Genomic DNA, 56,665 nt, shown 5'->3' on the forward strand with positions numbered 1-56,665 from the left:
AGTTTTTGTTGACCACTACAGATCGTTGATTTCAAAAGGCCCAGGGGGAGTATAGGTCTGATAAATAACATAACCATTTTGTTTAATCGTTACCTGAGCATTACTTTTAGCAATGCCGCGCACAGTAGGGGCAAAGCCACTTTGGCTATCCGGCAGCATGTTTTCGTCGGACTCAAGTTTAGCACCGCGAATACTCACGCTGTCGAAAACATCTGATGAAGACCAGGTATCACCCAGTGTTAATTCACTTTTGAACGGAATAATTACCCGTTGTAACGTACTACTCACATGTGCAATTTTACCCGGAGAATTACCTGAACGACTCCATGTAGAATAATCACGAAAACGCCACGCACCTAAATTTAAACCTGAACGAAGATTTAAATAATAACTATCAGACGCATAGTCTCCACGATCGCTGTTACCAGAAAAGTCATAATTAATAAGAACAGCCGGGATACCATTATCCCATTCCTCAGGTGGGATATAACCACGTGCTTCATGCTTTAATATTGCCTGCGGGAAGGTCAGTTTGAGTCGTTGCGCATCCAGTTCAGGAGTATATTGAACTTCAGCAAACCATATACGTAAATCGAGACAATGATTTCCCTCTGCTTGCGCCTGCTCCGGCAATGCACTTTTGTTAATTCCTAAAGTAACTAACTCATCGAGCGAAAAACAGGGAATCAACTGATTCTGCTCATCAGCTTTGAAAGTAACCTTACGTGATGTCAAAGGCGAATCATTGACCCATATTTCAACCTCATAGCTACCTGGCAGATACGTCATCCCTTTCTCAAAACGAGATAAATCAGCAACAGCTTCTGTATCACCCGACAAAAAGGCAGGATTAAAGCGCATACCCGCCACTGAACACGTAGGCAAAAGTGTCAGGAGAAGCGGTATACACAGCCTCATCTGCTTTTTCCTTGCCATCCAGTGTTCGAGTTTTCTGAGCTTTAGGTTCATATCCCTGACCTGAGTTGCTTTAACGTTTTAATCTTCCAGGTTTATTGCATCGTTCCCTTTTGCCTGGCCGTTGTGGCACCGTAATCATTGATAGTTTGATAAGTAATTTCGCCCGCTAACGTCACCGGAGAAGAAACTGTGATGTCACTTTTCGGGGGAACAAACGCATTGGGTAATTTTGCCCCTTGCATCCTGATTCCTGTCACCGTCAGGTAATAGGGAGAAGGATTAATGATTCTCAGCTGTTTACCTTCGTATTTAAATCGCAGCATATCCCGTGCTTTACCAGCCTGAATGGGTAAATTAGTCGGACGGTAAAATAATTTAATTCTGTTTTGTAACGCCAGTTGCAACGTGTTTTTCTGAGTATTCTTCTCATCCGTCGGCGGAATCGCTTTCACATTCATCCAGAATAATGTTTCACGATCAGTCGGTAACTGTGTTTTACCAATAAACATTATCCTCAATGATGCCTCTTTTCGCGTTGGCAACATAAATAAAGGAGGCGTAACCACAAAATCCTGACTTTTTTTACTGCTTTGATTGTCATCAATCCATGACTGGATTAAATAGCTGGTGTTAGCCCCACCATTCTGTACACTTAACGTAATCTGCTGACTGTCAGATGGATAAACCAGACGCGTAGAACCAAGACCGAAACCACCCGCAGCCATAGCGTTGACAGATATGGCGGACAGCAAAAATAGAGCCGCTGCCCTTATGGCATATTGAGTCTTCAGCAAAGAATTTATATTTCTATTGGCTAAACATTTATTTTTTGAAATCCATCTCATACTGCATCCTTGTAGATGAAATTAATTGTAATTACTGATACGTGTCTATTTATTATAAATAAACACGTAATATTAATTTCAGGCTACAATTAACTGTAACCTGAAATTATCTTGCTGTAATTATTCGTACAGCACAACGAAACTTGCCGTAGCTTTCACCAGACCTGGTGCAACGGTACTACCGTTCTGCGCATAGCCCGCAGTAAACGCCGCAGTATAATCATGTTTGGCTGCATCGCCAGGAATCACGTAAGCTGCCGAAGAACTACTCCCCTGAGGAGTTTGTGTATTCAGTTTAATCAGACCATCAGCTGTCGTGTTTTTAGAATAAATACGAATCCCTACACCTGTTGCACCTGCTTCGCCAGTACTATCAGCATCAGCGGCCCCTTCAACTTCATTGGCAAGCGTCTGGTTGGCACCGTCTGCGATGCCAGTAAAACGAAACTCAATGTTTTGGCTGTCTGTATTGCTACAGTCGGTCAGTTTAATGTTGAAGTCAGTCTGGTTACTGGCGCCCGTCGCTTCGGTATCAATGCCCGTGAAAGCGTTAGAAGGTACGACCGGCAGTACCACTTCTATCTGTTTCGATTCTGTAGCAACCTTACACGTCGCTTTAACCACACGACCAGTAAAGCGGATGTTTCCGCCCATTGCATCGGTGTTGCTATCCATATCGGTGAGTTTTGGATAATCAACGGTACCCCAGTCTTTATCCGCACCACCAAATTGTGATGCATCGCCTGGCTCAGCGATTACCGCAGTTGACATCAGCATACCTGATGCGAGTAAAACTACGGATAAATTAGATAGATTGAATTTCATTTATACCTTTCCTTTTGTTAAAAAATCCAAGCAATATTGGCGATTATTTTTACATTCAGCTTTAACAAATCACATTATTTAAATGAATAAAGCTGGTGTGGTTAATCCCAGAAAAATTAAGAGATAGAATGGCTGGAAAATATTATATGAGCTGCTTGGTAATGTAACTAAAAGAATCAATGCTCGCAATAATTGACTTTATATAAAAATACAGTCATTTGAAAACAAAGGAGTTTATTTTAGAAAGAAGAACTGAGGAGTGAGTAAATATATAAACACGACAAATGATTTATTATTTATTTATAATGTTCGTTATATGGAACATTCCCTGATGAGGAACCTTATTAATAAATAACAAATATTAATTATATATTGATAGCATATGTAAATTTTCATGATATTTTGTTTATCTGATATAAAAATGCCGTGTGCCCATTAACGGTAGCTTTAAGGGAACACACGGCAGTTATCACTTTACGAACTTACAATCTCACTGGATCAATATGCCAGATATGATCGGCGTACTCTTTTATCGTACGGTCTGAAGAGAAGTAGCCCATATTGGCGATGTTCAGCATCGCTTTTGCAGTCCACTCTTCCTGACGCTCGTAGAGTTCGTCGACTTTATCCTGACAATCGACATAGCTGCGATAATCCGCCAGCACCTGATAGTGGTCGCCAAAGTTGATCAGCGAATCAACCAGATCGCGGTAACGGCCTGGGTCTTCAGGGCTGAACACGCCGCTGCCGATTTGCGTCAGCACCTGATGCAGCTCTTCATCTTTCTCGTAGTATTCACGCGGTTTGTAACCCTGACGACGCAGTTCTTCCACTTCTTCCGCAGTGTTACCAAAAATAAAGATATTGTCATCACCGACATGATCCAGCATCTCGACGTTCGCGCCGTCCAGCGTACCGATAGTCAGCGCGCCGTTAAGAGCAAACTTCATGTTACTGGTGCCGGAGGCTTCCGTCCCCGCCAGTGAAATCTGTTCAGACAGATCGGCCGCCGGAATGATCAACTGCGCCAGACTAACGCTGTAGTTCGGAATAAACACCACTTTCAGCTTGTCGCCAATCTGCGGATCGTTGTTGATCACTTTAGCAACATCGTTGATCAAATGGATAATGTGCTTCGCCATGTAATAAGCCGAAGCGGCCTTGCCGCCAAAAATATTCACGCGCGGCACCCAATTAGCATCCGGATCGGCCTTGATACGGTTATAACGAGTGATAACGTGCAACACATTCATCAATTGACGTTTGTATTCGTGAATACGTTTGATCTGCACATCAAACAGCGCCTTCGGATTCACCACCACATTCAACTGCTGGGCGATGTACTCGGCCAGACGTTTTTTGTTATCCAGCTTCGCCTGATGCACCGCATGGTTGACCATCGGGAAATCACAGTGCTGTTGCAGCTCGCTCAGCTGGCTAAGGTCGGTGCGCCAGTTACGGCCCAGGTGTTCGTCCAGCACGGCTGAAAGCGATGGGTTTGCTACCGCCAGCCAGCGACGCGGCGTCACACCGTTGGTAACGTTGGTGAAACGACCCGGGAAGATTTTCGCAAAATCAGCAAACAGTGACTGCACCATCAGGTTAGAGTGCAACTCCGAAACACCGTTGACTTTATGACTCACGACAACCGCCAGCCAGGCCATCCGCACACGACGCCCGTTGGATTCATCAATGATTGACGCCCGTCCCAGCAGGTCAGTGTCGTTCGGATACTGCTCTTGCAAGGTTTTCAGGAAATAGTCATTAATTTCAAAGATTATCTGCAAGTGACGCGGCAGAATTTTACCCAGCATATCTACCGGCCAGGTTTCCAGCGCCTCGCTCATCAGCGTGTGGTTGGTGTAAGAGAAGACCTCGCAACACACTTCAAAAGCGTCATCCCAGCTGAATTTATGCTCGTCAATCAGCAGACGCATCAATTCAGGAATCGACAGCACCGGATGGGTGTCATTGAGATGAATCGCGATTTTATCTGCCAGATTATCGTAGGTTTTATGCAGCTGATAATGGCGGCTTAAAATGTCCTGAATGGTCGAGGAAACCAGGAAGTATTCCTGACGCAGACGCAGTTCACGCCCGGAATAAGTGGAGTCGTCCGGGTACAGTACGCGAGATACGTTCTCGGAGTGGTTTTTGTCTTCCACCGCCGCGAAGTAGTCACCCTGATTGAATTTACCCAGGTTAATTTCGCTACTGGCTTGTGCGCTCCATAAACGCAGGGTATTAGTTGCGTCAGTGTCATAGCCGGGGATTATCTGGTCATAAGCAACGGCCAGAATTTCTTCAGTTTCAATCCAGCGAGTTTTCTTGCCTTCTTGCTGAATACGTCCGCCAAAACGCACTTTGTAGCGCGTGTTGTGTCGTTTAAATTCCCACGGGTTGCCGTACTCCAGCCAGTAGTCCGGTGACTCTTTCTGGCTGCCGTTAACGATGTTCTGCTTGAACATGCCGTAGTCGTAACGAATACCGTAGCCGCGACCTGGTAACCCTAAAGTCGCCAGTGAATCCAGGAAGCAGGCTGCCAGACGCCCCAGACCGCCGTTCCCGAGGCCAGGGTCATTTTCCTCATCAATCAACTCTTCGAGATTCAATCCCATCGACTCCAGCGCCCCCTGGACATCGTCATAAATACCTAACGACAGCATGGCGTTGGAGAGAGTACGACCGATCAAAAACTCCATCGACAGATAGTAAACCTGACGAGTTTCTTGCGACAGCTGGGCACGATTCGAGCGTAACCAGCGCTCCACGAGACGATCGCGCACAGCAAATAACGTTGCGTTCAGCCATTCATGTTTATTGGCAACAACAGGATCCTTGCCAATCGTAAACATCAGCTTATAAGCGATAGAGTGCTTAAGAGCTTCTACGCTAAGCGTGGGCGATGAATATGTAAACGGAGCATTCATATAGGCGTTTCCTGAAAACTATTTCAAGCGATAGTAAAGCTCACGGTACGACTTCGCCGCGACCTGCCAGCTAAAATCCATTGCCATAGCCTGACGTTGCACAAACCGCCACAATGAAGGGCGGGACCACAGAACAAAAGCGCGTCGAATAGCCCGTAACAACGACCAGGCATTACTATCTTCAAAGACAAACCCACTGGCGACGCCATCTGCAAGGTTCTCAAGAGAACAGTCAGAAACCGTATCAGCAAGCCCACCGGTACGCCGCACTAACGGCAGCGTGCCGTACTTCAATCCATAAAGTTGCGTTAAGCCGCACGGTTCAAAACGACTGGGCACCAGAATGACGTCCGCGCCGCCCATAATGCGATGCGAAAATGCTTCGTGATAACCAATCTGTACACCAACCTGACCGGGGTGTTCCGCTGCTGCAGCAAGGAAACCTTCCTGCAATACCGGATCGCCCGCGCCGAGCAGCGCCAGTTGTCCGCCCTGTTCCAGAAGGCCCGGTAAGGCCTCTAACACCAGATCCAGGCCTTTCTGGCTGGTCAGACGGCTCACCACTGCAAAAAGCGGCACTTTATCGTCAACCTTAAGCCCCATTGCGATTTGCAACTGGCGCTTATTCTCCGCTTTATCCTCCAATGAATCGCGGGTGTAACGCGAGGCTAAAAGTAAGTCCGTCTCTGGACTCCAGATTTTCTCGTCCACGCCGTTCAGTACGCCGGAAAGTCGCCCTTCACGATGACGCTGCTGAAGTAAACCTTCCATACCGTAGGCAAACTGTGGTTCAGTAATCTCGCGAGCGTAGGTCGGACTAACCGCTGTAATATGGTCAGCGTAATACAGTCCGGCTTTCAGGAAAGAGAGTTGCCCGTTGAACTCCAGCCCGTGAACATTAAAGAATGACCATGGCAATTGGATGTCATTCATGTGATGTGCATAAAACATGCCTTGATAGGCCAGATTGTGCACAGTAAACACCGACTTCGCCGGACGCCCGCGTGCCGCCAGATACGCAGGCGCAAGGCCGGCATGCCAGTCGTGCGCGTGCACCACATCAGGGCGCCAGAATGGGTCCAGCCCACTGGCCATTTCTGCCCCGACCCACCCCAACAGCGCAAAACGCAACACGTTGTCAGTGTAGGCAAATAAGTTGGTATCGTGATACGGGCTTCCGGGACGATTGTAGAGATGCGGCGCGTCAATCAGGTAAATACCAACCCCGTTATAATGTCCGAACAGCAGCGTGATATGCCCGGCAAAGGTATCACGACGAGATACCACCTGCGCATCGGTCACGCCACGGCGAATATCGGGAAATGCAGGCAACAGTACGCGAGCGTCAACGCCGTCTGCGATTTGTGCTGCGGGTAATGCCCCAATAACATCAGCCAGACCGCCGGTTTTAAGCAGCGGGAACATCTCTGAACATACATGTAAAACCTGCATTATCGCTCCTGTTTATACCCTAACTTCCGTAGCATTTCGCGCGTAACCAGCACGATGCCTTCTTCTGAACGATAGAAACGACGTGCATCTTCCTCTGCATCCTCACCAATCACCATGCCTTCCGGAATGACACACGCGCGGTCAATGACACAGCGGCGCAGACGGCACGAGCGACCTACCCATACTTCCGGTAACAATACGGCGGAATCAATGTTGCAGAATGAATTAACACGAACGCGCGAGAACAGAACGGACTGCACCACCACTGAACCAGAGATTACACAACCGCCGGAAACCAGTGAGTTAAGGGTCATCCCATGGCTACCAGAGCGATCCTGAACGAATTTCGCTGGTGGCAATGATTCATTGTAGGTGCGAATTGGCCAGTTGCGATCGTACATATCCAGTTCCGGCACCACAGAGGCCAGATCAAGGTTCGCTTTCCAGTAAGCTTCCAGCGTTCCCACATCGCGCCAGTACGGCTCGGCGTCTGGGTCAGACTGTACGCAAGAGAGAGGGAATGGATGCGCATAAGCCAGGCCTTCTTCGGTGATTTTTGGAATCAAATCTTTACCAAAGTCGTGGCTGGAATTTTCATCACGATCGTCTTCTTCCAGCAATTCATATAGATAGTCGGCGTCAAAGACGTAGATACCCATACTCGCCAGAGATTTGCTCGGATCGTTTGGCATTGATGGCGGGTTAGCAGGTTTTTCAACAAATTCGATAATTTTATCGTTTTCATCGACTGCCATAACGCCAAATGCAGAGGCTTCTTCAATCGGTACTGGCATACAAGCAACAGTACAACGCGCACCTTTTTCGACGTGGTCGATAAGCATTCGCGAGTAGTCTTGCTTGTAGATGTGGTCACCAGCCAGGATCACCACATACTCCGCTTTATAGCGGCGGATAATATCGAGGTTTTGAGTGACCGCGTCTGCGGTACCGCGATACCAGTTTTCCCCTTTCATTCTCTGCTGCGCGGGCAGCAGGTCGACAAACTCGTTCATTTCTTCATTGAAGAACGACCAGCCACGCTGAATATGCTGCACCAGGGTGTGAGACTGGTACTGGGTGATCACGCCCATACGACGGATCCCAGAGTTGATGCAGTTGGACAGCGCAAAGTCGATAATGCGGAACTTACCGCCGAAGTGTACGGCAGGCTTTGCTCTCTTATTGGTTAAATCCTTCAGGCGGGTACCACGTCCTCCCGCCAGTATCAGGGCAACAGATTTCAATGGCAGCTGGCGCGCCAACATTAAGTGATCGTTCTTCTCTAAACTAACCATGACTAACTCCTTTTTTATCATCTCTGGAACACACACAATCCGTGTGCAGGTCCCGGCCAGACAGCCGTAATCACTGGGTTATCCTCTCCAGCGAATGGGGGAATGGCGTGCCACTCCCCAGCAGGTAAAACAATCTCTGTTACCTCAAGCGTGGCGTTTATTGCGATCAAAAAACGATCCGAAAGCAAAATTTGCAGCTGCTTTGGCCCGTTTTGCCACTCATCCGAGCTTAAAGGTTGAGCATATCGATTCAGCCAACGGACATTGCCATCGCCTTCTTCCCACCAGCGATCCTCTACCAAAGCAGGAATGCGCTTGCGCAAATGGATTAACGCGGCGGTAAACCCCGTTAACCCACTGTTTGCCTGCGACCAGTCCAACCACGTTAGTTGGTTATCCTGACAGTAGGCATTGTTATTGCCATGCTGGCTGTGACCATGTTCATCACCTGCCAGTAACATCGGCGTACCCTGGGAGAGCAACAACGTCGTTAACAGGGCGTGAATGCTGTCGCGCCGCCGTTCAATCAAATCAAGAGTACCGCCTAACCCTTCTTTACCATGATTGTTACTGTAATTGTTGTTGGTCCCGTCGCGATTTTCCTCTCCATTTGCTTCATTGTGTTTATGGTTGAAACAAACGCAGTCGCGAAGCGTAAAACCGTCATGCGCAGTGACGAGATTAATCGCAGCGCTCGGCAGACGGCCATTACGTTTAAAAACATCGCTGGAGGCGGCAAAACGCCCGGCAAACTCACCCAGCGACAAGTTATAGTGCAGCCAGAAACGGCGTGCGGCGTCGCGGAAATGATCATTCCACTCGGCAAACAGCGGTGGGAAATTGCCCACCTGATAACCACCTGGCGCGATATCCCACGGTTCGGCAATCAACTTCACTTGCGAAAGCACTGGGCAATTCTGGATAGCCGTAAACAGCGGCGCATCCTGACGAAACTCCGGTGTTCGCCCCATGACTGCTGCGAGATCGAAGCGGAAACCATCAACGTGGCAGGTTTCCACCCAGTAGCGTAGACAGGCGCTGGCGTACTCCACTACCGCCGGATGGCTCAGATTGAGCGTATTACCACAGCCGGTCCAGTTGTGATAATCGCCGTCTTCTCTTATCCAATAATAGCTACGGTTGTCGATCCCGCGCAGTGAGAATACCGGGCCGTCCAGGTCCAGTTCCGCACTGTGGTTAAGTACGATGTCGAGAATAACTTCAATACCCGCCTTGTGCAGGGCTTTCACTGCGTCGCGGAATTCGTCCAACGCCGTTTCGGGCGAGCTGGCATATGCCGGATGCAACGCAAACAGCGCCACCGGATTGTAGCCCCAGTAGTTACTTAGCCCCATGCGTTGCAGGCGCGGTTCACTGGCAAACTGCGCCACTGGCAACAGTTCCAGTGCGGTAATACCCAACCGTTTTAAATAGTTGATCATCACCGGATGGCCGAGCGCTTTATAGGTGCCGCGGATCTCAACCGGGATCTCCGGATGCAGATAGGTTAATCCTTTGACATGGGCTTCATAAATGATGGTGCTGCCCCACGGCGTGCGCGGCGGGGCATCATCCTCCCAGTCATAGTGATCGACCACCACCACGCATTTCGGCGCAATGGCGGCGTTGTCACGATAATCAGGTTCATTATGGCCTGCATGCAGCAGCGGGTTATCTTTAAACTCACCCTCAATTTGCCGCGCGCAAGGATCAATCAACAACTTCGCCGGGTTAAAGCGATGCCCCACGGCAGGTTGCCAGGGGCCATGTACGCGATACCCATAGTGCAAACCCGGGCGAGCATCCGGCAAGTAACCGTGCCAGACATCGCCGCTGCGTCCTGGCAAGTCATACCGGTGTTCTATGCCCTGAGCGTCAAACACACACAGCTCTACCCGCTCGGCATGAGCGGAAAAGAGCGTGAAGTTGACGCCCTGGCCATCATAGTGCGCGCCAAGGGGAGCAGGTTTGCCAATGGCGAGTTGTGTCATTCTCCCTCCCGCACCAGCCAGATAGTGGCCAGCGGTGGTAGAGTAAGGCTCAATGAATGCTGACGACCGTGGCTGGCGATCTCATCGCTATGTACCGCGCCGCCATTGCCAGCATTGCTGCCGTGGTAGTGCATGGAATCGGTGTTGAGAATCTCACGCCACTTACCTGGCTGATTAATGCCAAAGCGATAATCATGGCGCGGCACCGGCGTAAAGTTGCTGGCAACGATAATTTCGTTACCCTCTTTATCGCGACGCACAAAGATCAGCACCGAGCGCTCATGGTCATCCACCACCAGCCATTCAAAGCCGTAGGCGTCGAAATCCAGCTCGTGCAGAGCTTTGTGGTGACGATAAGTATGGTTCAGATCGCGTACCAGTCGCTGGACACCGTGATGCCAGTTGTCGCCACCTTCCAGCAGATGCCAGTCGAGGCTGGCATCGTGGTTCCACTCACGCCCTTGGGCAAATTCGTTACCCATGAACAACAGTTTCTTGCCCGGGAACGCCCACATCCAGGCATAGTAGGCTCGCAGATTGGCAAACTTCTGCCATGCATCGCCAGGCATCCTGTCGAGAATCGATTTTTTGCCGTGCACCACTTCGTCGTGCGACAGCGGCAGGACGAAGTTTTCAGTGTAGTTGTAGAGCATCCCGAAGGTGAGTTTATTGTGGTGGTATTGACGATAAACCGGGTCGAGCTTCATGTAATCCAGAGTGTCGTGCATCCAGCCGAGGTTCCACTTGTACCAGAAGCCCAGACCACCAATATCCTGCGGGCGGGAAACGTTCGGGAAGTCGGTAGACTCCTCCGCCATCGTTACTGCACCAGGAACTTGTTCACCGATAATACGGTTGGTATTGCGAAGGAATTCAATCGCTTCCAGATTCTCGCGTCCACCATACTCGTTCGGGATCCACTCGCCTTCTTTACGGCTGTAATCACGATAAATCATCGAAGCAACCGCATCGACGCGCAGCGCATCGATACCAAAACGCTCGATCCAGTACAGCGCATTACCAACAAGGAAATTGCTGACCTCACGGCGGCCATAGTTGTAAATCAGGGTGTTCCAGTCCTGATGGTAGCCTTCACGCGGATCGCTGTGTTCATACAGATTTGTGCCGTCAAATTCGGCAAGTGCAAAGTCATCTGTCGGGAAGTGACCCGGCACCCAGTCGAGAATCACGTTCAAACCTGCTGCGTGGGCGGCATCAATGAAATAGCGGAAATCATCGCGAGTGCCAAAACGGCGAGTTGGCGCATACAAACCTGTCGGCTGATAGCCCCAACTGCCATCGAATGGATGCTCGTTAATTGGCAGCAGTTCGAGGTGGGTAAAGCCCATCCATTTAGCGTAAGGCACCAACTGATCGGCTAGTTCGCGATAGCTTAACCAGAAGTTGTTGTCGGCGTGACGACGCCATGACCCCAGGTGAACTTCATAGATAGAAATTGGCGCATCAAACTGATTCGCTTTTTTGCGCTCTTCGGTCTGCACGACCTTTTCAGGCAGTCCGCAAATAAGGGAAGCGGTTTCCGGGCGCATCTGCGCTTCGAAGGCATAAGGATCAGACTTCAAACGCAGATTGCCATTGGCATCAATCATTTCGTATTTATAGAGCTGACCGTTATGCGCGCCAGGGATAAACAGTTCCCAAATGCCGCTCTCTTTACGCAGGCGCATCGGGTGACGACGACCATCCCAGTAGTTGAATTGCCCAACAACCGAGACACGGCGGGCATTTGGCGCCCAGACAGAAAAACGCGTGCCGGTAACGCCATCCATAGTATCTGCGTGCGCACCTAAGGTTTCATATGGGCGCAGGTGGGTACCTTCAGATAACAGCCAGGCGTCCATTTCCTGGATTAAAGGGCCAAAACGGTAAGGATCATCAATCAGATTCTGCTGGCCATGCCAGACAACCGCCAACTGATAGCGGAAAAAATTTTTACGCCGAGGAACGACGCCGCTGAAGAATCCACGAGAGTCGAGACACTCCAGTTTAGCGACTTTGCGTCCAGTTTTTGGTTCAATTACCCACACATCGGTGGCGTCAGGTAAAAGGGCACGGACTTCCAGTCCCGCTGTGGTTTTATGCATTCCAAGTACGGAAAAAGGATCCGCAAAATGACCTGCAATTAGCGCGTTAATCACGTCTCTATCGATACGATCGGACATGCTTGTCTTCCTGTTTTATTGTGTCACCCCATCCAACTAATTTTTGACATCTGGTTGTGACATTTTTTTGACCTGAACGGCGCAGCACTCTGTGCATCCTCTCTACGCCGTCCTCACTTCAGGTAAGGCATTGAATACGTATGTATCCCGCCACCCTTAAAGAATAGCCAATGCTCTACTTAACTCCCGGTAAATCATGAAACATCTGCGCTTACTCCTGTACTACGCACTAAAAGGGGCAGCATTACGCCCCAAATTTAATGAATAAACATTACGCCAGTTGACGAAGCATCCGGCGTAGCGGCTCCGCGGCCCCCCACAGCAGCTGGTCGCCCACGGTAAAGGCTGACAGGAACTCAGGTCCCATATTCAGCTTACGCAAACGGCCTACCGGCGTGGTCAGCGTACCGGTGACGGCAGCTGGGGTTAGCTCACGCATAGTGATTTCGCGATCGTTTGGAACCACTTTTGCCCACGGGTTATGGGCCGCCAACAGTTCTTCCACGGTCGGAATAGACACATCTTTTTTCAATTTGATGGTGAATGCCTGGCTGTGGCAGCGCAACGCCCCGACACGCACACACAAACCATCTACCGGAATAACGGAAGATGTGTTGAGAATCTTGTTGGTTTCTGCCTGCCCTTTCCATTCTTCGCGGCTCTGACCGTTATCAAGCTGTTTGTCGATCCACGGAATCAGGCTACCCGCCAGCGGCACGCCAAAGTTATCCACTGACAACTCGCCGCTGCGGGTTAAAGTCGTGACTTTGCGTTCAATATCGAGAATAGCAGAGGACGGTGTCGCGAGTTCATCCGCTACATGGCCATACAGTTGGCCCATCTGGGTTAACAACTCACGCATATGTCGCGCACCACCGCCGGAAGCCGCCTGGTAGGTTGCAACGGAAACCCAATCTACAAGATCATTGGCGAATAAACCGCCCAACGACATCAACATCAGGCTTACGGTACAGTTACCGCCAACAAAAGTCCTGATGCCTTTATTTAATCCATCAGTAATGACGTCCTGATTGACTGGGTCAAGAATGATGATGGCGTCATCTTTCATGCGCAGAGACGATGCTGCGTCAATCCAGTAACCTTGCCATCCGCTCTCACGGAGCTTTGGATAGATTTCGTTGGTATAATCGCCGCCCTGACAGGTTACGATGATATCGAGAGCCTTCAGCGCCTCCAGATCAAAGGCATCCTGAAGTGTGCCAGAAGCACCGCCAAAGGAAGGCGCAGCCTGACCAGACTGTGAAGTCGAAAAGAAGACAGGGCGAATGGCGTCGAAGTCGCGCTCTTCAACCATGCGTTGCATGAGAACGGAGCCGACCATACCGCGCCAGCCGATAAAACCAACATTTTTCATAAGCGTTTTTTCCTGCAAAGATGTGTGCTGTATATATGTGCCGGTGTCCTCATGGCACATCTTTCACCATACAAAAAGCAGCCAAAGTCGCAAGTGAAATTAATCAATGATAGCGAAGCCATCAGTAATGCGACTTATCCTGCTTTCGTAGCACGCAGAAAGTCCACGGCAATTATCAGGGAACTTGAGTTATGAATGAAATCATTTCTGCAGCAGTTTTATTGATCTTGATTATGGATCCGCTCGGAAACCTACCTATTTTTATGTCCGTACTGAAACATACAGAACCGAAAAGACGTCGGGCAATCATGGTGCGAGAGTTGCTTATTGCTCTCATGGTGATGCTGGTGTTCCTGTTTGCGGGTGAGAAAATTCTGGCATTTCTTAGCCTGCGGGCGGAAACCGTCTCCATTTCTGGCGGCATCATTCTATTTCTGATCGCCATTAAGATGATTTTCCCCAGTGCTTCAGGCAATAGCAGTGGGCTTCCGGCAGGTGAAGAGCCGTTTATTGTGCCGCTGGCAATCCCATTAGTAGCAGGGCCGACTATTCTCGCCACATTAATGTTGCTGTCTCACCAGTACCCGAATCAGATGGGGCATCTGGTAATTGCGCTGCTGCTGGCCTGGGGCGGCACCTTTGTTATCCTGCTACAGTCATCGCTATTTTTACGTCTGCTGGGCGAGAAAGGAGTGAATGCGCTGGAACGCCTGATGGGATTGATTCTGGTGATGATGGCAACCCAGATGTTCCTCGACGGCATTCGGATGTGGATGAAGGGGTGACGAGAGGCATTACCAGGAAGGGGCCCGGTAGTGTAAGACCTACCGGGCAAACAGACTTAACTCAACAACTGGAACGCAATCATCCCGACGATGGCACCAACAGTGCCGAGGATGGTTTCCATCATGGTCCAGGTTTTCAGCGTTTCGGCTTCGGTCGCACCGGTAAATTTACCGAACAACCAGAAACCAGCGTCGTTAACGTGGCTGACGACAATCGAACCACCAGCGATACAAATCGACAGTGCCGCCATTTGCGCACCGGAGTAGTTCAGTTGTTCAATAACCGGCATCACCAGCCCCACCGCCGTTAAACAGGCAACGGTGGCAGACCCCTGAATGATGCGCACTGCAGCTGCCAGCACGAAGCAGGTGATGGCAATCGGCAGGCCCATGCCGGTTAACGCTTCGCCCAGCGCCGGACCTACGCCAGAGTCAACCAGCACCTGTTTGAACACGCCGCCCGCACCAATCACCAGCAGAATGATCCCCGCCGGTTGCAGCGCGTGACCGCAAATCTCCATCACTTTATCTTTTGGCATGCCCTGACGCATTGCCAGGCCATAAATTGCTACCAGACAAGCAACCAGAATCGCAGTAAACGGATGACCGATAAACTCAAACCATTCGTAAGCAGTGGATCCTTCTGGTACAAAACGCGCAGCAATGGTTTTAAGACCTACCAGCACCAGCGGCAGCAGGATCAGCGACAGGCTAAATCCAAAAGACGGCATTTTGCCTTCGCCGAGATGCGGTTCGCTAATGTCGTCAGGAATATGCAGCTCAACGTAACGGCTGATGAAATTGCCCCACAGCGGCCCGGCAATAATCATTCCCGGAATTGCCGCACACAGGCCAATCAGGATCATCCAGCCAAAATCGGCATTCATCTGCGATGCCAGCAGCATTGGCGCTGGTCCAGGCACCAGAAATGCCGCCGCTGCCGCCACGCCTGCGAATAATGGGATTACCAGTTTCACCAGATTCGTACCGGTGTGGCGCGCCATCGAGAAGGCAACGCTAATCAGCAGAACAATCGCCACTTCAAAGAACAGCGGTAGCGCGCAGACCAGCCCCGCAAGGCCGATGGCATAATGCGCGCGGCTGTGACCGAAGGATTTGAGCATTTTGACGGCAATCTGATCGACTGCGCCGGTTTCATGTAAGATCTTGCCAAACATGGCTCCCAGGGCGACAACCACCGCCAGGAAGCCGAGGGTACCTCCCATCCCTTTTTCCATCGTCGCTGCGATTTTATCGAGCGGCATACCGGAAAAAAGGCCAGCCCCCATAGACACCACCATCAAAGCCAGGAAAGCGTGCATACGCGCCTTCATGACTAAAAACAGCAGCAGTAAAACAGACCCTACTGCTGTTAAAACAAGCGTTAATGTAGTCACTACTTATTTGCCTTTTTTAATAACCTCAATGGTGCTTGCCACAACACCTTCCAGCGGTTGATCGATATCCACCACCAGTACATCGGTTTCGTCCGCACCCGGCTCCTGCAGCGTTTCAAACTGCGTCACCAGCATTTGGGTTTTAAAGAAATGGCCTTTGCGCGCTTTCAGGCGGCTTTCAATCACATCAAAATCGCCTTTCAGGTAGATGAAAGAGAGATTCGGATTACCTTCACGCAGCAAGTCGCGATAGTGTTTTTTCAGTGCAGAGCAGACGATCAGCGACACTTTATTGGTACGCTGCATGGCAAACGCGGCGTCGTTCAGCGCCTGCAACCACGGTTTGCGATCGTCGTCGTTCAGCGGTTCACCAGACGCCATTTTTTCGATATTGCAGCGCGGATGGAGGAAATCGCCATCAAGAAACGCGGCATGAAGTTGATGCGCCACTTCACTGGCGACCGCAGATTTGCCGCTGCCTGAGACGCCCATCAGAACGTAAATGTGGTGATCATGGTTAGTCGTGCTCAAAGTGGTGCCCCCACAGTACAAGAATTAAAAATGTTACGGGTAACTGTTATCGGTAACATTGTCCAGCCGGACAAAATCAGAAGCAATATCCATCCGTGCCTTAAGTGTATAAGTGTGAGCTACTTCAAATTTGTAGGCTTAAATAGATCCACCTGGTGACAAGGTGAAACCTAAATCTAACATTTTCGGCGTCACCGCTTCGCCACGAATACGCGCCAGCAGGCGTTCAGCGCCAATGCTGCCCATCCGCTCACGCGGCGTCAGCACACTTGCCAGCCGTGGCTCCATCACCTGGCCAATGTCATGACCGTGGAAACCGGCAATCGCCATATCGTCAGGAACTTTCAACCCCAGACGCTGACATTCAAACGCCGCGCCGACCGCCAGGTCATCGTTGGTACAGAACACGCCATCCAACTGCGGATATTCCCGCCGCGCCTGACGAATCAGTTCAATACCGGAAGAGTAAGAAGAAGATTGTTCAACCATCACGCTATATGGCACCAGGCCTGCATCCAGCATCGCCTGCTCATATCCCTTCTGTTTGATGATAGTACGTTCGTCGAGACGTGCGCCGAGATAAGCAATGTGTCGATGCCCGCGAGCAATAATAGCGGCAGTCATCTGGCGTGCCGCTTCAAAGTTATTAAAACCGACAGCGATATCGAGGCACGGCGACTGGCTGTCCATCAGCTCCACCACCGGAATACCCGCCACTTCAATCATCTTTAAGGTGCGTGGCGTGTGGGTGCGTTCAGTAAGGATCAGGCCATCGATATTCCAGGAGAGCATCGATTCAAGGCGTTCTTGCTCCATTTCCGGCTTATAACCGTAGTGCGCCAGCATCGTCTGATAACCGTGCGCGTCGGTGACGCTTTCGATTCCGCGTAATACTTCCGCAAAAACCTGGTTGGTGAGAGAAGGTAACAGGACGCCAATCGCCCGGCTGGTGGCGTTAGAGAGGATATCGGGCGCGCGATTGGGAATATAACCCAGTTCATCAAGAGCGGCGGCAATCTTGCCACGTAGAGCGACGGAAACCTGCTCAGGGTTACGCAAAAAACGGCTGACCGTCATTTTGGTCACGCCTACACGGTCAGCCACATCCTGAAGTACGGGTCTTTTCTTTTTCATCGTCCTGAAAGGTACAAAAGGGATAGATTCCTTTAGTTTACCACGGACGCATCACAACCTTCCTGATTCCTCAGGAAGGTTGTGAGATAAATTTAGACTGGCGGTAAATCGAACAGCAGGATTTCACTGTCGCTATCAGCGTGGACGGAAATCGCCTGCTCATCCCAAATCGCCAGACCATCGCTGGTCGAGGCTTTTACGCCGTTAATAGTGACATTACCTTTCACCACCTGGATCCAGACGCGGCGTTCAGCGGCAATCTGATGTATCGACTGCTCATCTTTTACCAGCGCCCAGCGGTACAGTTCCATATCCTGATACACTTTCAGCGAACCGTCACGCGCATCCGGCGAGAGCACCAGCTGTTTGCCCTGCACGGCATCGAAGCGACGCTGTTCATAACGCGGCGTAATACCGTTTTCTTCTGGCATGATCCAGATCTGATACAGGTGCAGACGCTCGGTGCTGCTTGGGTTGTACTCTGAGTGACGAATACCCGTACCCGCACTCATAATCTGGAACTCGCCCGCCGGAACCTGTTCTTTATTGCCCATGCTGTCCTGATGCTCAACAGTACCTTCCAGCACGTAGGTCAAAATTTCCATATCTTTATGCGGGTGAGTGCCGAAGCCCTGCCCTGCTTCAATCACGTCGTCGTTAATCACGCGCAGCGCGGAGAAGCCCATAAAGTTCGGATCGTAATAATTGGCAAAAGAGAAAGTATGCCAGGAGTCCAGCCAGCCATGATTAGCATGACCGCGTTCATTTGCTTTGCGTAAGTAGATCATTTGTATTCGCCCCCTGAATGATTTCGATGGGCTTAGTGTGGACCCGATCTGCCTGGGATGATAGAGGGTGAAAATTGACCCCTCTGTTCAAAAAAATTGAACTATTCGAGGGGCCATCAAACTTACTTCACGAGAGTCACTGTGGAGGGAGAGGCTTGTTCAAAACCGCGTTCAAGGATTTCCAGATTGGTAAGAACTTCAGATTCCTTGACGTAATTTGGCGCACCGTTGGTGATGGTTTGGTACAACGCATCATACACACGTCCATAGTCGCCCATCTCTGGCTTCATCTCTTCTCTGACCGTCACGCCCTCGTCATTGACATACTCCAGCACACCGACCGAATCATCCGCCGCAAATCCAGGTTCGCCCGGCATAATATTAGCCTTCAGGCTGGTTTCCTGCTGGTCGATGCCGTATTTAATAAATGTACCTTTCTTACCGTGAACGATAAATTTCGGATAATCGATTTTCACCAGATGACTGGTTTTAACGATCGCTTTCAGGTCGCCATAAAACAGCTGCGCTTCAAATGTGTCGTCAGGATTGGCTTTATTACGCAGGCTGCGGATGTCATAAGCGACGTGATCCGGGCGACCAAACAGCGAGATAACCTGGTCCAGGGTATGCACACCAAGCCCATAGAATGCGCCATCCTGCGGCAGTCCAGGTTTGGTTTCTGCCACCGGGCGGTAATAGTCAAAATGGCTTTCCACTTCGACAATCTCTCCCAGCTTGCCGCTTTCAATCGCTTTTTTCGCCGTCAGGAAGCAGGAATCAAAACGACGATTCTGATACGGCGTGACGGTCAGCCCTTTACTTTTCGCCAGCGCAAACAGCTCTTTCGCCTGCGCAAGCGTCGGGGTGAACGGTTTTTCGACCAGTACATTTTTCCCGGCTTCCAGCGCGCGCTCCGCGTACTCGAAGTGGCTGTCCGCGTGGGTGCAGACGACAACCAGCTTAACATCGGGATCGTTTAACACTTCGTCGAGATCGCTGGTGAAATGAATATGGGAATAAATGGGAGCCTGTTCTTCCGGCTTCGCATGGCGGCGAAAAATATGCGCGACATGCCAGCTATCCTTGCGGTTAAGTACATACGGAAGATGGTAACGGGTGGTGCTTTTGCCGAAGCCAATAAAGGCACAGTTGATGACCATGATTTCGTCCTTTTTAAGGTGGTTATTTACACCTTAGCGCAAAGCGGACGCGGTTCCTATGCCTGGGCTTCAGTACGTCAGATTGTTGGCAAAGTGCACTTTGATCATGCCGGATGCGGCGTGAACGCCTTACCTGCCTACACAAAATGGCATCGGTTTGTAGGTCTGATAAGCGTAGCGCATCAGGCAATTTTGCATTTGTCTCAACACGAGGAACACTTCACGTGGACAAAATGGCAATCAAACCAGTACGAAAGCAAAAAAAAAGCCAGCACCCGGCTGGCTAAGTAATACTGGAAGCAATGTGAGCAATGTCGTGCTTTCAGGTTCTCCGCGAGGGTCTTCCTGATTGCGAGACAATAATAATCATTCTCATTCGCACTTGTCCAACACTTTTTGCAAAAAAATGCATTTGACTCGTATTTGAAAGTCAATGATGTTGAAAGGGACATTTACCCTAAAGAGGACAGAGGAATGAGTGAGATAGTAATACGCCACGCAGAAACGCGCGATTATGAGGCCATTCGACATATCCACGCCCAGCCGGAGGTGTATTACAACACACTACAGGTGCCTCATCCTTCAGAACATATGTGGCTGGAACGACTCGCCGATCGCCCCAGCATCAAGCAACTCGTCGCCTGTATTGATGGAACTGTAGTAGGTCATCTCACCATTGATGTACAGCAACGCCCGCGCCGCAGTCATGTTGCCGATTTTGGTATCTGTGTCGACGCCCGCTGGAAGAATCGCGGCGTCGCCAGCGCCCTGATGCGAGAGATGATTGAAATGTGCGACAACTGGTTGCGGGTAGATCGTATTGAACTAACGGTGTTCGTCGACAACGCGCCAGCAATTAAGGTCTATAAAAAATTCGGCTTTGAGATTGAAGGGACTGGCAAGAAGTACGCATTGCGTAATGGTGAATATATCGATGCGTATTATATGGCGCGGGTGAAATAGAGAATTTGTAATCTAAGTTTGTCATTTAAGCCCTCACCTACCAGGAGAGGGCTTAAGATATTAGTACCCTGCCGTTAAATCATCCACCGAGCGCGGGTCGGATGCGCCGTACAACTCACCGTCAGGCCCAACCATAATGCTTTGTGTACTGCCCATCGCCTCTTTCAGCGCCACTTTCTGACCTTTTGCTTCCAGCAGCTTGATCGTATCCGGGCTAAACCCCTTCTCGACACGCAGCTCGTCCGGCAGCCACTGATGGTGGAAACGCGGCGCATTGGTCGCTTCGGCAACATTCATCCCATAATCGATGCTGTTCACCACCATTTGCAGCACAGTGGTGATAATCCGGCTACCGCCAGGGCTTCCGGTGACCAGCCAGGTTTTACCGTCTTTCACCACAATAGTCGGCGACATCGACGACAGCGGGCGTTTGTTCGGCCCTACGGCGTTGGCATCACCGCCCACCAGCCCGTAAACGTTCGGCACGCCCGGTTTGGCGGAGAAATCATCCATCTGGTTATTGAGCAAAATACCGCTCTCACCCGCGACAATGCCCGTACCGAAGGTGGTGTTCAGCGTATAGGTCACCGCCACCGCGTTACCGTCTTTATCCACTACAGAGTAATGGGTAGTTTGATTACTCTCATAAGGCGCAAGCTTGCCAGGGCGAATCTCGCTGGACGGCTTCGCTTTATTGATATCGATTTGCTCGGCAATAGATTTGGCATAGGCTTTATTGGTCAGCGCCTGCCACGGTACTTTGACAAAATTCGGGTCGCCAAGATATTCCGAGCGGTCGGCGTAGGCGTATTTCTCGGCCTCTGCCATGATTTGCATCGCATCGGCGCTGCCAAAGCCGTATTTCTTCATATCGAAGTTCTCCAGAATATTGAGGATCTGCACGATATGAATCCCGCCGGAAGATGGCGGTGGCATGGAGTAAACCTGATACCCGCGATAATCGCCGCTAATCGGTGTGCGTTCTACTGCTTTATACGCGGCTAAATCTTCTTTCGTAATCAAGCCACCGTTTTTCTGCATCTCCTGAGCGATCTGCTCCGCTATCGTGCCTTTATAGAATTCATCCGGGCCGTTTTCGGCAATCATCTCCAGGCTCTTTGCCAGGTTCGCCTGCACCAGCTTGTCGCCCTTTTTCAGCGGTTCGCCCTCTTTCCAGAAGATAGCTTTGCTGTTTTCGTGATTCGGCAGCACTTCGCTACCGTAGGTTTTGAGATCGTCTGCCAAAGCGTCGTTAATGATAAAACCATCCCGTGCCAGTTTAAACGCCGGTTGCACCACTTTGTTCAACGGCATGGTGCCGTATTTATCCAACGCCAACGAGAAACCTGCTACCGTACCGGGCGTGCCGGAAGCCAGATGCGAAGTGAGTGATTTTTTGCTGTCCGGGTTGCCCTGATCATCAAGGAACATATCGCGGGTCGCTTTGGCGGGCGCCATTTCGCGGAAATCGATAGCCGTGGTATTGCCATTTTTCGAGCGGATTAACATAAAACCACCGCCGCCCAGATTCCCTGCCTGCGGATGCGTTACCGCCAGCGCGTAGCCCACCGCCACGGCGGCATCAACGGCATTCCCGCCCTCCTTGAGGATATCCACCCCCACCTGAGTGGCAGTAGCATCTACAGACGCCACCATCCCCTGCTTTGCGCGTACCGGATGGAAGACATCTTCCTCCACACCATAAGAAACAGGTGGCGCGGCTGCCGCACTAAAACAACATCCTGAAAGCAAAGCTGCAATCGCCGCCCGGCGTAAAAACGTCGGTTTTATCATCGTTATTCTCCAGTTATGTGTGGGGCAACCCCAGCTAAGCCTGGTATATAACTCTGAATTAATCATCGTTTTGCCGGGAAGCGAGTAAACTTAAAGGATATCTTCAGAGGAGGATACGCGATGAAACGACTTCTGCTTTTGACGGCACTCCTGCCGTTTGTCGGCTTTGCACAGCCCATTAATACTCTGAATAATCCTAACCAGCCGGGGTATCAGATCCCCAGCCAGCAGCGGATGCAAACTCAAATGCAGACTCAGCAAATCCAGCAAAAAGGGATGCTGAATCAGCAACTGAAAACTCAGACGCAATTGCAACAGCAGCATTTAGAAAATCAGATTAATAGCAACTCTCAGCGGGTATTGCAGTCGCAGCCAGGGGAGCTAAATCCTGCCCGGCAGCAAATGCTGCCCAACACCAACGGCGGGATGTTAAACAGTAACCATAATCCGGATAGTTCGCTAAATCAGCAGCATATGCTGCAAGAGAGGAAAAACGGCGACATGCTGAATCCGCCCAGCACGTCGCAGCCTGACATTCCGTTGAAAACTATTGGGCCGTAAAGTTCGGACCAATCACATCAATCGCATCGGTACAGATGCAATCCACGCCCCAGCGCAGCAACTCTGCCGCGCGCTGGGGTTTGTTGACGGTATACACCAGAATCCGCAGTCCGGCGTCTTTCAACTGCATCACTCGCGCTTTATCGAGCAACTTATGATTGAGATGAATAGAGACGCAGCCCAGCCGCGCGGTCAGTTCGCGCCAGTCGTCGCGCCACTCATCAAGCAATAAACCACGCGGCAGTTCCGGTGCCGCCAATTGTGCGGCTTCTAAAGCATCAATCTCAAACGATGACAGCAGCGGCGGCGTCATACCGGCCCACAGTTCACGTGCCACCAGCGCCACCATTTTGCCCGTTAATGGCCCGGTGCCAGTGGTGGGCTTGATTTCGATATTCGCCATCATCCCATGTTCGCGACAGCGTTCCGCCACCTGCGAAAGCAACGGTAGCGGCTCACCTTTAAACATTTTGCTGTACCAACTGCCCGCATCCACGCGCAGTAAATCCTGCCAGTTCAGTTCACCCGCGACGCCCCAGCCGTTGCTGGTACGTTCGAGATTGTCGTCATGGAGCAGGAAGATCTCGCCATCTTTCGATAACTTCGCGTCAAATTCGATCATCTTATGACCGTATTTTGCCCCGACGTCGATTGCCGCCAGGGTGTTTTCGGGGGCCAGCTTACCGCCGCCACGATGAGCGACGATGCGGGGATAAGGCCAGTTACTCATACTCGTTGTCCTGTTTCACCATCAAAAAGATGTAGCTGATTTTCCGGCAGATGCAGCCACAGCGTGCTGCCTGCCGTCGGGCGCTCCTGATGCGCCAGTCGCACCACCAGCTTCTGTTCGCCCCAGCGTCCGTGCGCCAGGTTATCTGCGCCGAGGATCTCCAGCGTGTCCATCACCAGCGGCACGCCACCTTCTGCCTGCGAGCTTAACGCTATATGTTCCGGGCGGATACCGAGGGTCATTTTACGCCCGGCATACTGGCGATAGTAACCGTTTAGCGGCAGCGCAATACCGCCATCCAGTTCGAAATGCGTGCCTTCTTTATTCACGCGGCCAGCCAGTAGGTTCATCGCCGGGCTGCCGATAAAACTCGCCACAAACAGGCTGGCGGGCTTTTCGTAGACTTCCACCGGTGTGCCAATCTGTTCGGCAACACCGCCGTTCATTACCATCACTCGCTGGGCGAGGGTCATCGCTTCAACCTGATCGTGGGTAACGTAGAGTGAAGTTGTTTTCAGGCGACGGTGCAGTTGTTGTAGTTCAAGCCGCATCTGCACGCGCAGCTTGGCATCGAGGTTAGAGAGCGGCTCATCAAACAAGAACACCGCCGGCTCACGCACAATCGCGCGCCCCATCGCCACACGCTGGCGCTGACCGCCGGAAAGCTCGCGCGGGCGGCGCTTGAGCAGGCCGTCCAGCTCCAGAATACGCGCCGCTTCTTTAACGCGCTCGGCTATTTGCTGCTTGCCCATGCCGCGGATTTTCAGCCCCCACGCCATGTTCTCCTCAACGCTCATATGCGGATAGAGCGCGTAGTTCTGGAATACCATTGCAATTCCGCGATCTTTCGGCTCCATTTCAGTGACACGCTTGCGGTCGATCCAGATATCGCCCGTCGTTACCCGCTCCAGTCCGGCCACCATTCGCAATAACGTCGATTTCCCGCAGCCAGACGGCCCGACCATCACGATAAATTCGCCATCCGCCACATCAAGGGTCAGCGGTTTAATGACCTGGGTTTTGCCATCCCAGCTTTTGGTTACTGCCTGTAATTTCAGTCCTGCCATCTTATTTCTCACTATCGACCAGGCCGCGCACAAAGGCACGCTGCATCACTAAAACAATCACTACTGGTGGGATCAGGGTTAACAACATCGCCGCCATCACCGAGTTCCATTCCGTTGTACCTTCGCCAGTGGCGATCATCCCTTTAATCCCTGCCACGGTGGTGCCGAGATCAACGTCGGTAATAATCAACAACGGCCACAAATACTGGTTCCAGCCGTAAATAAAGGTGATCACAAACAGCGCCGCCAGATTGGTTTTTGACAGCGGAAAAACGATGTCGCAAAAGAAACGCATTGGCGACGCGCCGTCGATCCGCGCCGCTTCCACCAGTTCATCCGGCAGCGTCATAAAGAACTGGCGGAACAGGAAGGTAGCGGTCGCCGAGGCCATCAGCGGCAGCGTTAAACCAGCGTAGCTGTCGAGCATCTTCAGGTTGGCGATGACTTCCACCGTCGGGAAGATACGCACTTCAACCGGCAACATCAGGGTGATAAAAATCATCCAGAAGAAGAGGTTACGTAGCGGAAAACGAAACCAGACAATGGCAAATGCCGAGAGCATCGAGACGGTAATTTTGCCGAGCGTAATGCTGAACGCCATCACAAAGCTGTTAAGCAACATCCGCCAGAACGGCGCGCTATTCGTACCAACCCCGTTTACCCAGATATTGTGGATGTTTTCCAGCAGATGCGTGCCGGGAATAAGCGTCATCGGCGCGGCGTAGACTTCTTGTTTATCCAGCGTCGCCGCGACAAACGCCACGTACAGTGGGAAGAGGATCACCGCGATCCCGAGGATCAGCATGGTATGGCTGAATATCGTCAGCCACGGACGGTTCTCAATCATTGGTAACGCACCTTGCTTTCAACATAGCGGAACTGCACCACCGTCAGCACGATGACGAGGAACATCAACACCACCGACTGCGCGGCAGACGAAGCCAGATCCAGTCCGGTAAAGCCTTCGCGGTAGATCTTATAAATCAGCGTCGTGGTGGCCTGAACCGGCCCGCCGGACGTGGCGGCGTCGATCACCGGGAAGGTGTCGAAGAAGGCGTACACCAGGTTCACCACCAACAGGAAGAAACTCACCGGGGCGATAAGCGGCAGCGCAATCTTAAAGAAGCGGCGAATCGGCCCTGCGCCGTCAATAGCTGCGGCTTCAATCAACGAACGGGGAATGGATTGCAGCGCGGCATAGAAGAACAGGAAGTTGTAGCTAATTTGCTTCCACACCGAGGCAAACACCACCAGAAACATCGCCTGACCGCTGTTTTGCGCATGGTTCCAGTCGTAGCCGAACTCTGCGAGAAAATGAGTGATCAGCCCGCGACCGGGGTTAAACAGGAAGATCCACAATACGGCGGCAACGGCGGGAGCCACGGCATACGGCAGCAGCATTAAGGTTTGATAGAAACGGCTGCCGCGCACGATGTACTCCACCAGCGCCGCGAAGAACAACGACACCAGCAAACCGCTGACGGTGACAAAGGTGCTGAATTTTATCGTCGTCCAGAAGGAGTCGAGATAGTAGCTGTCATGGAACAGCGTGACAAAGTTATCCAGGCCGACAAACTGGCTGGAGAAACCAAACGGATCGACGCTTTGTAGCGAGTACCACAACGCTTCGCCCGCAGGCCAGATAAAAAAGATAACGGTGATGATGAGCTGCGGCGCGACCAGCAAATAAGGCAGCCAGCGCGAGCGAAACACCGGACGGGATGATGGCATTACGGTTAATTCCTGAACTGTGCCGGATACGCTTCGCTTATTCTGCCTACACTCGATGGCAGGTCGGATAAGCGAAGCGCACCCGACATTTCACTGGTTAAGACTTCGTCGATTTCTCAAAGCGGCGCAGCAACTGATTCCCACGCTCAACGGCGGTATCCAGCGCCTGCTGTGGCGTCTTCTTACCGGTCCACACGCTTTCCAGTTCTTCATCCACAATCACGCGGATCTGCGGCATGTTGCCCAGACGCAGCCCTTTGGTGAACGGCAACGGCGGCTTGTTCAGCATCTGACGCGTCGCGATATCCGCCCCGGGGTTTTTCTCGTAAAAGCCCTGCTCACGGGTCAGGTCATACGCCGCTTTGGTGATTGGCAGATAACCGGTTTTCTGATGCCACTCGGCAGCGTTTTCTGGCTTCGCGAGGAAGTCGAGGAACTTCGCCACACCGGTATACGTTTCTTTATCTTTGCCCTGCATCACCCACAGGCTGGCCCCGCCGATAATGGCGTTTTGTGGCGCACCTTTCGCATCGGCGTCGTAAGGCATCATGCCTACGCCGTAGTTGAATTTGGCGTACTCGCGAATGTTGGCAAGAGAACCAGAAGAGGCTGTCGTCATTGCGCAATCACCGTTATAGAACTTCTCGGTGGATTCATCCTTACGCCCGACGTAGCTGAAGTCGCCCTTCTTGTTCATCTCTTCAAGCATGGTGATGTGTTTCACCTGCTCCGGCTTGTTGAATTCAAGCACCGCGTCTGTGCCGTCAAAGCCGTTGTTTTTGCTGGCAAACGGCAGACCGTTCCAGGCGCTAAAGTTTTCCAGTTGGATCCAGCCCTGCCAACCGCTGGCGTAGCCGCAATTCATGCCGGAGGCTTTCAGTTTCGCGGCATAGTCAGCCAGATCCTGCCAGGTTTTCGGCGGCTGTTCCGGGTCTAACCCTGCTTTCTTGAAGGCGTCTTTGTTGTAATAGAGAACGGGAGTCGAGCTGTTGAACGGCTGGGAGAGTAAGTGGCCCGTTTTGCTGTCGGAGTAGTAACCTGAAACTGTCGGCACAAACTGCGACTCATCGAATTGAATCCCCGCCTCTTTAAACACGTCATACACCGGTTTAATGGCTTTCGACGCCATCATGGTGGCAGTACCAACTTCATAAACCTGCAAAATAGCCGGCGCGTTACCGGTACGGAATGCGGCAATCCCCGCGCTTAAATTCTGTTCGTAGTTGCCTTTATAGGTCGGTACAATTTTGTAATCCGGGTTTTCGGCGTTAAAACGTTGGGCCAGAGAGTCCACCTCTTTCCCCAGTTCCCCTTCCATTGAATGCCAGAACGGAATGGTCGTCACTGCCTGCGCATTGCCCATTAACGCCAGTCCGAGCGCCAGTGCTGAAGCTGTATAATGTAACGGTTTCATTGATTATCTCTCTTGTTGTACCGAATGCGCGAATTCACGCGTTTTATGCTCGCGGGGTAACATGACATGCTCGAATTACAGAAAAATAACTCTTTTGTTACATTTTTAAGATAGTAAGGTGTCAGAAAGATGACAAGGCGGTGACGGCGCGGGTGAGGGAAAATGGGAGATGGGGCACGGATATCCCAAGAATGCACTGAAAAGAGGCGATTAACGACCTTCTAATCGCCAGAACGCCTTACCATGAAGAGCAAAAATGGCAGCAAATTCTGCGTCCAGTTTTGCTGCCCGATGAGAAGTACATTTTTCAATTTTAACAATAGATTGCCGCTACACTGGTCTAACGGCAAAGAAGATTTTCATCGCACCACACTCTGCTTCAGCCGTTCATTGGCGGTCTTAATCCATTCCCGGTGGTGTTTTCTATAATGAGGTCTTGAGCGTTTAGCCGTATCAACCACAGCAACATACTGCTCGTTGGCTTCACGTAGTCGACTCATTTTCGCCAGCATTTCCGCATAGTAAATACGCGCCTGCGGGCCGGGGTAATAAGAAACAAGCACCTCAAACTCGCTTTCCGCATCAGCGTATTTTTCCTGGGCGGCTAAGGTTCTGGCGAACAATAAATGCCCGTCTGCCGACTGAAAATCGGGGTTATAACGCATCACATCTTCCAGCGTCTGCTGACAGGCGGCGAACTCCTGGATGGCAAATTGTGCCTGTGCCAGGCTTAACATCATTGCCGCTTCATGGACGAATATCCCGCTTAACGCCTGCTGATAATGGGGAACGGCTTCGTGATAACGCCCAAGGCGCACCAGTTCATTAGCCAACGCATAATGGTTTTGATTCGTCTCGGCAATCGCCAGCTCTTCGGTTAATTTGCGCAGGTGCCGTTCCGGGCTGATTGTGTCCTGCAGACGCATCAGCAAAGTACGCCCGTGACGGTCAGCGCCCGTTTCAGGCAGCATCACCATGACAAAATACGCCACGCAACCAATCACCGGAAAACAGAAGATGATAAAAATCCAGTACCGCTCTTGTCCGGTACGGTAAGCGTGAATACAGCAAAGCAGTTCAAGCATGACAACAACGGCATAATGCATGGGAGCAAACCTTTCCGTGGCAAATAAGTGGTCTGGTTTTAATCCTCCCGGTCTGTTGAAACAAGTCTGTATACGGACGAAGAGCCCGGCAGAACGTGGCTGCCGGGTATTCGATAATTTACCCGCCTAAATATGCACTTCTCACTGCTTCATTCGCCAGCAGCGCGTCGCCAGTATCGGAGAGCACCACATGGCCGTTTTCCAGCACGTAGCCCCGATCCGCCAGTTTTAGCGCCTGGTTGGCGTTCTGCTCGACGAGGAAGATAGTCATCCCCTGCTCGCGCAGCTGCTCGATGGTGTCGAAGATTTGCTGGATGATAATCGGCGCAAGACCGAGCGAGGGCTCATCAAGCAACAACAAACGCGGGTTGCTCATCAGCGCGCGACCAATCGCCAGCATCTGCTGTTCACCGCCGGACATCGTTCCCGCCCGCTGAATACGGCGCTCATGCAGACGTGGAAACAGTTCATACACCCACTTTATGCGCTCCTGAAACTGGTCGCGTTCAGCAAAGAAGCCGCCCATCGCCAGGTTCTCTTCCACCGTCATCCGCGAGAAGACGCGACGCCCTTCTGGGACAATCGCTACTGCTTCGCGCATGATTTTCGCCGTCTGCCAGTCGGTAATGTCTTTATCATCAAACACAATTCGCCCGCTGGTGGCGCGCGGGTCGCCGCATAACGTGCCGAGTAAGGTGGTTTTCCCCGCCCCGTTCGCGCCAATGAGGGTGACAATCTCGCCCTGATTGATATGCAGGCTCACCTCATGTAGCGCCTGGATTTTGCCGTAGTGGGCGCTGACTTTGTCAAAGGACAACATGACTTTTTCCATCTTATGCCTCACCTAAATAGGCACGGATCACGTCCGGGTTATTACGGATTTGCTCCGGCGTACCGTTTGCCAGCGGCGTACCCTGATTGACCACGTAGATTCTGTCTGAAATCCCCATCACCAGCTTCATATCGTGTTCAATCAACAAGATAGTGGTGTTGTGATGGTTACGCAGTTCGGCAATCAGCTCATCCAGCTCTTTCGTCTCTTTCGGGTTAAGACCTGCTGCCGGTTCGTCGAGCATTAAAATCTCCGGCTGCGTCACCATACAGCGGGCGATCTCCAGACGGCGCTGGTCACCGTAGGCCAGGTTACTCGCCTGACGGTTAGCGTGTTCCAGCAAACCAATGCGCTCAAGCCAGGTGGCGGCGCGATCGAGCGCTTCACTCTGGGCGCGACGGAAAGAAGGCGTTTTCAATAGGCCAGAGAACAGCCCGGTTTTCAGTTGCTGATGCTGCGCCACCAGCAGGTTTTCAATTACCGTCATTTCACGGAACAGACGCACATGCTGGAAGGTACGCACCACGCCCATGCGGGCTATTTGCTGGCCGGGCAAACCTTCCAGGTGCTGATCGCGCAGTAAAATGGTGCCGCCAGTGGGTTTGTAGAATCCGGTCAGGCAGTTGAAGACCGTGGTTTTTCCGGCACCGTTAGGGCCGATTAACGAGACGATCTCCTGCGGGTACAGTTCAAGATTGACGTTGTTCACCGCCAGCAGGCCGCCGAAGCGCATCATCAGGCCGTTAACAGATAATAATGGCTGACTCATGCCTGCTCTCCTTTCGCTGCGCCGTTTTTCAGCTTCAGTTGCGGGCGCGTCATGGGCAGCAAGCCCTGCGGGCGCCAGATCATCATCAGCACCATCAAACCACCGAGCATTAACATGCTGTATTCGTTGAAATCACGCATCAACTCGCGCGATACCACCAGCAGAACTGCCGCCAGAATCACCGCGAATTGCGATCCCATACCGCCGAGCACCACTATCGCCAGCACAAACGCCGATTCGGCAAAGGTGAAGGATTCCGGGCTGACAAAGCCCTGACGCGCCGCGAACAGCGTTCCGGCAAAACCGGCAAACGCGGCACTGATGGTAAAGGCAGTCAGCTTGATACGACGCGGACTTAAGCCCAGTGAACGACAGGCTATCTCGTCTTCACGCAACGCTTCCCACGCACGGCCCAGCGGCATCCGCAGTAAGCGGTTAATGACAAACAGGCTTAATACCACCAGCAGCAACGCCACCAGGTAGAGGAAGATAACGCGATCGGAGGGATCGTATTTCAGGCCAAAGAAATTACTGAAGGTGTCCCAGCCGCCTTCACGGGCGGTACGGCTGAACTCGAGTCCGAAGAGCGTCGGTTTCGGGATCTGACTGATACCGTTTGGGCCGCCAGTAATTTCGGTGTTATTGAGCAGCAATATGCGCACAATTTCGCCGAAACCGAGGGTAACGATCGCCAGATAGTCACCGCGCAGACGCAGCACCGGGAAGCCAAGCAGAAAGCCCGCCGCCGCTGCCATTAACCCGGCAATAGGCAGACAGGTCCAGAAGCCAAGACCGTAATAGTGATTGAGCAGCGCAAAGGTGTAAGCGCCGATGGCGTAAAAGCCACCGTAGCCCAGCACCAGCAAGCCGGAAAGCCCCACCACTACGTTCAGCCCGAGGCCGAGGATAATGTAGATCATGGTCAGGGTGGCAATATCCACCGTCCCGCGCGACACCATAAACGGCCACGCCACCGCAAGCACCAGCAGCGCCACGAGGAACAGCTTTTGCTTCACCGTGGAGCCATCAATCGCGGGCAGAATAAACTTCGGCCCGGAAACGCTTTTTAGCCCTTTCTGGAAAGCAGGTCGCACAAGCTGGAAGAAAAAGACCACCGCCGTGCCGATAAACACCCACTCCCAACGGACATCCGAAGCCGTGTCGACCACCAGTTTGGTGCCGTCCAGCTCCAGCTGCACGCCCATAAAGACGCCAGCGAGGATAAAGAACATCGCGGCAGAGAGCAGCGCCATTGCAATATGCATCGGTTTCATACTTTCTCTACCTCCGGACGGCCCAAAATACCGGTCGGCATCACCAGCAGCACCAGAATCAGCAGGGCGAATGAGACCACATCTTTATATTCCGTACTCAGATAGGCAGAAGAGAGCGCCTCCGCAATCCCCAGAATCAGGCCGCCAATCATCGCCCCCGGAATGCTACCAATCCCGCCGAGCACCGCAGCGGTAAAGGCTTTCATCCCGGCCATAAAGCCGATGTAGGGGTTAATCACGCCGTAGAACTGGCCGAGCAGCACGCCCGCCACCGCTGCCATCGCCGCGCCAATCACAAAGGTCAGCGCAATCACCCGGTCGGTGTTGATGCCAAGCAGGCTCGCCATTTTCAGGTCTTCGGCGCAGGCACGACAGGCGCGCCCCATGCGGGAATAGCGAATGAAAATCGTCAGCGCCAGCATGGCGAGGAAGGTGACAATCCAGATCACCGCCTGCATGGTAGTAATAGAGACAGAGAAGTTTTCGCTATGACCCACCACCCACTGACCGTTAAACAGGCTGGGCAGCGCCACGTCGCGCGAACCTTCGGTCAGGCTGACGTAGTTTTGCAGGAAGATGGACATACCGATTGCCGAGATGAGTGCAATCAGGCGCTTAGAGTTGCGCACCGGGCGATAGGCCACCCGTTCGATACTCCAGCCGTAGGCGCTGGCAATGACTATCGCGCCGACGAATCCCGCCGCCACCAGCAGCCAGCCGGTATCAATGCCCATCATCATCAGTGCGGCGATGATCATAAATGAGACATAGCTGCCAATCATATAAACCTCGCCGTGGGCGAAGTTGATCATGCCGATAATGCCGTAAACCATGGTGTAGCCGATGGCTATCAACGCGTAGGTACTGCCCAGCGTGACGCCGTTAAACATCTGCTGCAAGAAATACAAAAACTGCTCAGACATAAGGTAACCTTTCTAAACCCGCCCGCATTTCACGGGCGGTGGGATGATCACTTGGCTGCCGTGGATGAACCGTCGGCGTGCCACTGGAAGACACCAAAATCAAATCCCTTAAGATCGCCTTTTTCATCCCAGTTCAGCGGCCCAATCACGGTATTTGCACCGTTAGCTTTTAAATCTTTCACCAGCGCCAGCGGTTCATCGCTGCCGGTACGCTCAAGGGCAGTCGCCAGAGATTGCACCGCCGCGTAGGTGATCCAGACATAGGGGCCGGTTGGATCTTTTTTGTCGCCTTTCAGGGCATCAACGATGCCCTGGTTTGCCGGATCCTGGTCATAGCGCTTTGGCATGGTGACCAACATACCTTCGGCGGCATCACCGGCAATGTTCGACAGCGACGCATTACCCACACCTTCCGGCCCCATAAACTGGGTTTTCAGCCCGACGGAACGGGCCTGGCGCAGCATCTGCCCCATTTCCGGGTAGTAACCACCGTAGTAAACAAAGTCGATATTTTCTTTTTTCAGGCGGGCAATCAGCGCGGAGAAATCTTTCTCGCCAGCGGTAATGCCGTCGAAGAAAACGATGTTGGCATTAGCCGCTTTCAGACTATCCTGCACCGAACGCGCCAGCCCTTCGCCATACTGTTGTTTGTCGTGAATGATGGCGATGCGCTGGGGCTTCACCGTCTCAAGAATGTATTTCGCCGCCGTTGGCCCCTGGGAGGAATCCAGTCCGGCAGTACGCATAATGTGTTGATAACCGCGTTGGGTCAGTTCCGGGTTGGTCGCTCCCGGTGAGATCATCAAAATACCTTCGTCTTCGTAGATATCTGATGCAGGTTGGGTAGAAGAAGAACACAGATGACCAATAACGTATTTAATGCCGTCATTAACGATTTTGTTGGCGACCGCAACGGCTTGTTTCGGGTCACAGGCATCGTCATATTCCACGCCAACCAGCTTATCGCCCTTAATTCCCCCTTTGGCATTGATGTCTTTGATTGCCTGACGCGCGCCGTTAAATTCCATATCGCCCCACTGGGCAACCGGGCCGGACATCGCGCCGACAACGGCAACTTTAATATCGTCGGCCAACGCGGTGTGTGATATTGCCAGTGCAATCATCCCTGCGATGATAGTTTTCGCATTCCGTTTCATTATTCAAAATCCCCACTCGTAATGTTGTGCTGCTTTGTTTTTATGTATTCAGAAATCAGACTGTTCTTTTTTTATACTGCACTGTTTTTACCTGTCTGATTAAGGGTTTAGCGCAGTATATTGTGATAATAGCGATTAAAATCCCTATTTTTCAGTCGATTAAGAACAGATAATATTCTGAATATGTTGATAGATAAACAGAAAAAAGCGTCGTTGTCAGCATAAAATAACGGCATAAAGGGCGGAACAATTCACTACCCATCAGGGGATTATGCTGGACAATTTTCATTCTCTAATGTTTTTAATTTGTAATTATTGCTGAAAAAAAATTAATCACCTGCCAAAAGAAATAAAAAAGAGAAAGCCTCCGATTAAATTATTTCGCTACACTGGTTCCACTTTTGTGATTTACACGGGTTACCCATGAAGCTGACCATCATTCGATTAGAAAACTTTAGCGACCAGGACCGGATTGACCTGCAAAAGATCTGGCCGGAGTATTCCCCTTCCTCTTTACAGATTGACGATAACCACCGTATCTACGCCGCGCGTTTTAACGAGCGTCTGCTCGCGGCCGTGCGGGTAACCTTAAGCGGCACCGAGGGAGCACTGGATTCCCTGCGCGTGCGGGGAGTCACCCGCCGTCGCGGTGTGGGGCAATATCTGCTGGAAGAGGTTTTGCGTTACAATCCTGGCGTTTCATGCTGGTGGATGGCGGATGCAGGCGTGGAAGACCGCAGCGTGATGACAGCGTTTATGCAGGCATTGGGGTTTACGGCACAACAGGACGGCTGGGAGAAGCGTTAATCGCTCTGTGTAAAAAGCAGTTCAATGGATTTGGTTGGGAAAAATAACGCATTTTCGTTTTCTCCGACCAACGGGATAAAGCCCAGCGACTGATAAAACGTATGGGCTTTTTCATTCAGCGCCTCGACAAAAAGACCGTGAATACCTACCGCTAAAGAGGCTGACCAGACGACTTTCATGGCATGAGCAACCAATGTTGCTCCCCATCCCTGCCCCTGTAATGAACGATCAATTGCCAGACGCCCAAGAGTGACGCTGGGAATATTTTTGTAGGGAATTTTTTTCTGTTTCGATTTCGAGGGCAATGCGGCTCGTTCAAAACAACTGCCGGATAATGTGTAATATCCCAGCACCTGACGTTCTGGAGTGTTGCGACAAAGGATATACGCTCGCAGAATTTTATTGCGATGTTGACGAACCAGATGTGTCGTCAGAAAGAGATTTAACGCTTCCTCGCCGCAGTCGAATCGCTGTAGATCATAATCTGCATCATCGGTCAGAATCTCTATCGTCAGATCATCCATAAATTATTACATTCCCTGAAGACGTTTTGCCGCGCGTTTTAGCTTTTCACCTGGCGACGGGGGATTACTCAGCGCATCCATCACCCGCGTCCAGGATTCCTCATTGAGGATCATCCGCCGATGCTGTTCAATCACTTCCGCAGCCCGCTGTGAAGCGCTGTTCAACATAAATTGGCTGACGGACTGATTAGATATCGCTGCCGCTTCCTCAATCATACTTTTATCATCGTCAGTTAAACGCAGATCGATACGCTGCTTTTTAACAGCAGACATGTGAACTCTCCTGCTCCGTATAATATGTACGGCACATCACCGTACAATAAGCATATCCTGGATTGTTTAATCTTTCTACAACCATTTCGACAAACACAAAAAAACCCGATAGCCGTTAAGCGCATCGGGCATTTTCATTTATCTATCTGTTACTTCGCATCGGTCGCCGTGCCGTTGGCGTGCCAGTCAAATACGCCGAACTCAAAGCCTTTCAGATCGCCTTTCTCATCCCAGGTCAGCGGTCCCATCACGGTATCAACCGAGTTCGCTTTCAGGTATTTAGCGATCTCAGCCGGATCATCTGACTGATTCAGGCCCGCCTGCAAAGATTGCAGCGCGGCGTAGGTGGTCCAGACGAACGCTCCGCTTGGATCCTGTTTTTTCGCTTTGATCGCGTCAACAATCGGTTTGTTCGCCGGAACCTGATCGTAGTTCTTCGGCTTGGTCACCAGCAGCCCTTCCGCTGACTCGCCCGCAATGTTAGACAGCGAAACGTTAGCCACACCTTCCGGCCCCATAAACTGAGTTTTCAGCCCTGCCGCGCGTGCCTGACGCAGGATTTGCCCCATTTCCGGGTGGTAACCGCCGTAATAAACGAAGTCGATATTCTCTTTCTTCAGACGCGCCACCAGCGTTGAGAAATCTTTTTCCCCGGCGGTGATACCATCAAAGAACACCACGTTAGCATTGCCTTTCTTCAGGCCGTCCTGCACCGCACGCGCCAGACCTTCGCCGTACTGTTGTTTGTCGTGGACGATAGCAATACGCTGCGGTTTCACTTTCTCAAGAATATATTTCGCCGCCGTCGGTCCCTGGTCGGAGTCCAGGCCGGTGGTGCGCATAATCAACTTATAGCCGCGCGCGGTCAGCTCTGGCGCGGTTGCCGCTGGGGTGATCATTAAAATGCCTTCGTCTTCGTAGATGTCAGACGCTGGCTGCGTTGATGAAGAACAGAGGTGACCAATCACGTATTTAATGCCGTCGTTAACGACTTTGTTCGCCACCGCGACCGCCTGTTTCGGGTCACAGGCATCGTCATATTTCACGATTTGCAGTTTGTTGCCTTTGATACCGCCTTTAGCGTTGATATCTGCAACCGCCTGCTCTGCGCCAGTAAACTCCTGGTCACCGTACTGGGCCACCGGACCAGACATCGCGCCCACGACCGCAACTTTAATATCTTCCGCCAGAGCCATATTGCTGAATGCCAGCGCGATACATCCTGCCAGTAACGCTTTACCCTTTATATTCATCCTGAGAATCCCCATTCTTCTGGTTATTACGTGTGTTGTGATGTTGTTATTCAGCACTTTATTTCGTTTTATGCATGGCTACCCGTGCTTTAGCAGCATACTCTGCTAAAACATACCCGATTTTTATGATATTGGAATAGCTATTTTGACAGTTTATTAACAATCTGCGTGGGGATTGGCGTTTTGCCGGAGGGGGAAATTGATTATTGCAGAGGCCCAAAAAACAAAAACCCCGGACTCTCATCCAGGGTTCTCTGCTTAACAGCGGAAATTACGCTTCAATAGCAGCGCGAAGTTTTTTCATCGCGTTCTTTTCCAGCTGACGCACACGCTCAGCGGAAACACCGTAACGGTCAGCCAGTTCCTGCAACGTGGACTTGTTGTCTTCGTCCAGCCAGCGCGCGCGGATGATATCCTGGCTACGCTCGTCCAGACCTTGCATCGCATCGGTCAGGCGGTTTGCCGCCTGCTCTTCCCAGTTATCATCTTCAATGCCGTCGGCAAAGTTGGATGATTTATCCTGCAGATAGAGCACCGGAGCCATCGGCTGGCTATCGGAATCGTCGTCGGAAGACAGGTCAAAGGTCATGTCCTGCGCTGCCATACGTGACTCCATCTCACGCACGTCTTTGCTGGTTACGCCCAGTTCACGGGCCACCATTTCGACTTCGTCCTGGTTAAACCAGCCCAGACGCTGCTTGGTTTTACGCAGGTTGAAGAACAGTTTGCGTTGCGCTTTGGTGGTCGCAACTTTGACGATACGCCAGTTACGCAGAACGTATTCGTGGATCTCTGCTTTGATCCAGTGAACGGCGAAGGAGACCAGGCGCACACCCACTTCCGGGTTAAAACGGCGCACTGCTTTCATCAGGCCGATGTTACCTTCCTGAATCAAATCCGCCTGTGGCAGGCCATAGCCCGCATAATTACGAGCAATATGAACAACAAACCGCAGGTGAGACAGGATCAGCGTTTTAGCTGCTTCCAGATCGCCATGGTAATGCAGCTTTTCAGCCAGCGCCCGCTCCTCGTCAGCCGACAACATCGGCCACGCGTTAGCTGCCCGGATGTAGGAATCCAGGTTGCCAACAGGGGCTAAAGCTAAACTTTGCATTTTGTCAGTCATTCAAATCCTCTCAATCGATATCTTCTGGCGCCTCAGTGGTAGCAACAACTGTGCCAGAGCTTAAGAGCAATGAGGTTATCATTCACTGTTTTATCAGACCGTGATTTTATCCACAAGTTCAATGCAACGCTGTGAATAAATTACGCACAAAATGTGACATAGAGATGAAATACCGGGAAGAGACAACGGGGTCTCTTTCCCTGCTACGGAACCCATTGCAGGGAAAGAGTATAACACGCTTTTATTATTCAGGCGTAAAATGGCGTAAATGTTGTACCGTGGCAAGCCAGGCTGCCACCCAGCCAATCATCGAACACACCAGCAGCAAAAGCAGACATTCATCGAAAGATAAGCCATTGATATCAAACTTAGTTCCGAAAACCTGCGCCACTTCCGCCACCGCTGATGACAAACGCAGTACCAGAATTTCTGACAAAATTAATGACAACAATGCGCCAGAAAATCCCAGCAGCGCACCGCCGTACAGGAACGGGCGAAGGATGAAACCATCCGTCGCACCAATCAGTTTCTGCACGTTGATGGAGTCACGGCGAGCAAAGATGCTCAGACGCACACTGTTGCCGATGACGAGGAACACAGCCGCCACCATCAATACGCCGATCATCGCCGAAACGCGCCCGACCAGCCCGGTCAACGCCGCCAGACGGGCAAACCAGCTGTCATCCATCCGCACTTCGTCAATGCCGTTAATCTGAGTGATTCGATCGCGCAGCGTATTCAGTGACTCCGTCCCCTGAAAAGCGAGTTTCGGGATCACCACCGCTACTGCCGGAAGCGGGTTTTCCTCCAGCATATCCAGCGCGCCGCCAAAGCCAGACCAGTTACGGAACTCGCCCAGTGCGTCTTCACGAGAAAGATAGTTCACTTTCTCCACGCCCTGCTCGGCCTGTAGCTGCGCCACTACGCCTGCTGCGGCGTCATCATCCAGTGTTTTTTGTAGATAAACGGTGATTTGTGGTGACGGATAATACTGCGTCGCCGCCTGGTTAACGTTTTTGTACACCATATAACAGACGCTTGGCAGCGTCAGGGAGATGGCGATGACCATCACGGTTAGAAACGTGGCGAACGGTTTGCTTTTCAGATCCTGCAAAGCGCCGTGGAACGCATAGCGCACCTGTTCGTTGAAAACGTTGGTTTTGCGATTTGCCGGTTTTGGCGAGGACTTCGCGCGTTTCGGCGCGTTACGCCCACCGTCGCCAGAGCCGCCAGCCGATTTACGGAAGCGATCAAGACGCCCGCCAAACTGCCGGATTTGATTGATTGCATCGCGCTTATTCATGGCCCACGCCTCCATGCAAGTGACCATCGCTCAGGGTGAGCATGCGATAGGAACGTCGTGAAATCAGGTTGATGTCGTGTGTAGCCATCAATACTGTTACCCCAACGCGATTAAACTCTTCAAACAGACGTAAAATCCCTTCTGACAGCGCATCATCCAGGTTACCGGTCGGTTCGTCCGCCAGCAGTACCGCAGGTTTGTTCACCACCGCGCGGGCAATGCCAACGCGCTGCTGTTCACCGCCAGAAAGCTGTATTGGAAAGTTTTTCGCTTTGTCCAGTAGCCCGACTTTGTCCAGCGCCGCCGATACACGGCGACGAATATCGTCACCGCTGGCACCGGCGATAATCAACGGGATCGCCACGTTATCATAGACAGTACGGTCCATCAGTAGATGGTGATCCTGGAAAATCATGCCGATCTGGCGGCGCAGAAACGGAACTTCACGGTTTTTCAGACGCGTGATGTCATGGCCGCTAAACCAGATTTTCCCGGCGCTTGGCCGCTCAATCCCACAGATCAGCTTCAGGAGGGTACTTTTCCCTGCACCGGAATGACCGGTCAGAAACGCCATCTCACCCGGCTGCATATGAAACGTAACGCCCTGCAGCGCCTGTCTCCCACCGAGATAAGCCTTGCTGACATGTTCAAAGCGAATCATTGTTAATCCTCTCGGGCAAAAAGTGCCTCTATAAAGTCGTCCGCCTTAAACGGACGCAAATCCTCAATACGTTCGCCGACACCAATATAGCGGATAGGAATACCAAACTGGTCAGCCACCGAGAAAATTACCCCGCCTTTCGCCGTGCCGTCCAGTTTCGTTAACGTGATGCCAGTTAAGCCAACCGCTTCGTGGAACAATTTGGCCTGGCTTACCGCATTCTGCCCGGTGCTGGCATCGATAGTCAGCATAACTTCATGCGGGGCTTCAACGTCGAGTTTCTTCATCACGCGGACGATTTTCTTCAGCTCTTCCATCAGGTGCGATTTGTTCTGCAAGCGTCCGGCGGTATCGGCAATCAGAACGTCAACATTACGCGCCTTCGCAGCCTGAATGGCGTCGAAGATAACAGAGGCGGAATCCGCACCAGTATGCTGGGCAATCACCGGGATATTGTTGCGCTGCCCCCAGACCTGAAGCTGCTCAACCGCTGCCGCACGGAAAGTATCGCCCGCCGCCAGCATGACAGATTTACCTTGCTGTTCAAACTGACGCGCCAGCTTGCCAATCGTCGTGGTTTTCCCCACGCCATTGACGCCGACCATCAGGATCACAAACGGCGCTTTGCCTTCGACGTTCAGTGGTTCATCGACTTTCGCCAGAATCTCGCCCATCTCTTCTTTCAGCAGGCCATAGAGCGCCTCGGCGTCACGAAGCTGCTTGCGGGATGCGCCTTCTGTCAGATTGGTGATGATTTTACGCGTGGTTTCCACACCCACATCGGCGATCAAAAGCTGCTCTTCCAGCTCCTCAAACAGATCATCGTCGATTTTTTTACCGCGGAACAGGCTGATAAATCCGGAACCAAGATTTTCTTTGGTTTTTAACAGGCTGCGTTTCAGGCGCGCGAAGAAACCTTCTTTGGTCGGTTTTTCCTGCTCCTGGGCAATTTCTTCAACCGGCTGCTCTTCTTCTGCCGGAGGAACCACCATCACCGCCTCTTCTGCCGCCAGCGCCTGTGCTTCCAGCTCTTCGTCGGTGATTTCTTCTTTAGCCGCTTCTTCTTGCGCCGCTGCGACAATCTCCACGGTTTCCGCTTCTGCCTGCCATTCTTCTGGCGAAACCTCTTCGGCGTTGACGTCTTCCGGCAATGGCAGCTCTTCACGCTCGATAGCCACTGGCTCCGGCGTAACTTCAGGTTCAACTACCGGTGCTGGCGATTCTTCCACTACGGGTTCTGGCTGCGCACTGACTTCCGCTTCGATAACAGCTTCAGGCTGCACTTTCTCGCTTTCGGCAACCTGTTCCGTCACTTCCACCACTTCGGCAGCAAAAGTTTCCGCCTCGGCTTCAGTATGGGACTGCGGCAACTCCTCAACAGGTTGTTCAGCAACCTTCGCAGGCTCTTCTGCCTGGACAGTTTCTTCTACAACCGATTGATCATTTTGGACTTCTGTCTCTTTTTCCGGGGTCTGCTCTTTTTGACCAAAGCCCAGCCAGGAAAAAAAGCCACGTTTTTTTTCTTTCGCCATCTGCGACTACACTCCTCGCTGTTGCTTCATGGCACAGCGTTAACGCTATGTACATAGCAGCTAAAAAAATGATGAAATAGTCTATCACTTAACTGAATACACATCACCGCCTGCAATTATGTGTTATCTGGCGGATTGAGCAATTTATCATGAAAAAACCGAATCATTCCGGTAGCGGCCAAATCCGCATTATTGGCGGGCAGTGGCGAGGCCGTAAACTCCCGGTTCCGGACAGCCCTGGCCTGCGCCCCACCACCGATCGCGTGCGCGAAACGTTATTTAACTGGCTGGCTCCGGTTATCGTCGATGCGCAATGTCTGGATTGCTTCGCCGGTAGCGGCGCGCTGGGGCTGGAAGCCTTGTCTCGCTACGCTGCGGGCGCCACGCTGATTGAGATGGATCGTGCGGTGCATCAGCAATTAATCAAGAATCTGGCAACCCTGAAAGCAGATAATGCGCGGGTGGTTAACAGCAATGCAATGTCATTCCTGGCGCAAAAAGGCACACCGCATAATATCGTGTTTGTCGATCCGCCATTCCGCCGTGGCTTGTTAGAAGAGACGATAAATTTACTGGAAGATAACGGCTGGCTGGCTGACGAAGCCTGGATATATGTCGAGAGTGAAGTCGAAAATGGCTTGCCTACTGTTCCGGCAAACTGGTCGTTATATCGGGAAAAAGTGGCGGGGCAAGTTGCTTATCGGTTGTATCAGCGTGAAACACAAGGAGAAAGTGATGCTGATTAATATTGGACGTTTGTTAATGCTTTGCGTATGGGGATTTTTAATCCTCAATCTTGTTCAGCCATTTCCGCGACCGCTGAATATTTTCGTTAACGTGGCGCTGATTTTTACCGTGCTGATGCATGGTATGCAGCTGGCGCTATTGAAATCCACTTTGCCGAAGGATGGTCCGCAGCTTACCACCGCCGAAAAGGTGCGTATTTTCCTTTTCGGCGTGTTTGAACTGCTGGCCTGGCAGAAGAAATTTAAAGTTAAAAAATAACCTTATTCTTCGCCAACAAAGCTGACAAAACGCGTGCCTTTATAGCTCAGCGTACCTTTATCGCCCACTGTCAGGGCGTGGTACTGCTGGGCGTCGAGGCGGAACGTCTGCTCCAGTCCACCGCTTTGCGGTTTGAAGCTTGCCTCATAGCGCATACTGGTGCCAGCCGGAGTCACTTCCTGCTGGCGCGAACGGCGATCGTTAATTGGTTTTTCCCGCTTGTTACTCACCACCACCAGTTTTTGCTGGAGCGGTGCCATATCATTATCAACTTTTTCCCGCCGCTGCTGCATAAAGCGAAACGATGCAGCGACAACAATTAAGCCAATGATAACAATAAAGAAAAGAGGTGGTTTACTCATCTTTGTACCTTATCGGAAAATGCGGAAATAAGCATACCCTGCCCGTTATGGTGTTGTCATCTGTCCGCCCTCGCCACTAAACTGAATAGCAAGACTGTAGGCATTCCGCTTACTAAATAATAACGAATTCAAGGAACTAAGATGCTTTGGTCGTTTATCGCTGTCTGTCTTTCCGCATGGCTATCTGTGGATGCCTCCTATCGTGGTTCAACCTGGCAACGCTGGGTGTTTAAACCGTTAACTCTTCTTCTCCTGCTATTACTGGCCTGGCAAGCGCCGATGTTCGACGCCATTAGCTATCTGGTACTGGCGGGGCTATGTGCGTCGCTGCTGGGCGATGCGCTAACGCTATTGCCACGTCAGCGTCTGATGTACGCCATTGGCGCATTTTTCCTCTCTCACCTGCTGTACACCATCTATTTCGCCAGCCAGATGACGCTCTCTTTCTTCTGGCCATTGCCGCTGGTGCTGCTGGTACTGGGCGCGCTGTTGCTGGCCATTATCTGGACACGCCTGGAAGAGTTACGTTGGCCCATTTGTACCTTTGTCGGTATGACGCTGGTGATGGTGTGGCTGGCAGGCGAACTGTGGTTCTTCCGCCCGACCGCTCCGGCGCTCTCTGCGTTTGTCGGCGCTTCGTTACTGTTTATCAGCAACTTTGTCTGGCTGGGTAGCCACTATCGCCGCCGCTTCCGGGCCGATAACGCGATTGCTGCTGCCTGCTACTTTGCCGGTCACTTCCTCATCGTCCGCTCGCTGTATCTCTGATAAAACTTGACTCTGGAGTCGACTCCAGAGTGTATCCTTCGGTTAATGAGAAAAAACTTAACCGGAGAATGCCATGTCGACTCCTGACAATCTCGGCAAGAAAGCCCCTCAATTTGCTGCGTTCAAACCGCTAACACCAGTAAAGAACGCCAACGACTGTTGCTGCGACGGCGCATGTTCCAGTACGCCCCCCCTTTCTGAAAACGTCTCCGGCAACCGCTATAGCTGGAAAGTCAGCGGCATGGACTGTGCCGCCTGTGCGCGCAAGGTAGAAAATGCCGTGCGCCAGCTTGCAGGCGTGAATCAGGTGCAGGTGTTGTTCGCCACCGAGAAGCTGGTGGTTGATGCCGACAATGACATCCGTGCACAAGTTGAATCTGCGGTGCAAAAAGCAGGCTATTCCCTGCGCGATGAACAGGCCGCCGACGAACCGCAAGCATCGCGCCTGAAAGAGAATCTGCCGCTGATTACGCTTATCGTGATGATGGCAATCAGTTGGGGACTGGAGCAGTTCAATCATCCGTTTGGTCAACTGGCGTTTATCGCGACCACGCTGGTTGGGCTGTACCCAATTGCTCGTCAGGCATTACGGCTGATCAAATCCGGCAGTTACTTTGCTATTGAAACGTTAATGAGCGTAGCCGCCATTGGTGCGCTGTTTATTGGCGCAACGGCTGAAGCTGCGATGGTGTTGCTGCTGTTTTTGATTGGCGAACGACTGGAAGGCTGGGCCGCCAGCCGCGCGCGTCAAGGGGTCAGCGCGTTAATGGCGTTGAAACCAGAAACCGCCACGCGCCTGCGTAACGGTGAGCGGGAAGAGGTGGCGATCAATAGCCTGCGCCCTGGCGATGTGATTGAAGTTGCGGCAGGTGGGCGTTTGCCTGCCGACGGTAAACTGCTCTCACCGTTTGCCAGTTTTGATGAAAGCGCCCTGACCGGCGAATCCATTCCTGTGGAGCGCGCGACGGGCGATAAAGTTCCTGCAGGCGCCACCAGCGTAGACCGTCTGGTAACGCTGGAAGTGCTGTCAGAACCGGGTGCCAGCGCCATTGACCGGATTCTGAAACTGATCGAAGAAGCCGAAGAGCGCCGCGCGCCCATTGAGCGGTTTATCGACCGTTTCAGCCGTATCTATACGCCCGCGATTATGGCCGTCGCTCTGTTGGTAACGCTGGTTCCGCCGCTGCTGTTTGCCGCAAGCTGGCAGGAGTGGATTTATAAAGGGCTGACGCTGCTACTGATTGGTTGCCCGTGTGCGTTAGTTATCTCCACGCCCGCGGCGATTACCTCCGGGCTGGCGGCGGCGGCACGTCGTGGGGCATTGATTAAAGGTGGCGCGGCACTGGAACAGCTAGGTCGCGTTACCCAGGTGGCGTTTGATAAAACCGGAACGCTGACCGTCGGGAAACCACGCGTTACCGCCATCCATCCGGCAACGGGTATTAGCGAATCTGAACTGCTGACACTGGCGGCGGCGGTCGAGCAAGGCGCAACGCATCCACTTGCGCAAGCCATAGTTCGTGAAGCGCAGGTCGCTGCACTCGCCATTCCCGCCGCCGAGTCACAGCGGGCGCTGGTCGGGTCCGGCATTGAAGCGCAGGTTAACGGTGAGCGCGTATTGATTTGCGCTGCCGGAAAACATCCTGCTGATGCATTCGCCGGTTTGATTAATGAACTGGAAAGCGCCGGGCAAACGGTAGTGCTGGTGGTACGTAACGATGACGTGCTGGGTGTCATTGCATTGCAGGACACCCTGCGCGCCGATGCCGCAACTGCTATCAATGAACTGAACGCGCTGGGCGTCAAAGGGGTAATCCTCACTGGCGATAATCCACGCGCAGCGGCGGCAATTGCCGGGGAACTGGGGCTGGAGTTTAAAGCGGGCCTGTTGCCGGAAGATAAAGTCAAAGCGGTGACCGAGCTGAATCAACATGCGCCGCTGGCGATGGTCGGCGACGGTATTAACGACGCGCCAGCGATGAAAGCCGCCGCCATCGGAATTGCAATGGGCAGTGGCACAGACGTGGCGCTGGAAACCGCAGATGCGGCATTAACCCATAACCACCTGCGCGGCCTGGTGCAAATGATTGAACTGGCGCGCGCCACTCACGCCAATATCCGCCAGAACATCACCATTGCATTGGGGCTGAAAGGCGTTTTCCTCGTCACGACGCTGTTAGGGATGACCGGCCTGTGGCTGGCGGTGCTGGCAGATACGGGGGCGACGGTGCTGGTGACGGCGAATGCGTTAAGGTTGTTGCGCAGGAAGGGGTAGTTTTTCGGATTGCTGCCATCCTGACCATGATATACGGTGAGTCCTGCGAAGCTATCTAATACGGGCTTCGCAGGATCTCATTACATAACATATACATGGAATCAATGGATGATTACGTTAAATTCAAATTACTGGGGAAGACTCGCTGTTGATGAGTCAGAGGGTTTCGCAGAATACGTAACAGTTACGCTGAACAATGAAAAACGAACTGTCTGGCTAAATATTTTTGAAGATGTCCTGCCAAATACCCCCATTGAGAAAATCGTTCCCCTTCTGGATAGCCTCCCTGCATGTACTGAAATTATCCGCAACATACTTGCGCAAAAGAAAGGAACAAATGCGTTTGTTGATGAGTTTATTGAGTTTCATTTAGAGGAACTCGATGCTGAAACATTGCAATCTCTTGATATAACTCCACCTACGCACGAGGCCTGTGCGAACCAGGTCACTTTACGTGGCGTTCATCTCTGGATAGCAGCTCCTGCCCCAGGCAGGTTAAAAATGACGGTGGATTATGGGATATCAGAGGATATCTCGGATCAGTTGCTGGTATTTAATTTTGATGAGCAGGGTGAGTTGCTGGATATTACCTGGGAAAGTTAAACCTTTTTGCCGCCAGGATCCCCCTGGCGGCACTTCTGGAATCATTTCCGTATACCGTGATTAGTGCTGAGGCGGGAACGGCGGCATGGTCAGGAAAGCGTAATATAGCGCTAACATCAGAATGACGGAGATAACACTGAATGCAGCAACCAGGCGGGATGCTAATGATGGCCTTTTGAACATCAACCACAGGGCATAAGCAAGCCCGACACCGCTAAGTAAAGGTAAAAAAATCATTAACCAGAGCCAACCACAGGCAAGTCCCCCCAGCCATCCCCCCATGATGATAAAAACAGGCATCAGCCAATTGGGGGCGAACATCGCCAGCAATCCCAGCAATCCCAGACAAACTGGAATTAAATAATCCATTTGTGCATTCCATTACACTTGCGTGCCGGATGCGGCGTGAACGCCTTATCTGGCCTACACAGAGCATCGAACTCGTAGGCATGATAAGACGCGGCAGCGTCGCATCAGGCATTGTGCACCGTATCGCAGATGCAGCTTGAACGCTTTATCCGTCCTGCAAACCGGTTGCAAGCCGCAACATTGAGCACGTTCGGTCCCCTCGCCCCTCTGGGGAGAAGGTTAGGGTGAGAGGAAAAGGCGGCATCGAAGCCCGTCTGCCCCTATCAACCGCCTTTACGAATCAAATAACGATAAGGCAAGCCATCCGTCTCTTTAGCAACCAGTTCGTGTTCCATAAAGGTACAAAACCCAGGAATATCTCGGGTCGTCGCCGGATCGTCGGCGATAATCAGTAACGTTTCGCCAGGCTGCATATTGCGCACGGTTTTGCGCACCATCATCACCGGTTCCGGGCAGCGCAGGCCAAGCGCGTCGAGTGTGTGGTCAGGGCTGGAAAAGAGATCGGTCATTTTCTTCTCATCACATAAAAAAACGGCGCTAGTTTACGCTCTGTATGTCCGTTAGCAAACCAGGTTAACGATTGCGTGAAAATTAACCATTGCATTGTCAACGTAAAGCAGTATCATGCGGCGGCTCGAAAAAAGGGTAAGCACGTTATTATGTTAAGGTAACAGACGTGTCGTACGTATTGGGTTCCCTCACCCCAATGGCTAATCAAAAAGGTACAATATGAACGTTTCCTCACAAACTCAACGCTATAAGGCGTTGTTCTGGTTATCGTTATTTCATCTGCTGGTGATCACCTCCAGTAACTATCTGGTTCAGCTTCCTGTCTCCATTTTTGGTTTTCATACCACCTGGGGCGCGTTTAGCTTTCCGTTTATTTTCCTTGCTACCGACCTGACCGTGCGTATTTTTGGCGCACCGCTGGCCCGTCGTATCATCTTTGCGGTGATGATCCCGGCGTTATTGATCTCCTATGTCATCTCGTCGCTGTTCTATATGGGTTCCTGGCAGGGATTCGGTGCTCTCGCCCACTTCAACCTGTTTGTCGCTCGTATCGCTACCGCCAGCTTTATGGCCTACGCGCTGGGGCAGATCCTCGACGTGCATGTCTTTAACCGCCTGCGTCAGAGTCGTCGCTGGTGGCTGGCGCCGACGGCGTCCACACTGTTCGGTAACGTCAGTGACACATTGGCCTTCTTCTTCATTGCTTTCTGGCGTAGTCCGGATGCCTTTATGGCCGAACACTGGATGGAAATCGCGCTGGTTGATTACTGTTTCAAAGTGTTAATCAGCATCGTTTTTTTCCTGCCAATGTATGGCGTATTACTCAATATGCTATTGAAAAGACTGGCAGATAAATCCGAAATCAACGCTTTGCAGGCCAGTTAAAGGTTCGTTATCAGACTTGTGATAAGATGGATGAATGAGCCGTTATGGCCGTTTATCGAAAGGAAGATGTCAATGCGCAATCTGGTTAAATATGTCGGAATTGGCCTGCTGGTTATGGGGCTTGCGGCCTGTGATGATAAAGACACTAACGCTACAGCGGAAGGTACAGTCGCGGAAAGTAACGCTACCGCGAATCCCGTCAACCTGCTTGATGGCAAGTTAAGCTTCTCGCTGCCAGCGGATATGACCGACCAGAGCGGTAAGCTGGGAACACAGGCCAATAACATGCACGTCTGGTCCGACGCCACCGGGCAGAAAGCGGTGATTGTTATTATGGGCGATGATCCGAAAGAAGACCTGGCTGTGCTGGCGAAGCGTCTGGAAGATCAGCAACGTAGCCGCGATCCACAGCTGCAAGTGGTGACCAACAAAGCCATTGAGCTGAAAGGTCACAAAATGCAGCAGTTAGACAGCGTTATCTCCGCGAAAGGCCAGACGGCGTACTCTTCCGTCATTCTTGGTAACGTGGGCAACCAACTGCTGACCATGCAAATCACACTGCCTGCTGACGATCAGCAAAAAGCACAGACCACCGCAGAAAACATCATTAACACGCTGGTTATTCAGTAAGTTTTAAGATGACGAAACGGCCTCAGGTGCTTCCACCGGAGGCCGTTTTTTTAATCGCCACGTCAGCAATAACGCGATTGCGACCAGCCCCGCCGCCGCCAGATAAATCACCGGTACGCCCGCCCAACTCATCACCAGCCCTGCCAGTGGTCCGGTCACGCCAAGCGATAAATCCATAAATACGGTGTAGGTTGCCAGCGCCGCCCCCTGATTCTGCTGCGGCACCGCTTTGACCGCCACTACGCCCAATGCCGGGAACACCAGCGAAAAGCCCGCCCCCGCCAGTAAGACGCCGATTTTCGCCATCCACGGCATAGTCGCCACGCCAACCAGCAGTAGGCCGATTATCTCAACGCTAAAGCAGAGCATCGCCACGTTTAAGCCACCAATGCGGTTTATGCCGTTAGGGAATAACAATCGCGTTCCAACAAACGCACAGCTAAACAACGTCAGCGCGAAGGCCGCACCGTCCCAGCCTTTAGCGTCATAAAACAGCGTGATAAAGGTGGCGATAACGCCAAACCCGGCGGAAGCCAACGCTAGCGCCATACCGTACAGCCAGACGCGCCCAAGTACCGCGCGAAACGGCAGAGGTTTGCCTTTACTGGCTTTCACCGTCGGACGCGGTATTGCCAACAAAATAGCCACCAGCGCCACGCCCATAATGATTAATGCCAACGCCTGCAAACCGCCCCAGTGATAAAACACCACACCTAACGGCGCGCCCATCGCCATCGCTCCGTAAGTGACAATGCCATTCCACGAAATCACTCGCCCGATATGCAGCGAACCGACCACGCCAACGCCCCACAGTGTCGACCCCGTTCCGGCAAAACTTTGCCCAATCCCAAGAATCACGCGCCCCAGGCAAAGTAATAACAGACTGATAATTGGCAGACTGGCGGTTAACCCAGCCACCAGATAACCCAGCCCGCTCAAAAAGCAGCCGCACAAACCGAAGACGACAATCTTTTTTGGCCCCAGCAAATCAGCATAACGCCCGGCATGAGGACGACTCAGCAACGTGGCGAAATATTGCAGACTGATAACCAACCCCGCCCAGAAGGCGCTAAAGCCCATCACATCATGGACATAGCCCGGTAGCACGGCGAGCGGTAACCCAATGGTCAGATAGCTGGCGAAGTTAAACATGACAATGGAGACAATGCGCAAATTCAGGCGCATTCCGTTAAGCGCCGGTTCGGCAACAGGTACGGGCATGAGGAGCACCACATTTTTACAACAGTGTTTCATTTTTACCACGTGGTGGCGTGTAAATCAGCAAGAAGAATCAGAATATTGCTGGCGTGACTCCCGCTACACTTAATACAAAAAGTCATAAGGAAGCCCCAATGGAAACATCTCAACCCGATAAAACGGGCATGCACATTCTACTCAAGCTGGCTTCACTGGTAGTCATCCTCGCAGGTATTCACGCAGCGGCAGATATCATTGTGCAATTGTTACTGGCGCTGTTTTTCGCCATCGTCCTCAATCCACTGGTGACCTGGTTTATTCGTCGCGGAGTTCAGCGTCCCGTTGCCATTACGATTGTGGTCGTAGTGATGTTGATTGCGCTTACTGCGCTGGTCGGTGTGCTGGCGGCATCGTTTAACGAATTCATCTCTATGCTGCCGAAATTTAATAAGGAGCTGACGCGCAAGCTTTTTAAATTGCAGGAGATGCTGCCTTTTCTTAATTTGCATATGTCGCCGGAACGAATGTTGCAGCGGATGGATTCAGAAAAAGTGGTTACCTTCACCACCGCTTTAATGACCGGGCTTTCCGGGGCAATGGCGAGCGTACTTCTGCTGGTGATGACCGTTGTTTTTATGCTGTTTGAAGTACGCCACGTCCCTTACAAAATGCGCTTTGCGTTGAATAACCCACAGATTCACATCGCCGGATTACACCGCGCATTAAAAGGCGTTTCGCATTATCTGGCATTAAAAACGCTGCTAAGTTTATGGACGGGCGTTATCGTCTGGCTGGGGCTGGCGCTGATGGGCGTGCAGTTTGCGCTGATGTGGGCGGTACTGGCGTTTTTACTCAACTACGTCCCCAATATCGGCGCGGTAATTTCCGCCGTACCGCCAATGATTCAGGTGCTGCTGTTTAATGGTGTTTACGAATGTATTCTGGTCGGCGCATTGTTTTTAGTTGTCCATATGGTCATCGGCAATATTTTAGAACCACGGATGATGGGCCATCGCCTGGGGATGTCCACCATGGTGGTATTTCTTTCGTTGTTGGTTTGGGGATGGCTGCTCGGTCCGGTAGGAATGCTACTCTCGGTGCCATTAACCAGCGTCTGTAAAATCTGGATGGAAACCACTAAAGGCGGTAGCAAACTGGCGATTTTACTGGGGCCAGGCAGACCGAAAAGTCGGTTACCGGGGTAATAGCGCACCCTGATCAGATAATGGCCACCGTTTATCTAACGGTGGCCATTTGATTCGAGAAAATGATGCAATATTATTCAGAAAATTAATTTCTAAAAACCACTCCTTAAGTCAAATATATATAAACACCGAATAATCATTAAATTCCCATCCCAGAGAACGCACTGATTATATTGTGTTATTTTTATTGCCTCATTTTTCTCACTCACTTATAGTTGGTCCCCGCTGGCAGTAATTTAGTCATCTCAAAATGATTTGTTCTGATGTGCACTTACTGACTTATCTCATAAGTAAATTTTTCGCTAAATAAAGAATAGTGATACCAGCAATTACAGTTAAATCCTGCTTTACTCGTAAAAACAATACTTTAATGGGGCTTTAATGAAACACTACATGAAATGGTTTGCTGCTATTGCTGTTGTCGGCGCTTTAGCGGGTTGTGCGCGTACTGCACCAATTGATCAAGTCCACTCAACCGTCAGCGCCGGTCATACCCAGGATCAAGTTAAAAAAGCAATTCTGAAAGCTGGCGTTGAACGCAAATGGATTATGTCCGAAGCCGGACAAGGTGTAATTAAAGCACGTCAACAGTCACGCGATCATTCAGCAGAAATTCGCATTAACTACACGGCATCCAGCTACGATATCAATTATGAAAATAGTCAGAACCTGCAAGCATCAGGCGGACAAATTCATAAAAACTATAATCGCTGGGTCCGCAATCTCGACAAAGATATTCAACTGAATTTGTCGGCTGGCGCAGATTTGTAATTTCCCCTAAAGTCGGGCCGCTTCGGTCCGATAATAATTTAATTCCCTCTTAACAGGTTGTGCCCAACATGTACGAACAGGATTCTCTTAGCGCACTGGATGCGATTACCGAAGCTCAACGCATTGCCTTTGCCCCTATGCTTTTTCAAACAGCTCTCTGCCTGCGTAATGCGGGTGTACTTTCTTATCTGGATCGGCAAGGCAAACATGGCGCAACGCTGGCTGATATCACCGAAAATAGTCATATCAACGAATATGCTGCCAGCGTTCTGTTAGATATGGGCTTAAGCGGGCGAATTATTACCTGCAAAGAGGGAATTTATTACCTGGCGAAAATCGGTCATTACCTCCTGCATGACACCATGACGCGCGTGAATATGGATTTCACCCAGGATGTCTGTTATCAGGGGCTATTCTTCCTCGCCGATTCACTCAATGAAGGCAAACCTTCCGGGTTAAAAGTATTTGGCGACTGGCCGACGATATATCCGGCACTTTCACAATTACCTGACGCTGCCCGTGAAAGCTGGTTCGCGTTTGATCATTACTATTCAGATGGCGCATTTAACGCCGCACTGCCTTATGTATTCGCCAACAACCCCACAACCTTGTACGATGTAGGCGGCAATACCGGTAAGTGGGCTTTGCGCTGCTGTAAATACAACGAAAACATCACCGTTACGTTATTAGATCTGCCACAACAAATCGTGCTCGCCAAAGAAAATATCACGAATGCAGGCTTTTCTGATCGTATAGATTTCCATGCTGTGGATATGCTAAGCGATGCGCCGTTACCGGGCGAGGCTGATATCTGGTGGATGAGTCAATTTTTAGACTGTTTTTCACCCGAACAAATAATTAGCATACTCAGCAAAGTTGCCAGCGTAATGAAGCCCGGGGCAAAACTTTGCATTATGGAGTTGTTCTGGGATGCGCAGCGGTTTGAAGCGGCATCGTTTAGCCTGAATGCCTCCTCACTTTATTTCACCTGCATGGCAAACGGTAACAGTCGTTTCTATAGCGCAGAGAAATTTTACGACTATCTGAATAAAGCAGGATTTCAGGTAGCAGAGCGCCACGATAATTTAGGCGTTGGGCATACATTATTGATATGCCAAAAGAAATAATCGTCACTTAATAATTTTGGTTTACCGCGGGCGCGCGTTGATGAAATTTACATTAAATATTACCGACTGGAAGGCACTGGCGCCTGGACTTAGCGAAGCCCAGCAATGGCAAGCATGGTCGCGCCAGCCTTGGGCGGTTGACCCTGCGGCACCGTTGGCAAAATTATGCGAATTGCCAATGATGACCGCCCGCCGTCTCAGTTCTGGCAGTAAACTGGCCGTGGAGTGCGGTCTGGCAATGCTACGCCGCCATCAAATAGACGCCGTTTTGTATACCAGTCGTCATGGCGAACTGGAACGCAATTACCGCATTGTTCATGCACTGGCAACCGAACAGGCACTCTCTCCGACAGACTTCGCGCTCTCCGTACACAACTCTTCCGTGGGCAACCTGACCATTGCGGCCAAACAACCGATCGTTTCGTCATCGCTTTCGGCTGGTCGCGACAGTTTCCAGCAAGGTTTATGTGAAGTGCTTAGCCTGTTACAAGCGGGATACCAGCGCGTGTTGATGGTCGATTTTGATGGCTTTCTGCCTGAGTTCTATCACCCACAACTGCCAGCAGAAATGCCGACCTGGCCGTACGCCGTCGCGCTGGTGATTGAAGCTGGCGATGACTGGCAATGTGAAACACAGCCAGCCATTGCGGGCAATGAAACATCACTGCCGCAAAGCATGTTATTTTTACAGCACTATTTACAAAACGCTAATAAATTTTCACTGCCTGGCGAGCGCGTGCAATGGCGCTGGAGCCGCAGATGCGTAAGCTGATGTCGCGCCTGGAGTGGGCATGGCGACTGGTTATGACCGGGTTGTGTTTTGCCCTGTTTGGCCTCGGCGGACTACTGCTCTCTGTGGTGTGGTTTAACGTATTGTTAGTTTTGGTGTGGGATACTTCCCGCCGCCGTCGTGTGGCGCGCCGCAGCATTGCCGCCAGTTTTCGTCTGTTTTTAACAGTCGCAAAAGGGCTTGGCGTGCTGGATTATCGGATTGATGGGGCTGAAATTTTACGTCAGGAACGCGGTTGCCTCGTCGTAGCCAATCATCCCACGCTGATCGATTACGTACTGCTGGCGTCAGTCATGCCAGAAACTGACTGCCTGGTGAAAAGCGCGCTGTTAAAAAATCCTTTTCTTGGCGGCGTCGTGCGGGCGGCAGATTATTTAATCAACAGCGAAGCTGAAACCCTCTTACCCCGTTGCCAACAGCGACTGGCACAGGGCGACACTATCTTGATTTTCCCCGAAGGCACGCGAACGAAGCCTGGTGAAAAAATGACGTTGCAGCGCGGGGCAGCGAATATTGCCGTGCGCTGTGCCAGCGATTTACGCATCGTGACGATCGGCTGTAGCGAGCATCTGCTGGATAAACAAAGTAAATGGTATGACGTTCCGCCTGCCAGGCCGTTTTTTACGGTTGAAGTCCGTGGGCGGGTAGAAATCAATAAATTTTACGATGCAACTTCACAAGAACCGGCGCTGGCAGCAAGGCAGTTAAACCGGCATCTTTTGCTTCAATTACAACAAGGTTGTTTACCTCTCTCAGGAATAAATAATGCAAGCGCTTTATCTGGAAATTAAAAATCTCATCATCAGCACCCTCAATCTGGACGAGTTGACTCCTGATGATATCGATACCGATGCGCCGCTGTTCGGCGACGGTTTAGGGCTGGATTCCATCGATGCCCTGGAACTGGGGCTGGCAGTGAAAAATGAATATGGCGTTGTACTTTCCGCGGAAAGTGAAGAGATGCGTCAGCACTTTTTCTCCGTCGCCACTCTGGCCTCTTTCATTGCTGCACAACGCGCCTGAGGAAAGCCATCATGACAGAACAACAAACCGTCTATCAGGAAGTCTCAGCCCTGCTGGTTAAGCTGTTTGAAATCGATCCGCAGGACATCAAACCTGAAGCGCGCCTGTACGAAGATCTGGAACTGGACAGCATCGACGCCGTTGACATGATTGTGCACCTGCAAAAGAAAACCGGTAAGAAAATCAAGCCGGAAGAGTTTAAAGCAGTGCGTACAGTCCAGGATGTCGTAGAGGCCGTAGAACGCCTGCTACAAGAAGCCTGACCTGATGTCGGGCATTCGCTCGCTACCGATTATAAAGCTGCTGACCGGATTATTGCTGCTCGCCTGGCCGTTTGTAATTTGGCTTGGTTTGGCACATAACGGCCTGCATTGGCTGTTGCCGCTGATGGCGCTGCTGCTTTTGTTGCGCCTGCGCCAGACCCGTCGCCAGGCGGGGCCGCTCCAGGTCGTCACACAAATCGTCGCTGTCGTGGGCATCGCCTTGTGTGTCGCCAGCTTTCTGTTGAAAACGCACCAGCTACTGCTGTTTTACCCGGTAGTGGTTAATGCGGTAATGCTGGCGGTTTTTGGCGGTTCGCTGTGGTCGGCAATGCCGATAGTTGAGCGGTTGGCGCGTTTGCAGGAGCCAGACCTTCCAGAAAAGGGCGTGCGCTATACCCGCCACGTCACGCAAATCTGGTGCGGCTTTTTCATCATCAACGGCGGAATTGCCCTCTTTACCGCGCTGCATGGCGATATGTCGTTATGGACTGCCTGGAACGGCATGATCGCTTATTTGTTGATGGGAACATTAATGGCTGGTGAATGGCTGGTGCGCCGTCAGGTGATGAAAAGAGATCGCTCATGAAGCAGACCTTACCGCTTGCACGCTGGCTGACTGCGCCACGCCCTGATGACACGCCCATTGCGTGGCTGGACGAAAGCACCTGGGCGCTGGGCGATTTGCGTCACGATGTCGCGCAACTTATCTGCCGTTTACAGCAACAGCCCGGGAAACGCTGGGCGCTATGCTTTGAGAACAGCTATCTGTTTATCGTTGCCCTGCTCGCCACGCTACACGCCGGAAAAACGCCGGTGCTTCCGGGGCATAACCGCGTCATCCAGCTTAATGAGCAACGTGAACTGTTCGATGGTGTGCTTAGCGACAGCGAACTTAACTGGCAAGGTTCATTGCTGTTGGTAGCAAGTTCCCCACAAGTCGCGCCACAATCATTCACCTTTGCTGCTATAGCGCCAGACGCTTATATCGAGCTATTTACCTCTGGTTCCACGGGGCAGCCGAAGCGGGTGATTAAACCTGTTCATTTGCTGGACCGTGAAGCAGAACTGCTGGCTGAACGATTAGGCGCACGTCTGGCGGGTTGTCGGGTGGTCGGTTCCGTATTGCCGCAGCATTTGTACGGCCTGACTTTTCGCATTTTCTTGCCAATGGCGCTGGGATTACCCCTGCATGCCGCCATGCTCTGGTATGTCGAACAGTTTGCCGCGTTGAGTCATCAGCATCGCTATATCTTCATCAGCAGCCCGGCATTTTTGAAGCGTCTGGATGCTCAGCTATCCCCGCCGCCTGTTCAGGTGCTTCTCTCTGCTGGCGGTGAGCTACCGTGGCAGGACGTACAACACACCGCGAGCTGGCTACGCGTCTGGCCTGATGAAATCTACGGCAGCACGGAAACCGGCGTCATTGCCTGGCGTTACCGCGATCAGGAGCAACGACGCTGGCTGCCCTTTCCA

56 protein-coding genes and 1 pseudogene (1 of these 57 cut by a window edge) are annotated in these 56,665 nt (G+C 51.7%); 20 read left to right on the top strand and 37 right to left on the bottom strand.

Translation table 11 applies throughout. The features are described from left to right. Positions 1–18: 18 nt before the first annotated feature. From FEK43_RS17165 to asd, 9 genes and pseudogenes are all read right to left on the bottom strand, one after another. A pseudogene (locus tag FEK43_RS17165) lies at positions 19–969 on the bottom strand (fimbria/pilus outer membrane usher protein); the annotation flags it as partial. Positions 970–1,010: 41 nt separating this feature from the next. Further along, positions 1,011–1,763 carry a fimbria/pilus periplasmic chaperone gene (locus tag FEK43_RS17170; protein ID WP_130260952.1) on the bottom strand — a complete coding sequence of 251 codons (753 nt, stop codon included), beginning with the start codon at positions 1,761–1,763 and terminating at the stop codon, positions 1,011–1,013. A gap of 120 nt (positions 1,764–1,883) precedes the next feature. Next, positions 1,884–2,588 carry a fimbrial protein gene (locus FEK43_RS17175; protein ID WP_135408129.1) on the bottom strand — a complete coding sequence of 235 codons (705 nt, stop codon included), beginning with the start codon at positions 2,586–2,588 and terminating at the stop codon, positions 1,884–1,886. Positions 2,589–3,070: 482 nt separating this feature from the next. Then, positions 3,071–5,518: a glycogen phosphorylase gene (gene glgP / locus FEK43_RS17180; protein ID WP_130209035.1), complete on the bottom strand. Its 2,448-nt coding sequence runs from the start codon at positions 5,516–5,518 to the stop codon at positions 3,071–3,073. An 18-nt stretch (positions 5,519–5,536) separates the two neighbouring features. Continuing rightward, positions 5,537–6,970 carry a glycogen synthase GlgA gene (gene glgA / locus FEK43_RS17185; protein ID WP_135408131.1) on the bottom strand — a complete coding sequence of 478 codons (1,434 nt, stop codon included), beginning with the start codon at positions 6,968–6,970 and terminating at the stop codon, positions 5,537–5,539. Next, positions 6,970–8,265, bottom strand: coding sequence for a glucose-1-phosphate adenylyltransferase (glgC, locus tag FEK43_RS17190; RefSeq protein WP_130209039.1), 1,296 nt, complete (start codon positions 8,263–8,265; stop codon positions 6,970–6,972). Before glgC ends, glgA begins: the two co-directional genes overlap by 1 nt. 17 nt (positions 8,266–8,282) lie before the next feature. Next, on the bottom strand, positions 8,283–10,256 hold the full coding sequence (glgX, locus tag FEK43_RS17195) for a glycogen debranching protein GlgX (protein WP_130209041.1): 1,974 nt from the start codon (positions 10,254–10,256) through the stop codon (positions 8,283–8,285). Further along, complete coding sequence (gene glgB, locus FEK43_RS17200; RefSeq protein WP_130209043.1) at positions 10,253–12,439, bottom strand: 1,4-alpha-glucan branching enzyme; 2,187 nt, start codon at positions 12,437–12,439, stop codon at positions 10,253–10,255. Before glgB ends, glgX begins: the two co-directional genes overlap by 4 nt. 271 nt (positions 12,440–12,710) lie before the next feature. Then, positions 12,711–13,814: an aspartate-semialdehyde dehydrogenase gene (gene asd / locus FEK43_RS17205; protein ID WP_064527660.1), complete on the bottom strand. Its 1,104-nt coding sequence runs from the start codon at positions 13,812–13,814 to the stop codon at positions 12,711–12,713. Positions 13,815–14,005: 191 nt separating this feature from the next. Here asd and yhgN point away from each other — a divergent pair, with 191 nt between their 5' ends. Further along, positions 14,006–14,599, top strand: coding sequence for an NAAT family transporter YhgN (gene yhgN / locus FEK43_RS17210; RefSeq protein ID WP_130217718.1), 594 nt, complete (start codon positions 14,006–14,008; stop codon positions 14,597–14,599). A gap of 56 nt (positions 14,600–14,655) precedes the next feature. Here the strand turns inward: yhgN and gntU are convergent, their stop codons facing one another. From gntU to FEK43_RS17235, 5 genes are all read right to left on the bottom strand, one after another. Continuing rightward, complete coding sequence (gene gntU, locus FEK43_RS17215; protein WP_000210111.1) at positions 14,656–15,996, bottom strand: gluconate transporter; 1,341 nt, start codon at positions 15,994–15,996, stop codon at positions 14,656–14,658. Positions 15,997–15,999: 3 nt separating this feature from the next. After that, complete coding sequence (gene gntK / locus FEK43_RS17220; RefSeq protein ID WP_000108320.1) at positions 16,000–16,527, bottom strand: gluconokinase; 528 nt, start codon at positions 16,525–16,527, stop codon at positions 16,000–16,002. A 138-nt stretch (positions 16,528–16,665) separates the two neighbouring features. Then, entirely contained in the window at positions 16,666–17,661 is a 996-nt protein-coding gene (gene gntR / locus FEK43_RS17225) for a gluconate operon transcriptional repressor GntR (RefSeq protein ID WP_130209047.1), read from the bottom strand. A 92-nt stretch (positions 17,662–17,753) separates the two neighbouring features. Beyond that, on the bottom strand, positions 17,754–18,449 hold the full coding sequence (yhhW, locus tag FEK43_RS17230) for a quercetin 2,3-dioxygenase (protein ID WP_130209049.1): 696 nt from the start codon (positions 18,447–18,449) through the stop codon (positions 17,754–17,756). Positions 18,450–18,571: 122 nt separating this feature from the next. Then, positions 18,572–19,609: an oxidoreductase gene (locus FEK43_RS17235; RefSeq protein WP_135408133.1), complete on the bottom strand. Its 1,038-nt coding sequence runs from the start codon at positions 19,607–19,609 to the stop codon at positions 18,572–18,574. A 474-nt stretch (positions 19,610–20,083) separates the two neighbouring features. On the opposite strand from FEK43_RS17235, the gene yhhY reads away from it, so the two are divergent. Beyond that, positions 20,084–20,572, top strand: a complete 489-nt coding sequence (gene yhhY, locus FEK43_RS17240) for an N-acetyltransferase (RefSeq protein WP_130209054.1) — start codon at positions 20,084–20,086, stop codon at positions 20,570–20,572. A gap of 60 nt (positions 20,573–20,632) precedes the next feature. Here the strand turns inward: yhhY and ggt are convergent, their stop codons facing one another. Further along, entirely contained in the window at positions 20,633–22,366 is a 1,734-nt protein-coding gene (gene ggt / locus FEK43_RS17245) for a gamma-glutamyltransferase (RefSeq protein WP_138158654.1), read from the bottom strand. A gap of 120 nt (positions 22,367–22,486) precedes the next feature. Here ggt and FEK43_RS17250 point away from each other — a divergent pair, with 120 nt between their 5' ends. After that, positions 22,487–22,927, top strand: a complete 441-nt coding sequence (locus tag FEK43_RS17250) for a DUF2756 family protein (protein WP_130209058.1) — start codon at positions 22,487–22,489, stop codon at positions 22,925–22,927. On the opposite strand, the gene ugpQ is transcribed toward FEK43_RS17250, so the two are convergent. The 11 genes from ugpQ to livK all read right to left on the bottom strand — a co-directional run bounded on the left by ugpQ (position 22,914) and on the right by livK (position 33,930). Continuing rightward, the gene (gene ugpQ, locus FEK43_RS17255) at positions 22,914–23,657 is read right to left on the bottom strand and encodes a glycerophosphodiester phosphodiesterase (protein WP_135408136.1); all 744 of its coding nucleotides are present in this window, start codon (positions 23,655–23,657) and stop codon (positions 22,914–22,916) included. The genes FEK43_RS17250 and ugpQ overlap by 14 nt on opposite strands. After that, on the bottom strand, positions 23,654–24,724 hold the full coding sequence (ugpC, locus tag FEK43_RS17260) for a sn-glycerol 3-phosphate ABC transporter ATP binding protein UgpC (protein ID WP_135408138.1): 1,071 nt from the start codon (positions 24,722–24,724) through the stop codon (positions 23,654–23,656). The genes ugpQ and ugpC overlap by 4 nt, the downstream gene beginning before the upstream one ends. 1 nt (position 24,725) lies before the next feature. After that, the gene (gene ugpE / locus FEK43_RS17265; RefSeq protein ID WP_000572183.1) at positions 24,726–25,571 is read right to left on the bottom strand and encodes a sn-glycerol-3-phosphate ABC transporter permease UgpE; all 846 of its coding nucleotides are present in this window, start codon (positions 25,569–25,571) and stop codon (positions 24,726–24,728) included. Next, positions 25,568–26,455: a sn-glycerol-3-phosphate ABC transporter permease UgpA gene (ugpA, locus tag FEK43_RS17270; RefSeq protein WP_130260959.1), complete on the bottom strand. Its 888-nt coding sequence runs from the start codon at positions 26,453–26,455 to the stop codon at positions 25,568–25,570. Before ugpA ends, ugpE begins: the two co-directional genes overlap by 4 nt. 97 nt (positions 26,456–26,552) lie before the next feature. After that, on the bottom strand, positions 26,553–27,869 hold the full coding sequence (gene ugpB / locus FEK43_RS17275; RefSeq protein WP_130260960.1) for a sn-glycerol-3-phosphate ABC transporter substrate-binding protein UgpB: 1,317 nt from the start codon (positions 27,867–27,869) through the stop codon (positions 26,553–26,555). 359 nt (positions 27,870–28,228) lie between these two features. Beyond that, positions 28,229–28,975 (bottom strand): tetratricopeptide repeat protein, encoded by a 747-nt coding sequence (locus FEK43_RS17280; protein WP_130260961.1) that lies wholly within the window; start codon positions 28,973–28,975, stop codon positions 28,229–28,231. Between the two features lie 118 nt (positions 28,976–29,093). Beyond that, positions 29,094–29,807, bottom strand: coding sequence for a high-affinity branched-chain amino acid ABC transporter ATP-binding protein LivF (livF, locus tag FEK43_RS17285; RefSeq protein WP_000416891.1), 714 nt, complete (start codon positions 29,805–29,807; stop codon positions 29,094–29,096). 1 nt (position 29,808) lies between these two features. After that, positions 29,809–30,576, bottom strand: coding sequence for a high-affinity branched-chain amino acid ABC transporter ATP-binding protein LivG (gene livG, locus FEK43_RS17290; RefSeq protein WP_000082101.1), 768 nt, complete (start codon positions 30,574–30,576; stop codon positions 29,809–29,811). Beyond that, positions 30,573–31,850, bottom strand: coding sequence for a branched chain amino acid ABC transporter permease LivM (gene livM, locus FEK43_RS17295; RefSeq protein WP_135408140.1), 1,278 nt, complete (start codon positions 31,848–31,850; stop codon positions 30,573–30,575). Before livM ends, livG begins: the two co-directional genes overlap by 4 nt. Then, positions 31,847–32,773: a high-affinity branched-chain amino acid ABC transporter permease LivH gene (gene livH, locus FEK43_RS17300; protein WP_135408143.1), complete on the bottom strand. Its 927-nt coding sequence runs from the start codon at positions 32,771–32,773 to the stop codon at positions 31,847–31,849. The genes livM and livH overlap by 4 nt, the downstream gene beginning before the upstream one ends. A 47-nt stretch (positions 32,774–32,820) precedes the next feature. Continuing rightward, positions 32,821–33,930 (bottom strand): high-affinity branched-chain amino acid ABC transporter substrate-binding protein LivK, encoded by a 1,110-nt coding sequence (gene livK / locus FEK43_RS17305; RefSeq protein WP_135408145.1) that lies wholly within the window; start codon positions 33,928–33,930, stop codon positions 32,821–32,823. Between the two features lie 423 nt (positions 33,931–34,353). Between livK and panM the strand changes: the two genes are divergently transcribed. Next, the gene (gene panM / locus FEK43_RS17310) at positions 34,354–34,737 is read left to right on the top strand and encodes an aspartate 1-decarboxylase autocleavage activator PanM (protein ID WP_135408148.1); all 384 of its coding nucleotides are present in this window, start codon (positions 34,354–34,356) and stop codon (positions 34,735–34,737) included. Here panM and ataT read toward each other — a convergent pair. The 7 genes from ataT to ftsY form a co-directional block, all read right to left on the bottom strand. Continuing rightward, positions 34,734–35,261 carry a type II toxin-antitoxin system toxin acetyltransferase AtaT gene (gene ataT, locus FEK43_RS17315; protein ID WP_000342453.1) on the bottom strand — a complete coding sequence of 176 codons (528 nt, stop codon included), beginning with the start codon at positions 35,259–35,261 and terminating at the stop codon, positions 34,734–34,736. The two genes, panM and ataT, sit on opposite strands and share 4 nt — an antisense overlap. A gap of 6 nt (positions 35,262–35,267) precedes the next feature. Further along, on the bottom strand, positions 35,268–35,534 hold the full coding sequence (ataR, locus tag FEK43_RS17320) for a type II toxin-antitoxin system antitoxin AtaR (protein WP_001277106.1): 267 nt from the start codon (positions 35,532–35,534) through the stop codon (positions 35,268–35,270). Positions 35,535–35,683: 149 nt separating this feature from the next. Next, entirely contained in the window at positions 35,684–36,787 is a 1,104-nt protein-coding gene (gene livJ, locus FEK43_RS17325) for a branched chain amino acid ABC transporter substrate-binding protein LivJ (RefSeq protein ID WP_074399485.1), read from the bottom strand. 271 nt (positions 36,788–37,058) lie between these two features. Beyond that, positions 37,059–37,913 carry an RNA polymerase sigma factor RpoH gene (gene rpoH, locus FEK43_RS17330; RefSeq protein ID WP_000130217.1) on the bottom strand — a complete coding sequence of 285 codons (855 nt, stop codon included), beginning with the start codon at positions 37,911–37,913 and terminating at the stop codon, positions 37,059–37,061. A 244-nt stretch (positions 37,914–38,157) separates the two neighbouring features. Further along, entirely contained in the window at positions 38,158–39,216 is a 1,059-nt protein-coding gene (ftsX, locus tag FEK43_RS17335; RefSeq protein WP_138158656.1) for a permease-like cell division protein FtsX, read from the bottom strand. Then, a complete protein-coding gene (gene ftsE / locus FEK43_RS17340; RefSeq protein ID WP_000617723.1) occupies positions 39,209–39,877 on the bottom strand; it encodes a cell division ATP-binding protein FtsE in 669 nt (222 codons plus the stop codon). The genes ftsX and ftsE overlap by 8 nt, the downstream gene beginning before the upstream one ends. 2 nt (positions 39,878–39,879) lie before the next feature. Then, positions 39,880–41,409, bottom strand: coding sequence for a signal recognition particle-docking protein FtsY (gene ftsY / locus FEK43_RS17345; RefSeq protein ID WP_138158658.1), 1,530 nt, complete (start codon positions 41,407–41,409; stop codon positions 39,880–39,882). Positions 41,410–41,558: 149 nt separating this feature from the next. Between ftsY and rsmD the strand changes: the two genes are divergently transcribed. Then, positions 41,559–42,155, top strand: a complete 597-nt coding sequence (rsmD, locus tag FEK43_RS17350) for a 16S rRNA (guanine(966)-N(2))-methyltransferase (RefSeq protein WP_130209084.1) — start codon at positions 41,559–41,561, stop codon at positions 42,153–42,155. Next, positions 42,145–42,414 carry a DUF1145 family protein gene (locus FEK43_RS17355; protein ID WP_089635439.1) on the top strand — a complete coding sequence of 90 codons (270 nt, stop codon included), beginning with the start codon at positions 42,145–42,147 and terminating at the stop codon, positions 42,412–42,414. Before rsmD ends, FEK43_RS17355 begins: the two co-directional genes overlap by 11 nt. 2 nt (positions 42,415–42,416) lie before the next feature. Here the strand turns inward: FEK43_RS17355 and FEK43_RS17360 are convergent, their stop codons facing one another. Next, positions 42,417–42,776, bottom strand: coding sequence for a DUF2500 domain-containing protein (locus FEK43_RS17360; RefSeq protein WP_135408152.1), 360 nt, complete (start codon positions 42,774–42,776; stop codon positions 42,417–42,419). Positions 42,777–42,917: 141 nt separating this feature from the next. Here FEK43_RS17360 and FEK43_RS17365 point away from each other — a divergent pair, with 141 nt between their 5' ends. From FEK43_RS17365 to FEK43_RS17375, 3 genes are all read left to right on the top strand, one after another. After that, positions 42,918–43,544: a lysoplasmalogenase gene (locus FEK43_RS17365; RefSeq protein ID WP_064527705.1), complete on the top strand. Its 627-nt coding sequence runs from the start codon at positions 42,918–42,920 to the stop codon at positions 43,542–43,544. Positions 43,545–43,617: 73 nt separating this feature from the next. Next, positions 43,618–45,819 (top strand): Zn(II)/Cd(II)/Pb(II) translocating P-type ATPase ZntA, encoded by a 2,202-nt coding sequence (gene zntA / locus FEK43_RS17370; protein ID WP_135408154.1) that lies wholly within the window; start codon positions 43,618–43,620, stop codon positions 45,817–45,819. Positions 45,820–45,927: 108 nt separating this feature from the next. Further along, complete coding sequence (locus FEK43_RS17375) at positions 45,928–46,422, top strand: DUF2004 domain-containing protein (RefSeq protein ID WP_240780419.1); 495 nt, start codon at positions 45,928–45,930, stop codon at positions 46,420–46,422. A 60-nt stretch (positions 46,423–46,482) separates the two neighbouring features. On the opposite strand, the gene FEK43_RS17380 is transcribed toward FEK43_RS17375, so the two are convergent. Next, entirely contained in the window at positions 46,483–46,791 is a 309-nt protein-coding gene (locus tag FEK43_RS17380) for a hypothetical protein (protein WP_135408156.1), read from the bottom strand. Between the two features lie 263 nt (positions 46,792–47,054). Continuing rightward, positions 47,055–47,300, bottom strand: a complete 246-nt coding sequence (tusA, locus tag FEK43_RS17385; RefSeq protein ID WP_000130621.1) for a sulfurtransferase TusA — start codon at positions 47,298–47,300, stop codon at positions 47,055–47,057. Positions 47,301–47,520: 220 nt separating this feature from the next. Between tusA and FEK43_RS17390 the strand changes: the two genes are divergently transcribed. Both FEK43_RS17390 and dcrB read left to right on the top strand, forming a co-directional pair. Then, entirely contained in the window at positions 47,521–48,186 is a 666-nt protein-coding gene (locus FEK43_RS17390; protein WP_130217758.1) for a 7-cyano-7-deazaguanine/7-aminomethyl-7-deazaguanine transporter, read from the top strand. Between the two features lie 72 nt (positions 48,187–48,258). After that, positions 48,259–48,816, top strand: a complete 558-nt coding sequence (gene dcrB, locus FEK43_RS17395; RefSeq protein WP_130209096.1) for a phage sensitivity protein DcrB — start codon at positions 48,259–48,261, stop codon at positions 48,814–48,816. A 3-nt stretch (positions 48,817–48,819) separates the two neighbouring features. On the opposite strand, the gene FEK43_RS17400 is transcribed toward dcrB, so the two are convergent. Next, positions 48,820–50,070 (bottom strand): MFS transporter, encoded by a 1,251-nt coding sequence (locus FEK43_RS17400; protein WP_130209098.1) that lies wholly within the window; start codon positions 50,068–50,070, stop codon positions 48,820–48,822. A 98-nt stretch (positions 50,071–50,168) separates the two neighbouring features. Between FEK43_RS17400 and FEK43_RS17405 the strand changes: the two genes are divergently transcribed. From FEK43_RS17405 to FEK43_RS17445, 9 genes are all read left to right on the top strand, one after another. Continuing rightward, positions 50,169–51,218 carry an AI-2E family transporter gene (locus FEK43_RS17405; RefSeq protein ID WP_130209100.1) on the top strand — a complete coding sequence of 350 codons (1,050 nt, stop codon included), beginning with the start codon at positions 50,169–50,171 and terminating at the stop codon, positions 51,216–51,218. A gap of 393 nt (positions 51,219–51,611) precedes the next feature. Then, positions 51,612–51,989, top strand: a complete 378-nt coding sequence (locus tag FEK43_RS17410; protein ID WP_130209208.1) for a hypothetical protein — start codon at positions 51,612–51,614, stop codon at positions 51,987–51,989. 68 nt (positions 51,990–52,057) lie between these two features. Next, the gene (locus FEK43_RS17415; protein WP_135408158.1) at positions 52,058–53,116 is read left to right on the top strand and encodes a methyltransferase; all 1,059 of its coding nucleotides are present in this window, start codon (positions 52,058–52,060) and stop codon (positions 53,114–53,116) included. Between the two features lie 40 nt (positions 53,117–53,156). Further along, on the top strand, positions 53,157–53,888 hold the full coding sequence (locus tag FEK43_RS17420; protein ID WP_130260970.1) for a beta-ketoacyl synthase chain length factor: 732 nt from the start codon (positions 53,157–53,159) through the stop codon (positions 53,886–53,888). Continuing rightward, positions 53,876–54,697: a lysophospholipid acyltransferase family protein gene (locus FEK43_RS17425; RefSeq protein WP_135408162.1), complete on the top strand. Its 822-nt coding sequence runs from the start codon at positions 53,876–53,878 to the stop codon at positions 54,695–54,697. The genes FEK43_RS17420 and FEK43_RS17425 overlap by 13 nt, the downstream gene beginning before the upstream one ends. Continuing rightward, positions 54,672–54,929 (top strand): phosphopantetheine-binding protein, encoded by a 258-nt coding sequence (locus FEK43_RS17430; RefSeq protein ID WP_047643688.1) that lies wholly within the window; start codon positions 54,672–54,674, stop codon positions 54,927–54,929. Before FEK43_RS17425 ends, FEK43_RS17430 begins: the two co-directional genes overlap by 26 nt. An 11-nt stretch (positions 54,930–54,940) precedes the next feature. Then, positions 54,941–55,192: an acyl carrier protein gene (locus FEK43_RS17435; RefSeq protein WP_000139646.1), complete on the top strand. Its 252-nt coding sequence runs from the start codon at positions 54,941–54,943 to the stop codon at positions 55,190–55,192. Between the two features lie 4 nt (positions 55,193–55,196). After that, entirely contained in the window at positions 55,197–55,778 is a 582-nt protein-coding gene (locus FEK43_RS17440; protein WP_130260972.1) for a hypothetical protein, read from the top strand. Further along, positions 55,775–56,665: the 5' portion of an acyl-CoA synthetase gene (locus FEK43_RS17445; protein WP_135408164.1), read on the top strand. The gene runs 471 nt beyond the window's last position; 891 of the gene's 1,362 nt are visible here — the first part of the coding sequence; it begins with the start codon at positions 55,775–55,777; its stop codon lies beyond the right edge, outside the window. Before FEK43_RS17440 ends, FEK43_RS17445 begins: the two co-directional genes overlap by 4 nt.

Origin of the sequence: Escherichia sp. E2562, from assembly GCF_005781075.1 — a bacterium.
In the GTDB taxonomy this organism is placed as follows: domain Bacteria; phylum Pseudomonadota; class Gammaproteobacteria; order Enterobacterales; family Enterobacteriaceae; genus Escherichia.

What these genes read in the sequence shown, in the direction of transcription:
- glgA (WP_135408131.1), bottom strand. Translation starts at nt 6,970, where the DNA reads ATGCAGGTTTTACATGTATGTTCAGAGATGTTCCCGCTGCTTAAAACC.
- tusA (WP_000130621.1), bottom strand. Translation starts at nt 47,300, where the DNA reads ATGACCGATCTCTTTTCCAGCCCTGACCACACACTCGACGCGCTTGGC.
- gntR (WP_130209047.1), bottom strand. Translation starts at nt 17,661, where the DNA reads ATGAAAAAGAAAAGACCCGTACTTCAGGATGTGGCTGACCGTGTAGGC.
- glgX (WP_130209041.1), bottom strand. Translation starts at nt 10,256, where the DNA reads ATGACACAACTCGCCATTGGCAAACCTGCTCCCCTTGGCGCGCACTAT.
- FEK43_RS17355 (WP_089635439.1), top strand. Translation starts at nt 42,145, where the DNA reads ATGCTGATTAATATTGGACGTTTGTTAATGCTTTGCGTATGGGGATTT.
- asd (WP_064527660.1), bottom strand. Translation starts at nt 13,814, where the DNA reads ATGAAAAATGTTGGTTTTATCGGCTGGCGCGGTATGGTCGGCTCCGTT.
- glgC (WP_130209039.1), bottom strand. Translation starts at nt 8,265, where the DNA reads ATGGTTAGTTTAGAGAAGAACGATCACTTAATGTTGGCGCGCCAGCTG.
- FEK43_RS17360 (WP_135408152.1), bottom strand. Translation starts at nt 42,776, where the DNA reads ATGAGTAAACCACCTCTTTTCTTTATTGTTATCATTGGCTTAATTGTT.
- livJ (WP_074399485.1), bottom strand. Translation starts at nt 36,787, where the DNA reads ATGAATATAAAGGGTAAAGCGTTACTGGCAGGATGTATCGCGCTGGCA.
- dcrB (WP_130209096.1), top strand. Translation starts at nt 48,259, where the DNA reads ATGCGCAATCTGGTTAAATATGTCGGAATTGGCCTGCTGGTTATGGGG.
- FEK43_RS17420 (WP_130260970.1), top strand. Translation starts at nt 53,157, where the DNA reads ATGAAATTTACATTAAATATTACCGACTGGAAGGCACTGGCGCCTGGA.
- yhhY (WP_130209054.1), top strand. Translation starts at nt 20,084, where the DNA reads ATGAGTGAGATAGTAATACGCCACGCAGAAACGCGCGATTATGAGGCC.
- FEK43_RS17175 (WP_135408129.1), bottom strand. Translation starts at nt 2,588, where the DNA reads ATGAAATTCAATCTATCTAATTTATCCGTAGTTTTACTCGCATCAGGT.
- ugpA (WP_130260959.1), bottom strand. Translation starts at nt 26,455, where the DNA reads ATGCCATCATCCCGTCCGGTGTTTCGCTCGCGCTGGCTGCCTTATTTG.
- FEK43_RS17390 (WP_130217758.1), top strand. Translation starts at nt 47,521, where the DNA reads ATGAACGTTTCCTCACAAACTCAACGCTATAAGGCGTTGTTCTGGTTA.
- yhgN (WP_130217718.1), top strand. Translation starts at nt 14,006, where the DNA reads ATGAATGAAATCATTTCTGCAGCAGTTTTATTGATCTTGATTATGGAT.
- zntA (WP_135408154.1), top strand. Translation starts at nt 43,618, where the DNA reads ATGTCGACTCCTGACAATCTCGGCAAGAAAGCCCCTCAATTTGCTGCG.
- FEK43_RS17435 (WP_000139646.1), top strand. Translation starts at nt 54,941, where the DNA reads ATGACAGAACAACAAACCGTCTATCAGGAAGTCTCAGCCCTGCTGGTT.
- ataR (WP_001277106.1), bottom strand. Translation starts at nt 35,534, where the DNA reads ATGTCTGCTGTTAAAAAGCAGCGTATCGATCTGCGTTTAACTGACGAT.
- FEK43_RS17440 (WP_130260972.1), top strand. Translation starts at nt 55,197, where the DNA reads ATGTCGGGCATTCGCTCGCTACCGATTATAAAGCTGCTGACCGGATTA.
- FEK43_RS17410 (WP_130209208.1), top strand. Translation starts at nt 51,612, where the DNA reads ATGAAATGGTTTGCTGCTATTGCTGTTGTCGGCGCTTTAGCGGGTTGT.
- FEK43_RS17365 (WP_064527705.1), top strand. Translation starts at nt 42,918, where the DNA reads ATGCTTTGGTCGTTTATCGCTGTCTGTCTTTCCGCATGGCTATCTGTG.
- livK (WP_135408145.1), bottom strand. Translation starts at nt 33,930, where the DNA reads ATGAAACGGAATGCGAAAACTATCATCGCAGGGATGATTGCACTGGCA.
- livF (WP_000416891.1), bottom strand. Translation starts at nt 29,807, where the DNA reads ATGGAAAAAGTCATGTTGTCCTTTGACAAAGTCAGCGCCCACTACGGC.
- yhhW (WP_130209049.1), bottom strand. Translation starts at nt 18,449, where the DNA reads ATGATCTACTTACGCAAAGCAAATGAACGCGGTCATGCTAATCATGGC.
- livG (WP_000082101.1), bottom strand. Translation starts at nt 30,576, where the DNA reads ATGAGTCAGCCATTATTATCTGTTAACGGCCTGATGATGCGCTTCGGC.
- ugpE (WP_000572183.1), bottom strand. Translation starts at nt 25,571, where the DNA reads ATGATTGAGAACCGTCCGTGGCTGACGATATTCAGCCATACCATGCTG.
- ftsE (WP_000617723.1), bottom strand. Translation starts at nt 39,877, where the DNA reads ATGATTCGCTTTGAACATGTCAGCAAGGCTTATCTCGGTGGGAGACAG.
- ugpQ (WP_135408136.1), bottom strand. Translation starts at nt 23,657, where the DNA reads ATGAGTAACTGGCCTTATCCCCGCATCGTCGCTCATCGTGGCGGCGGT.
- FEK43_RS17170 (WP_130260952.1), bottom strand. Translation starts at nt 1,763, where the DNA reads ATGAGATGGATTTCAAAAAATAAATGTTTAGCCAATAGAAATATAAAT.
- rpoH (WP_000130217.1), bottom strand. Translation starts at nt 37,913, where the DNA reads ATGACTGACAAAATGCAAAGTTTAGCTTTAGCCCCTGTTGGCAACCTG.
- ftsY (WP_138158658.1), bottom strand. Translation starts at nt 41,409, where the DNA reads ATGGCGAAAGAAAAAAAACGTGGCTTTTTTTCCTGGCTGGGCTTTGGT.
- FEK43_RS17430 (WP_047643688.1), top strand. Translation starts at nt 54,672, where the DNA reads ATGCAAGCGCTTTATCTGGAAATTAAAAATCTCATCATCAGCACCCTC.
- FEK43_RS17235 (WP_135408133.1), bottom strand. Translation starts at nt 19,609, where the DNA reads ATGGTCATCAACTGTGCCTTTATTGGCTTCGGCAAAAGCACCACCCGT.
- FEK43_RS17250 (WP_130209058.1), top strand. Translation starts at nt 22,487, where the DNA reads ATGAAACGACTTCTGCTTTTGACGGCACTCCTGCCGTTTGTCGGCTTT.
- glgP (WP_130209035.1), bottom strand. Translation starts at nt 5,518, where the DNA reads ATGAATGCTCCGTTTACATATTCATCGCCCACGCTTAGCGTAGAAGCT.
- FEK43_RS17400 (WP_130209098.1), bottom strand. Translation starts at nt 50,070, where the DNA reads ATGAAACACTGTTGTAAAAATGTGGTGCTCCTCATGCCCGTACCTGTT.
- livM (WP_135408140.1), bottom strand. Translation starts at nt 31,850, where the DNA reads ATGAAACCGATGCATATTGCAATGGCGCTGCTCTCTGCCGCGATGTTC.
- ugpC (WP_135408138.1), bottom strand. Translation starts at nt 24,724, where the DNA reads ATGGCAGGACTGAAATTACAGGCAGTAACCAAAAGCTGGGATGGCAAA.
- panM (WP_135408148.1), top strand. Translation starts at nt 34,354, where the DNA reads ATGAAGCTGACCATCATTCGATTAGAAAACTTTAGCGACCAGGACCGG.
- FEK43_RS17375 (WP_240780419.1), top strand. Translation starts at nt 45,928, where the DNA reads ATGATTACGTTAAATTCAAATTACTGGGGAAGACTCGCTGTTGATGAG.
- ataT (WP_000342453.1), bottom strand. Translation starts at nt 35,261, where the DNA reads ATGGATGATCTGACGATAGAGATTCTGACCGATGATGCAGATTATGAT.
- FEK43_RS17415 (WP_135408158.1), top strand. Translation starts at nt 52,058, where the DNA reads ATGTACGAACAGGATTCTCTTAGCGCACTGGATGCGATTACCGAAGCT.
- ugpB (WP_130260960.1), bottom strand. Translation starts at nt 27,869, where the DNA reads ATGAAACCGTTACATTATACAGCTTCAGCACTGGCGCTCGGACTGGCG.
- rsmD (WP_130209084.1), top strand. Translation starts at nt 41,559, where the DNA reads ATGAAAAAACCGAATCATTCCGGTAGCGGCCAAATCCGCATTATTGGC.
- livH (WP_135408143.1), bottom strand. Translation starts at nt 32,773, where the DNA reads ATGTCTGAGCAGTTTTTGTATTTCTTGCAGCAGATGTTTAACGGCGTC.
- ftsX (WP_138158656.1), bottom strand. Translation starts at nt 39,216, where the DNA reads ATGAATAAGCGCGATGCAATCAATCAAATCCGGCAGTTTGGCGGGCGT.
- FEK43_RS17425 (WP_135408162.1), top strand. Translation starts at nt 53,876, where the DNA reads ATGCGTAAGCTGATGTCGCGCCTGGAGTGGGCATGGCGACTGGTTATG.
- glgB (WP_130209043.1), bottom strand. Translation starts at nt 12,439, where the DNA reads ATGTCCGATCGTATCGATAGAGACGTGATTAACGCGCTAATTGCAGGT.
- FEK43_RS17380 (WP_135408156.1), bottom strand. Translation starts at nt 46,791, where the DNA reads ATGGATTATTTAATTCCAGTTTGTCTGGGATTGCTGGGATTGCTGGCG.
- FEK43_RS17280 (WP_130260961.1), bottom strand. Translation starts at nt 28,975, where the DNA reads ATGCATTATGCCGTTGTTGTCATGCTTGAACTGCTTTGCTGTATTCAC.
- ggt (WP_138158654.1), bottom strand. Translation starts at nt 22,366, where the DNA reads ATGATAAAACCGACGTTTTTACGCCGGGCGGCGATTGCAGCTTTGCTT.
- FEK43_RS17405 (WP_130209100.1), top strand. Translation starts at nt 50,169, where the DNA reads ATGGAAACATCTCAACCCGATAAAACGGGCATGCACATTCTACTCAAG.